This window comes from Streptomyces sp. NPDC054813, from assembly GCF_053611365.1.
This window is the reverse complement of sequence record NZ_JBSHAF010000006.1, coordinates 400470-458140: the sequence shown is the minus strand read 5'-3', so window position 1 is coordinate 458140 and position 57671 is coordinate 400470. Positions and strand designations below refer to the sequence as shown.

47 protein-coding genes and 1 pseudogene (1 of these 48 only partly in view) are annotated in these 57671 nt (G+C 70.1%); 24 read left to right on the top strand and 24 right to left on the bottom strand.

The genetic code is table 11. From position 1 onward, the window contains the following. Positions 1-3042, top strand: partial view of a S8 family peptidase gene (locus ACWGJB_RS15285; protein WP_453380619.1) — the 3' portion only. 279 nt of this gene lie to the left of the window's left edge; 3042 of the gene's 3321 nt are visible here — the last part of the coding sequence; its start codon lies off the left edge, out of view; the stop codon is at positions 3040-3042. 144 nt (positions 3043-3186) lie between these two features. On the opposite strand, the gene ACWGJB_RS15280 is transcribed toward ACWGJB_RS15285, so the two are convergent. After that, positions 3187-4083 carry a helix-turn-helix domain-containing protein gene (locus ACWGJB_RS15280; RefSeq protein WP_453380618.1) on the bottom strand — a complete coding sequence of 299 codons (897 nt, stop codon included), beginning with the start codon at positions 4081-4083 and terminating at the stop codon, positions 3187-3189. 170 nt (positions 4084-4253) lie between these two features. Here ACWGJB_RS15280 and ACWGJB_RS15275 point away from each other — a divergent pair, with 170 nt between their 5' ends. Then, positions 4254-5297 carry an NAD(P)-dependent alcohol dehydrogenase gene (locus tag ACWGJB_RS15275; RefSeq protein ID WP_453380617.1) on the top strand — a complete coding sequence of 348 codons (1044 nt, stop codon included), beginning with the start codon at positions 4254-4256 and terminating at the stop codon, positions 5295-5297. A 1-nt stretch (position 5298) separates the two neighbouring features. On the opposite strand, the gene ACWGJB_RS15270 is transcribed toward ACWGJB_RS15275, so the two are convergent. The 3 genes from ACWGJB_RS15270 to ACWGJB_RS15260 form a co-directional block, all read right to left on the bottom strand. Next, positions 5299-6264, bottom strand: coding sequence for a FecCD family ABC transporter permease (locus ACWGJB_RS15270; RefSeq protein ID WP_453380616.1), 966 nt, complete (start codon positions 6262-6264; stop codon positions 5299-5301). Positions 6265-6524: 260 nt separating this feature from the next. Beyond that, on the bottom strand, positions 6525-7517 hold the full coding sequence (locus ACWGJB_RS15265; protein ID WP_453380615.1) for a FecCD family ABC transporter permease: 993 nt from the start codon (positions 7515-7517) through the stop codon (positions 6525-6527). After that, a complete protein-coding gene (locus ACWGJB_RS15260) occupies positions 7518-8576 on the bottom strand; it encodes an ABC transporter substrate-binding protein (protein ID WP_453380614.1) in 1059 nt (352 codons plus the stop codon). 82 nt (positions 8577-8658) lie between these two features. On the opposite strand from ACWGJB_RS15260, the gene ACWGJB_RS15255 reads away from it, so the two are divergent. Continuing rightward, the gene (locus ACWGJB_RS15255) at positions 8659-9042 is read left to right on the top strand and encodes a VOC family protein (RefSeq protein ID WP_453380613.1); all 384 of its coding nucleotides are present in this window, start codon (positions 8659-8661) and stop codon (positions 9040-9042) included. Here the strand turns inward: ACWGJB_RS15255 and ACWGJB_RS15250 are convergent. Then, entirely contained in the window at positions 9024-9806 is a 783-nt protein-coding gene (locus ACWGJB_RS15250; protein WP_453380612.1) for a hypothetical protein, read from the bottom strand. The two genes, ACWGJB_RS15255 and ACWGJB_RS15250, sit on opposite strands and share 19 nt — an antisense overlap. After that, entirely contained in the window at positions 9803-10909 is a 1107-nt protein-coding gene (locus tag ACWGJB_RS15245) for a serine hydrolase domain-containing protein (RefSeq protein WP_453380611.1), read from the bottom strand. The genes ACWGJB_RS15250 and ACWGJB_RS15245 overlap by 4 nt, the downstream gene beginning before the upstream one ends. 286 nt (positions 10910-11195) lie before the next feature. Between ACWGJB_RS15245 and msrA the strand changes: the two genes are divergently transcribed. Next, positions 11196-11708, top strand: coding sequence for a peptide-methionine (S)-S-oxide reductase MsrA (gene msrA / locus ACWGJB_RS15240; protein ID WP_450754624.1), 513 nt, complete (start codon positions 11196-11198; stop codon positions 11706-11708). Between the two features lie 289 nt (positions 11709-11997). Here msrA and ACWGJB_RS15235 read toward each other — a convergent pair whose 3' ends face one another. The 4 genes from ACWGJB_RS15235 to ACWGJB_RS15220 all read right to left on the bottom strand — a co-directional run bounded on the left by ACWGJB_RS15235 (position 11998) and on the right by ACWGJB_RS15220 (position 16572). Next, positions 11998-12552 carry a hypothetical protein gene (locus ACWGJB_RS15235; protein ID WP_453380610.1) on the bottom strand — a complete coding sequence of 185 codons (555 nt, stop codon included), beginning with the start codon at positions 12550-12552 and terminating at the stop codon, positions 11998-12000. A gap of 434 nt (positions 12553-12986) precedes the next feature. Beyond that, the gene (locus tag ACWGJB_RS15230) at positions 12987-13967 is read right to left on the bottom strand and encodes a threonine ammonia-lyase (RefSeq protein WP_453380609.1); all 981 of its coding nucleotides are present in this window, start codon (positions 13965-13967) and stop codon (positions 12987-12989) included. Between the two features lie 201 nt (positions 13968-14168). Then, positions 14169-15083, bottom strand: a complete 915-nt coding sequence (locus ACWGJB_RS15225) for a toll/interleukin-1 receptor domain-containing protein (protein ID WP_453380608.1) — start codon at positions 15081-15083, stop codon at positions 14169-14171. Positions 15084-15111: 28 nt separating this feature from the next. After that, a complete protein-coding gene (locus tag ACWGJB_RS15220; protein WP_453380607.1) occupies positions 15112-16572 on the bottom strand; it encodes a vWA domain-containing protein in 1461 nt (486 codons plus the stop codon). 420 nt (positions 16573-16992) lie between these two features. Here ACWGJB_RS15220 and ACWGJB_RS15215 point away from each other — a divergent pair, with 420 nt between their 5' ends. Together ACWGJB_RS15215 and ACWGJB_RS15210 are read left to right on the top strand one after the other, a co-directional pair. Next, positions 16993-17856 carry a hypothetical protein gene (locus ACWGJB_RS15215; RefSeq protein WP_453380606.1) on the top strand — a complete coding sequence of 288 codons (864 nt, stop codon included), beginning with the start codon at positions 16993-16995 and terminating at the stop codon, positions 17854-17856. 247 nt (positions 17857-18103) lie between these two features. Then, a complete protein-coding gene (locus tag ACWGJB_RS15210; protein ID WP_453380605.1) occupies positions 18104-18583 on the top strand; it encodes a hypothetical protein in 480 nt (159 codons plus the stop codon). A 422-nt stretch (positions 18584-19005) separates the two neighbouring features. Here ACWGJB_RS15210 and ACWGJB_RS15205 read toward each other — a convergent pair whose 3' ends face one another. Further along, on the bottom strand, positions 19006-19923 hold the full coding sequence (locus ACWGJB_RS15205) for an alpha/beta fold hydrolase (RefSeq protein WP_453380604.1): 918 nt from the start codon (positions 19921-19923) through the stop codon (positions 19006-19008). A 116-nt stretch (positions 19924-20039) separates the two neighbouring features. Between ACWGJB_RS15205 and ACWGJB_RS15200 the strand changes: the two genes are divergently transcribed. Next, the gene (locus tag ACWGJB_RS15200; protein WP_453380603.1) at positions 20040-20645 is read left to right on the top strand and encodes a TetR/AcrR family transcriptional regulator; all 606 of its coding nucleotides are present in this window, start codon (positions 20040-20042) and stop codon (positions 20643-20645) included. 68 nt (positions 20646-20713) lie between these two features. Here ACWGJB_RS15200 and ACWGJB_RS15195 read toward each other — a convergent pair whose 3' ends face one another. The 3 genes from ACWGJB_RS15195 to ACWGJB_RS15185 form a co-directional block, all read right to left on the bottom strand. Next, positions 20714-21184 (bottom strand): hypothetical protein, encoded by a 471-nt coding sequence (locus tag ACWGJB_RS15195; protein ID WP_453380602.1) that lies wholly within the window; start codon positions 21182-21184, stop codon positions 20714-20716. A 3-nt stretch (positions 21185-21187) separates the two neighbouring features. Then, on the bottom strand, positions 21188-21847 hold the full coding sequence (locus tag ACWGJB_RS15190) for a hypothetical protein (protein ID WP_453380601.1): 660 nt from the start codon (positions 21845-21847) through the stop codon (positions 21188-21190). Between the two features lie 157 nt (positions 21848-22004). Then, positions 22005-23402, bottom strand: a complete 1398-nt coding sequence (locus tag ACWGJB_RS15185; RefSeq protein ID WP_453380600.1) for an FAD-binding oxidoreductase — start codon at positions 23400-23402, stop codon at positions 22005-22007. A gap of 788 nt (positions 23403-24190) precedes the next feature. Between ACWGJB_RS15185 and ACWGJB_RS15180 the strand changes: the two genes are divergently transcribed. The 3 genes from ACWGJB_RS15180 (at position 24191) to ACWGJB_RS15170 (ending at position 27131) form a co-directional block, all read left to right on the top strand. Beyond that, complete coding sequence (locus tag ACWGJB_RS15180; RefSeq protein ID WP_453380599.1) at positions 24191-25519, top strand: vanadium-dependent haloperoxidase; 1329 nt, start codon at positions 24191-24193, stop codon at positions 25517-25519. Positions 25520-26022: 503 nt separating this feature from the next. Further along, entirely contained in the window at positions 26023-26646 is a 624-nt protein-coding gene (locus ACWGJB_RS15175; RefSeq protein WP_453380598.1) for a hypothetical protein, read from the top strand. Between the two features lie 41 nt (positions 26647-26687). Beyond that, the gene (locus ACWGJB_RS15170) at positions 26688-27131 is read left to right on the top strand and encodes an Imm32 family immunity protein (RefSeq protein ID WP_453380597.1); all 444 of its coding nucleotides are present in this window, start codon (positions 26688-26690) and stop codon (positions 27129-27131) included. 152 nt (positions 27132-27283) lie between these two features. Here ACWGJB_RS15170 and ACWGJB_RS15165 read toward each other — a convergent pair whose 3' ends face one another. The 3 genes and pseudogenes from ACWGJB_RS15165 to ACWGJB_RS15155 all read right to left on the bottom strand — a co-directional run bounded on the left by ACWGJB_RS15165 (position 27284) and on the right by ACWGJB_RS15155 (position 31793). After that, positions 27284-28561 carry an ATP-binding protein gene (locus ACWGJB_RS15165; protein ID WP_453380596.1) on the bottom strand — a complete coding sequence of 426 codons (1278 nt, stop codon included), beginning with the start codon at positions 28559-28561 and terminating at the stop codon, positions 27284-27286. 258 nt (positions 28562-28819) lie between these two features. Further along, positions 28820-30453: pseudogene (locus ACWGJB_RS15160) on the bottom strand (M48 family metalloprotease). 221 nt (positions 30454-30674) lie between these two features. Beyond that, complete coding sequence (locus tag ACWGJB_RS15155) at positions 30675-31793, bottom strand: hypothetical protein (RefSeq protein ID WP_453380595.1); 1119 nt, start codon at positions 31791-31793, stop codon at positions 30675-30677. A gap of 209 nt (positions 31794-32002) precedes the next feature. Here ACWGJB_RS15155 and ACWGJB_RS15150 point away from each other — a divergent pair, with 209 nt between their 5' ends. Further along, positions 32003-33157, top strand: coding sequence for a cystathionine gamma-synthase (locus tag ACWGJB_RS15150; protein ID WP_453380594.1), 1155 nt, complete (start codon positions 32003-32005; stop codon positions 33155-33157). Positions 33158-33164: 7 nt separating this feature from the next. On the opposite strand, the gene ACWGJB_RS15145 is transcribed toward ACWGJB_RS15150, so the two are convergent. The 3 genes from ACWGJB_RS15145 to ACWGJB_RS15135 all read right to left on the bottom strand — a co-directional run bounded on the left by ACWGJB_RS15145 (position 33165) and on the right by ACWGJB_RS15135 (position 34671). After that, complete coding sequence (locus ACWGJB_RS15145) at positions 33165-33413, bottom strand: hypothetical protein (RefSeq protein ID WP_453380593.1); 249 nt, start codon at positions 33411-33413, stop codon at positions 33165-33167. Further along, entirely contained in the window at positions 33410-33916 is a 507-nt protein-coding gene (locus ACWGJB_RS15140) for a sigma factor-like helix-turn-helix DNA-binding protein (RefSeq protein WP_453380592.1), read from the bottom strand. Before ACWGJB_RS15140 ends, ACWGJB_RS15145 begins: the two co-directional genes overlap by 4 nt. Before the next feature lie 254 nt (positions 33917-34170). After that, on the bottom strand, positions 34171-34671 hold the full coding sequence (locus ACWGJB_RS15135) for a MarR family winged helix-turn-helix transcriptional regulator (protein ID WP_453380672.1): 501 nt from the start codon (positions 34669-34671) through the stop codon (positions 34171-34173). A 161-nt stretch (positions 34672-34832) separates the two neighbouring features. Here ACWGJB_RS15135 and ilvA point away from each other — a divergent pair, with 161 nt between their 5' ends. From ilvA to ACWGJB_RS15120, 3 genes are all read left to right on the top strand, one after another. Further along, complete coding sequence (ilvA, locus tag ACWGJB_RS15130; protein WP_453380591.1) at positions 34833-36062, top strand: threonine ammonia-lyase; 1230 nt, start codon at positions 34833-34835, stop codon at positions 36060-36062. A gap of 218 nt (positions 36063-36280) precedes the next feature. Beyond that, complete coding sequence (locus tag ACWGJB_RS15125; protein WP_453380590.1) at positions 36281-37294, top strand: ATP-binding cassette domain-containing protein; 1014 nt, start codon at positions 36281-36283, stop codon at positions 37292-37294. After that, entirely contained in the window at positions 37291-38142 is an 852-nt protein-coding gene (locus tag ACWGJB_RS15120; RefSeq protein WP_453380589.1) for an ABC transporter permease, read from the top strand. The genes ACWGJB_RS15125 and ACWGJB_RS15120 overlap by 4 nt, the downstream gene beginning before the upstream one ends. Before the next feature lie 78 nt (positions 38143-38220). Here ACWGJB_RS15120 and greA read toward each other — a convergent pair whose 3' ends face one another. Together greA and ACWGJB_RS15110 are read right to left on the bottom strand one after the other, a co-directional pair. Continuing rightward, a complete protein-coding gene (gene greA / locus ACWGJB_RS15115) occupies positions 38221-38721 on the bottom strand; it encodes a transcription elongation factor GreA (RefSeq protein ID WP_351741496.1) in 501 nt (166 codons plus the stop codon). A gap of 169 nt (positions 38722-38890) precedes the next feature. Next, positions 38891-39289, bottom strand: coding sequence for a DUF4307 domain-containing protein (locus ACWGJB_RS15110; RefSeq protein ID WP_453380588.1), 399 nt, complete (start codon positions 39287-39289; stop codon positions 38891-38893). 137 nt (positions 39290-39426) lie between these two features. Between ACWGJB_RS15110 and mca the strand changes: the two genes are divergently transcribed. Further along, complete coding sequence (mca, locus tag ACWGJB_RS15105) at positions 39427-40308, top strand: mycothiol conjugate amidase Mca (RefSeq protein WP_453380587.1); 882 nt, start codon at positions 39427-39429, stop codon at positions 40306-40308. Further along, a complete protein-coding gene (locus ACWGJB_RS15100) occupies positions 40301-40540 on the top strand; it encodes a hypothetical protein (protein ID WP_453380586.1) in 240 nt (79 codons plus the stop codon). The genes mca and ACWGJB_RS15100 overlap by 8 nt, the downstream gene beginning before the upstream one ends. A gap of 6 nt (positions 40541-40546) precedes the next feature. Here the strand turns inward: ACWGJB_RS15100 and ACWGJB_RS15095 are convergent, their stop codons facing one another. Both ACWGJB_RS15095 and ACWGJB_RS15090 read right to left on the bottom strand, forming a co-directional pair. Next, the gene (locus ACWGJB_RS15095; protein ID WP_453380585.1) at positions 40547-43747 is read right to left on the bottom strand and encodes a tetratricopeptide repeat protein; all 3201 of its coding nucleotides are present in this window, start codon (positions 43745-43747) and stop codon (positions 40547-40549) included. Between the two features lie 93 nt (positions 43748-43840). Next, positions 43841-44239 (bottom strand): hypothetical protein, encoded by a 399-nt coding sequence (locus ACWGJB_RS15090; RefSeq protein ID WP_453380584.1) that lies wholly within the window; start codon positions 44237-44239, stop codon positions 43841-43843. A 199-nt stretch (positions 44240-44438) separates the two neighbouring features. Here ACWGJB_RS15090 and ACWGJB_RS15085 point away from each other — a divergent pair, with 199 nt between their 5' ends. The 8 genes from ACWGJB_RS15085 to ACWGJB_RS15050 all read left to right on the top strand — a co-directional run bounded on the left by ACWGJB_RS15085 (position 44439) and on the right by ACWGJB_RS15050 (position 57518). Further along, on the top strand, positions 44439-45065 hold the full coding sequence (locus ACWGJB_RS15085) for an ArsR/SmtB family transcription factor (protein WP_453380583.1): 627 nt from the start codon (positions 44439-44441) through the stop codon (positions 45063-45065). Then, positions 45046-47097: a thioredoxin domain-containing protein gene (locus ACWGJB_RS15080; protein WP_453380582.1), complete on the top strand. Its 2052-nt coding sequence runs from the start codon at positions 45046-45048 to the stop codon at positions 47095-47097. The genes ACWGJB_RS15085 and ACWGJB_RS15080 overlap by 20 nt, the downstream gene beginning before the upstream one ends. A 247-nt stretch (positions 47098-47344) precedes the next feature. Then, positions 47345-48613: a glycosyltransferase gene (locus ACWGJB_RS15075; RefSeq protein WP_453380581.1), complete on the top strand. Its 1269-nt coding sequence runs from the start codon at positions 47345-47347 to the stop codon at positions 48611-48613. Then, complete coding sequence (locus tag ACWGJB_RS15070; RefSeq protein WP_453380580.1) at positions 48610-50250, top strand: ArnT family glycosyltransferase; 1641 nt, start codon at positions 48610-48612, stop codon at positions 50248-50250. The genes ACWGJB_RS15075 and ACWGJB_RS15070 overlap by 4 nt, the downstream gene beginning before the upstream one ends. After that, on the top strand, positions 50247-51419 hold the full coding sequence (locus ACWGJB_RS15065; protein ID WP_453380579.1) for a glycosyltransferase: 1173 nt from the start codon (positions 50247-50249) through the stop codon (positions 51417-51419). Before ACWGJB_RS15070 ends, ACWGJB_RS15065 begins: the two co-directional genes overlap by 4 nt. A gap of 2 nt (positions 51420-51421) precedes the next feature. Next, entirely contained in the window at positions 51422-53809 is a 2388-nt protein-coding gene (locus ACWGJB_RS15060; protein ID WP_453380671.1) for a galactose oxidase-like domain-containing protein, read from the top strand. Between the two features lie 480 nt (positions 53810-54289). Further along, positions 54290-55576: a glycosyltransferase family 2 protein gene (locus ACWGJB_RS15055; protein ID WP_453380578.1), complete on the top strand. Its 1287-nt coding sequence runs from the start codon at positions 54290-54292 to the stop codon at positions 55574-55576. Between the two features lie 4 nt (positions 55577-55580). Then, a complete protein-coding gene (locus ACWGJB_RS15050) occupies positions 55581-57518 on the top strand; it encodes a right-handed parallel beta-helix repeat-containing protein (protein WP_453380577.1) in 1938 nt (645 codons plus the stop codon). The last annotated feature ends 153 nt before the right edge of the window (positions 57519-57671 follow it).

The following is a 57671-nucleotide window of genomic DNA, read 5'->3' as shown; positions in this document are numbered from 1 at the left end:
GTCGTCCCCGGTGACGCCGTCCGGCTGGTCGCCTCCGGCAAGCTGGACCAGCGGCTCTTCGACGTCACCGAGTTGAACAAGGCCGCGACCCGCAAGGCACAGAAGAACGGCCTGAAGGTCATCGTCGGGTACCAGGGCGCGGCCGGCGCCGCCAAGTCCGACGTCCGTGACGCCGGCACCCTGCGGCACAGCCTCAGGACGCTCAACGCCGACGCCGTGCAGACCCCGGTCAAGGACACGCCGGAGCTGTGGGACGCGGTCACCAACGGGGACAAGGCCGCCTCCGGCATCGCGCACGTCTGGCTCGACGGCGTCCGCAAGGCCAGCCTCGACAAGTCCGTGCCGCAGATCGGCGCGCCCAAGGCGTGGGCGGCCGGCTACAACGGCAAGGGCGTCAAGATCGCCGTCCTGGACACCGGTGTCGACACGACCCACCCGGACCTCAAGGACCAGGTGATCGAGTCCAAGAACTTCACCACGGCCGCCGACGCCTCGGACCACTTCGGCCACGGCACGCACGTCGCGTCCATCGCGGCGGGCACCGGCGCCAAGTCGCACGGCAAGTACACCGGTGTCGCGCCCGGCGCGAAGATCCTCAACGGCAAGGTCCTGGACGACACCGGCTCCGGTGACGACTCCGGCATCCTGGCCGGCATGGAGTGGGCGGCGGCCGAGGGTGCCGATGTCGTCAACCTCAGCCTGGGCGGCTACGACACCCCGGAGATCGACCCGCTCGAAGCCGAGGTCAACAAGCTCTCCAACGAGAAGGGCATCCTGTTCGCGATCGCCGCGGGCAACGAGGGCCCCGAGTCGATCGGTTCGCCGGGCAGCGCGGACGCCGCGCTCACCGTCGGCGCCGTCGACGGCAACGACAAGCTCGCCGACTTCTCCTCCACCGGCCCCAGCGCCGAGGGCACCATCAAGCCGGACGTCACCGCGCCCGGCGTCGACATCACCGCGGCCGCGGCCAAGGGCAGTCTCATCGACCAGGAGGTCGGCGAGAACCCGCCCGGCTACCTGACCATCTCGGGCACGTCGATGGCGACCCCGCATGTCGCCGGCGCCGCCGCGATCCTGAAGCAGGAGCACCCCGACTGGGGCTACCAGCAGCTGAAGGCCGCGCTGACCGGCTCCGCCAAGGGCGGCAAGTACACGCCGTTCGAGCAGGGTTCGGGCCGGATCGCCGTCGACAAGGCCATCAAGCAGACCGTGGTCGCCGACCCGGTGTCGGTCAGTTTCGGTGTGCAGCAGTGGCCGCACACCGACGACACCCCGGTCACCAAGCAGCTCACCTACCGCAACCTCGGGACCAAGGACGTCACCCTCAGCCTCTCGGCGAGCGGTACCGACCCCAAGGGCGCGGCGGCCCCGGCCGGCTTCTTCAAGCTGGGCGCGACCAAGGTGACCGTCCCGGCGGGCGGCACGGCCGCCGTCGACGTCACCGTGAACACCAAGCTGGGCGGCACCCTCGACGGCGCCTACTCGGCGTACGTCACGGCGACCGGCGACGGCCAGAGTGTCCGCACGGCGGCCGCGGTGCAGCGTGAGGTGCAGTCGTACAGCGTCACCGTCAAGCACATCGGGCGCGACGGCAATCCGACCGGTGTCTATGACACCGCGCTGCTGGGCTACTCGGGCCTCGGCGACGGTCGCGCCTTCACGGTGCCGACCGCGGACTCCGGGACGACCACGATCCGGGTGCCGAAGGGCACGTACCTGCTCGACGCCTGGATCGCGAAGGACTTCACCACCTTCGACGGCGGTCTCGACTGGCTGGTCCAGCCCAAGCTGAGCGTCACCCATGACCTCACGGTCACCGTCGACGCCCGCACCACCAAGGCGGCCGACATCACCGTGCCGGACGCGCAGGCGAAGCCGGGCTTCGCGACGATCGACTACATGTACGACCCGGCGGGCATCGGGTTCGGGGTCGGCTTCGACACCTTCGACAAGATCCGGATGGCCCCGCTGGGCGGTGAGGTCGCGAGCGGTCTGACCCAGACCTGGAGCGGCCAGTTCACCAAGGGCGACCGCGAGGAGTACGACGTCGCCACCAGCGCCCAGGTCAGGAAGATCCAGGGCGACAAGGTCCGGCACTTCAAGACCGGCGAGTTCGCCACGGTCAAGAACAGCCTCGGCGCCTCCGCTCCCGGCAAGACCGGCTCGGTCAGCCCGTGGGGCATCGTCGGCGAGGACATGGCGATGGGCGGTGCCGTGGAGCAGAAGCTGCCCAGCGCCCGTACCGTCCATGTCTCCACCGTCGACGGCGCCCTGTGGGGCTTCGACTTCACCCAGTTCAGCGGCCATGACGCCCAGGGCCTGCCGATCGCCGACGCCTTCTACACGAGCGACCCGCAGCAGTACAAGGCGGGCAAGAGCTACCAGAACACCTTCAACAGGGCGATCTTCGGCCCGCATCTGACCAACGAGTTCGGTCTGTACCGCGACGCCAACCAGATCTACGGCATCGTCCCGCTGTTCTCCGACAGCGCCAAGCACGCCGGGTCCTCCGACTTCCTGTCGGTGAACACCACCCTGTACCGCAACGGCACCAAGGTGGGCTCCAACAAGGACCCGCTGTTCGGCGGCGACGCCTTCACCGTGCCGTCCGCCGACGCCGAGTACAAGCTGACCACCTCGGTCATCCGCTCGGTCAAGGTCGCCGCCGCCTCCACGCGGATCGACGCGAGCTGGACCTTCCACTCGAAGAAGCCGGCCGGCGCCGCCCCGCTGGCCAAGCTCCCCGCCTCCACCGTCCACTTCGGCGCCAACACCGGCTCGGACAGCCGCGTCGCGGCGGGCAAGAAGGTCACCTTCCCGGTCACCGTCGAGGGCGCGGCCGCCGGCCGCAACCTGAAGTCCCTCTCGGTCTACGTGTCGTACGACTACGGCAAGACCTGGAAGAAGCTGACGGTCAGCCACGGCAAGATCACCGTCAAGAACCCGGCCAAGGGCAAGGCCATCTCGTTCCACGCCAAGATCGCCGACAAGAAGGGCAACAAGTCGACGATCTCGATCTACAACGCGTACTACGCCAAGTGAGCCGTAGCCGCGGAGCGGCCGGGCACCGGGTGGACCGCCACCGGGTGGACTGCTGCCGAGCGGCCGGCCGCTGAGTGGATCCACGGCGAGCGGCCCGTCGGAAGCGCGGCTTCCGGCGGGCCGTTCCTCATGCCCGGGGCCAGGTCAGGGGGCGGGGGCGACGCGGGTCGCGTCCGTGCCCCAGCTGGCCAGCAGCCGCAGCGCCTCCGCCGATGCCGAGCCCGGTTCCGCGTGGTACGTGACCAAGGACTGGTCCGGGTCGTCCGGCATCCGGAACGACTCGTAGCTGAGGGACAGCTCGCCCACCAAGGGGTGGTGCAGCCGCTTCACCCCGTGGCTCTTCTCCTTGACGTCGTGCGTCGCCCACAGCCGGCGGAACTCCTCGCTCTTCACCGAGAGCTCGCCGACCAGCGCGGACAGCCGGGTGTCGTCGGGAAAGCAGCCCGCGTCCATGCGCAGCAGACAGACGATGTCGATCGCCTTCTGCTCCCATTCGACGAAGAGATCGCGGTACTCGGGCCGCAGGAACACCAGCCGCGCCCAGTTGCGCTCCGTGACCGGCAGCTCCGACCAGTCACCGAAGACCGCGGCCGCCATCCCGTTCCACGCCAGGATGTCCGAGCGGCGACCCCCGATGTACGCGGGCACGCCGTCCATCGCCTCCAGCAGCTGCCCCAGGGCCGGACGCACCTGCTGCGGCCGCGCCGACGCCTTCTTCTTGTGCTGCTTGCCCTTGGCCAGGTGCATGAGATGCGCGTGCTCGGCGTCGGAGAGCCGCAGCGCGCGGGCGATCGCGTCCAGCACCTCCGCCGACACGTTCCGCCCGTTGCCCTGTTCGAGGCGCGTGTAGTACGCCACCGAGACCCCGGCCAGCTGGGCCAGCTCCTCGCGCCGCAGCCCCGGCACCCTGCGGTGCCGCCCGAAGTCCGGCAGCCCCACGTCGCCGGGGAGCAGCCGGGCCCGCCGGGTGCGCAGGAACTCGCTGAGCTCGGCACGCCGGTCCAGGGGCGGGGAGGGGGAGGTCGGGGGCTGCTCTTCCATACGTCCAGTATTCACGGTCGTACGCAGGGGAACCTGACCCCGCCAGTGGTAGGCACGCCAGACGTACGCAGAAGCGGGGGCTGGGTGGCGGACGTAGCGTGGAGGAGCCTGGATGTGTGCCCGGGAAGAAGGCGACCGGGTACGAACACACCCCTAGGAGAACCCCCCTCATGACCACTGTTGCTGCTTACGCCGCGCCCGCCGCGAAGGCCCCGCTGGAGCGGACCACGATCGAGCGGCGCGCGGTCGGTGAATTCGACGTCCTCATCGACATCGAGTTCGCCGGTATCTGTCACTCCGACATCCACCAGGCCCGCGAGGGCTGGGGTACGGCGATCTTCCCGATGGTGCCCGGGCACGAGATCGCGGGCGTCGTCTCCGAGGTCGGCCCGGGTGTCACCCAGTACGCGGTGGGGGACCGGGTGGGCGTCGGCTGCATGGTCGACTCCTGCCGTGAGTGCGACAACTGCAAGGCCGGTCTCCAGCAGTACTGCACCGGCGGCGGTCCGACCTGGACGTACAACGCCGTCGGCAAGGACGGGCAGCCGACCTACGGCGGCTACTCGCAGAAGATCGTCGTCGACGAGAACTACGTCGTCCGCATCCCCGACGGCCTCTCCCTCGACGTCGCCGCCCCGCTGCTGTGCGCCGGCATCACCACGTACTCCCCGCTGAAGCACTGGAACGCGGGTCCCGGCAAGAAGGTCGCGGTCGTCGGCCTCGGCGGCCTGGGCCACATGGGCGTCAAGATCGCCGCCGCCCTCGGCGCGGAGGTCACCGTCCTGTCCCAGTCGCTCCGCAAGAAGGACGACGGCCTGAAGCTGGGCGCCACGGACTACCGGGCGACCAGCGACCCGAAGACCTTCGAGGACCTCAAGGGCACGTTCGACATCATCCTCAACACGGTGTCGGCGCCGCTCGACTTCGACGCGTACCTGTCGCTGCTGCGCACCGACGGCGCGATGGTGAACGTCGGCATCCCGGAGGAGCCGGTGCACATCCTGCTCTCCTCCGTCTTCGGCAACCGTCGCGTCCTGAGCAGCTCCGGCATCGGCGGCATCCAGGAGACCCAGGAGATGCTGGACTTCTGCGCCGAGCACAACCTGGGCGCGGAGATCGAGCTGATCAACGCCGACCAGGTCAACGAGGCGTACGAGCGGGTCGTCAACAGCGACGTCCGCTACCGCTTCGTGATCGACACGGCCACGATCTGAGTCACCGTTTCTGCTTTCGGCCGAGGAGCCAGAGCAGATAGGGACCGCCGACCAGGGAGGTGAGCGCACCCACCGGGACCTCCAGCGGAGGTACCAGGGTGCGCGCCACCAGGTCGGCGGTCACCAGTACCAGGCCGCCCGTCAACGCCGAGCAGACCAGCGGCAGCTGAGGCGTTCGGGTGAGCCGCCGGGCCAGCTGCGGCGCGGTCAGCGCGACGAACCCGATCGGCCCGGCCGCCCCGGTGGCGGTGGCGGCCAGCACCACGCCGAGGAGCGTGAGGCCGAGGCGGGCCCGGTCGACGGGGAGGCCGAGGGCGGCGGCGGTGTCGGGGTCGAGCCCGAGGGGCCGCGCCACCCGGGCCGCCCACACCAGCCCCGGCAGGGCGACCAGCAGGACGACGGCGAGCGGCCCCGCCTGTTCCCACCCCCGGCCGTTCAGACTGCCGGTCAGCCACAGCTTGACCTGCTCGGCCGCGTCCAGCTCGCTGTCGGTGAGATACAGCTGGACGACGGCGGACAGCGCGACGCCGATGCCCACGCCGGTGAGCACGAAGCGGCTGGGCTGCATGCCGTGCCGCCAGGCGAGGGCGTACACGAGAGCGGCGGCGGCCAGTCCGCCGCCGACGGCGACGAGCGGCATCGCGCCGGGCGAGGCGACGGTTCCGGTGGCCAGCGCGAGCACGGTCGCGGCGGCGGCGCCGTGCCCGACACCGATGACGTCCGGGCTGGCGAGCGGGTTCCGGGTGACGGTCTGCACGAGCGCACCGGCGAGGCCCAGGCAGACACCGACGAGGGCGCCGAGCACGATCCGGGGGACACGCAGCTCGTTGACGACCAGGTCGTAGGGGGTGGGGGCGCCGCAGAGGGTGCGCCAGACGTCGGTGGGGGAGATGAAGGTCTGGCCGAGGCAGGCGGAGGCGGCCATCGCGAGGAGGAGGCCGAGGAGCAGGGCGAGGGCGACGATCATTGACCGCCGATGGAGGAGAAGGGAAAAGCGGGGGTTCGGCCGCAGCACTGTCACTGCGGGCCGGTGGGGGCTGGTCGCGCCCCGCGGCGGAGCCGCAGATCGGTACAGCCCCGCGCCCCTTACGGGGCGCTGCCCAGCCGCCCCCTCTTCAGCCACCCAGCTGCGGGCAGGCGTGCCGCTGGGCGGCACGGGTGGGCGCAGCGGCACCCGGGCGGCGCCGGTGAGCGTCCCCACCCCCTCGCCCCCACCCCGGGTACGCCTCACGCCACGGCCCCTTTCCTCCGTACCAGCCCCACCAGCACCGGCACCCCCACCAACGCCGTCATCACCCCGGCCGGCACCTCCGCCGGAGCCCGTACCACCCGGCCCAGTACATCCGCGGCGAGCAACAACCCCGCCCCCAGCAGCGCCGACAGCGGCAGCACGCGCGCGTACCCCCCGCCCCGCACCACCCGCCGCGCCAGATGCGGCACCACCAGCCCCACGAACGCGATCGGCCCGGCCGCCGCCACCGCGGAAGCGGTCAGCAGCGTGGCCCCCAGCGCCGCGCACCCCCGTACGACATGCACCCGATGCCCCAGCGCCCGAGCCGTCTCGTCGCCCAGTGCCAGCGCGTCGAGCCCCCTGGCACAGGCCAGCACCAGCCCCGCCCCCGCCACCAGGAACGGCAGCATCCGCACGACCGTCCCCGGGTCCCGCCCGCTGAGCGTCCCCACCTGCCAGAACCGGAACTCGTCCAGCGTGGCGGAGCTGGAGGTGAGGACGACCGTCGTGGCCCCCGCGGTCATCGCGGACAGGGCCGTACCGGCCAGCGCCAGCTTCACCGGGGATGCCCCGCCCCGCCCGCGCGAGGCGATCCCGTACACCAGGCACGCGGCGAGGACGGCGCCGGTGAAGGCGTACCAGACGTACGCCCCGAAGCCGTAGGCGGAGCCGCCGAGGACGATGGCGAGCACGACTCCGGCCGCCGCGCCCTGGCTCAGCCCGAGGATCCCGGGGTCGGCGAGCGGGTTGCGGGTGACCGCCTGGAGCGCGGCGCCGGCGAGGCCGAGCGCGGCGCCCGCGGTGAGGCCGATCTCGGTACGGGGCAGCCGCAGGGAGCGCACCACGAGCGCCTCGGGCGAGTTCCCGCCGTGCAGCAGGGCGTCGAACACCGTCGCCGGCGGTACCGCACGGGTGCCGACGGCGAGGCTGAGTACGGCGACGACGGTCACCACGAGGGCGGCCGTCGGCCAGACGAGGGCGCGGCGCACTTACCGGAGGCGCTCGGCGAGCTGCCGTACGACCAGACGCGCGGCGGTGGGACCGGCGTTGAGGTACCAGGGGTCGTCGTCGACCTGCACGGTGTGCCCGGCCTTGACCGCCTTCATGGACTTCCACAGTGGCCCGGCCTGGGTGCTCCCCGCGTCGGTCTTGGCGGCGTCGCCCTGCACGGAGTAGAAGATCCAGTCACCGTCGGCGACATCGACCTTCTCGGCGCTGATGTCCTGTGAAATGGCGTTGAACTGCTGGGACTTGGGGCGGGAGAGGCCCATGTCGACGGCTATCGAGCCGGTGAAGGAGGAGACGCCGAACATCCGGGTGCGGTCGGGCGTGAAGCGGACCATGGACACGGTGGTGGACGGGTCGAGAGCGGTGCCGCTCTTCCTCGCGTTGTCGACGATGTCGTCGAGGAGTTCCCGCGCCTCCTGTCCCTTCCCGACGGCGTCCCCGACCAGCAGCAGATCGCGCTTCCAGTTGATGCCCTGGCCGGCGGTGACCACGGTGGGCGCGATCTTCGACAGCTGGGGGTAGAAGTCGCCGAGCGAGTCGTTGACCAGGATCAGGTCGGGCTTGGCGGCGGCCAGCGACTCCAGGTTGGGCGCGTTGCGGGTGCCCGCGTCGGTCATCGCGGCGAGCTTCTGCTTGTCCTGCGGGAAGGCGTCGGCCAGGTAGTCGGGGACCAGCCCGGCGTTCTCGGCGCGGGTGCCGGCGGTCGGGACGATGCCGAGGGTGAGCAGGTCGTCGAGCTGCCCGGTGGAGAGCACCGCGATCCGCTTCGGCTGGGCCTTGATGGTGGTGCTGCCCTCGAAGTGGGTGACCGTGCGCGGGAAGAGGCCGTCGGTCTCGTTGTCCGAGCCCATGCCGTCGGCGAGGGCGCTCGGCGCGGCGGAGGGGCCTTCGGAGGCGCCGGCGACCTTGTTGACGGTTCCGTCGGCGTGCGACGTCCCGGCATCGTTGTCGGAGGCGGAGGAGCCGCAGCCGGCCAGCAGGCCGCCCACCACGGACACGGCGGACATCGCCAGGACGGCCTTCATTCTCGACGCACGCACAACCAGGTCTCCCGATCAATGGCTAAGGCAAGCCTTACCTTAACCGGTGCCGGGAGTACGTTGGACAGGAGGAGGTCCCACGATGACCGTGAACCTGAACCACACCATCGTCGCCGCCCACGACAAGCACGCGTCGGCCAGGTTCCTCGCCGACATCCTCGGTCTTGAAGTCAGCCCGGAATACGGCCCGTTCGTCCCGGTGGCGCTGCCGAACGGCGTCACCCTCGACTACCTGGACAGCCCCGGGAACATCCCGCCGCAGCACTACGCCTTCCTGGTCTCCGAGGACGACTTCGACGAGATCTTCACCCGCGTCCGGGACGCCGGCCTCACCTACTGGGCCGACCCGCACCACAGCCGCCCCGGCGAGATCAACACCAACGACGGCGGCCGCGGCACCTACTTCGACGACCCCAACGGCCACCGCCTGGAAATCCTCACTCGGCCCTACGGCAGCGGCGCCTGACCCAGCGGCACGGACTCCCCGGGCGCGTACGACCGTACGACCGCACCCGCCCCGTCACCGGCGGACGGCCGTACGACATGCACGCGCCCACGGCCGCCGACCAGCCCCCGCTCGTCCGCCACCGTCAGCACGGTGTTCTCGTCGACCGCGACGCCGTACGGCACCCAGCCGTGCGCCACGGCCGCGACCAGCCGGCCCAGCGTCCCCCACTGCGCCGCGTGCACCTCCACCGCGAAGGGCGCCAGGCCGAGACCCGGCCGGACCTCGACCCCGTCCAGATCCTCGGCGGTGTCCGGCGGACAGACCGGCACGCCGTCCACCAGCCAGCCGCCGACCACGGCCCGCCGGGCGGCGAGAACGGCACCGGCGGAGAACCCGGCGTACGGGATGCCGTGCTCGGCGAGCACCTCGGGCAGCAGTTCCAGACAGCCCGCGAACGCGTCCTGGTAGGCAGGCGTGAGCCCACCGCACACCAGCACCCCGTCCAGCCCGTCCTTCAACGACCCGGGTTCGAACCGCCCTCCGACCGGCACGAGCAGCGGCACCGGAACGCACTCCCCGGCGGCCCGCAACGCCCCCGCGTACCGCCCGAACTGCTCCGCCCCGTCCCCCTCGTCGACGATCACACACCCGATACGACGGCTGCCCGCACCCGCGGCCCGCAGCAGCGGCCCGTACACCTCGGGAGCGTGCCAGCCCCCACCGACGAGAAAGATCCCGCTGCTCGGTGCCCCGAGCTCGCCGCCACGGTGTCGGGTGCTCACCCCCGCAGGCCCTTGATCCCGTCCTGCGCGGCCATGACCAGCTCGATGGCCCGGTTGTCGGTCGCCGGTTCGCGCATCTGGTTCGTCACGTAGGCGATCGCCATCCGCTCGTCCGGGTCGACCCAGACCAGCGCGCCGCCCCAGCCGCCCCAGCCGAGGGCGCTGCCGAAGAGGCCGTAGCCCAGGCCGTAGCGGGAGGGCATGCCCAGGACACGGTCGTCACCGTCGAACTGCACCTCCCTGGCCCGCTCGCACCCCGCCGGCGACAGCACCCGCACCCCGCCGACGGTTCCGCCACAGGCGAGCAGGGACTGCACGAGGGCGATGGCGCGGGCGTTGCCGAAGCCGCTGGCCGCGGGGATCTGGGCGCGCCGCCAGGCGAGGCTGTTGCCGTCGCGGACGCGCAGAGTGGCGACGCCGGCGCGTTGCGCGTCGCTGTCCCGCGCGCCGGCCGCGTACTCCTCGTCCCTGCCCGGCGGCGGCACGGTGAGCGCCACCCGCCGGTCGTGCTCGGCGCCCAGCCCGATATGGAAGTCCGCACCCAGCGGGCCGGCCACCTCGGCGGCGAAGAACTCGCCCAGGCTCCGCCCGGTGATCCGGCGCACCACCTCACCGACGAGGAACCCCTGGGTGAGGGAGTGATACCCGGCCGCCGTCCCCGGCTCCCACTGCGGAGCCTGCCCGGCGAGCCGGGCCGTGGCCGTCGTCCAGTCGTAGAGCTCCTCTGTCGGCCCTTCCCAGTCGGGCAGCCCGGCGGTGTGCGAGAGTAGATGCCGTACCAGCACGCCCTCCTTGCCCGCCGCGGCGAACTCGGGCCAGTACCGTGCCACCGGCGCGTCGGGATCCAGCTCACCCCGGTCGATCAGGACGAGCGCGCACAGGGCGGTCATCGTCTTGGTCACGGAGAACACGTTGACGATCGTGTCCCGCTCCCACGGCACGCTCCGCCCCGCGTCGGCGAACCCGCCCCACACGTCGACCACGGGCTCCCCGTCCACGAAGACGGCGACGGCACCTCCCACATCCCCCTCGTCCAGCAGCCCGGAGAGCATGGTGGGCACAGCGGCGAACAGCTCGTCGTAGGAGCCATGAATGTCGGCCATACGGGCCATTCAGCCCGCCGCCGCACGACGAACGCAACCCAATTCCCGGCACGGATCCCAGGCGACCTCGGCCGCCCCGGTCCCGGCAGAACCAGCCGGTGGGTCACCCGGCTCGATCCCCGCTCCGGCGGGTCCGTGACCTCGGCGACGACGGCCGCGCGGCCGGTCGGGCGGGTGCGGAATCGCGCGGGGTCCTCGCGCGTTGTGGGGAGTGGGCGCGGGACGCCGGTGATGTGCGAGCCGAACAGCCCGAGTGACCGAGCTGACAGAAATTGGAGGGTCCGTAATGGCTGCGCAGACGCAGAGGGCCGTGCTGGCGGGCGGATGCTTCTGGGGGATGCAGGACCTGATCCGCCGGCTCCCGGGCGTGACCGGGACCCGGGTCGGATACACCGGGGGTGACGTGCCCAACGCGACGTACCGTAACCACGGCACGCACGCGGAGGCCATCGAGATCCTCTTCGACCCCGAGAAGACCGACTACCGCGCGATCCTGGAGTTCTTCTTCCAGATCCACGACCCGAGCACCAAGAACCGCCAGGGCAACGACATCGGCCTCAGCTACCGCTCGGCGATCTACTACGTGGACGACGAGCAGAAGCGGATCGCCGAGGACACGATCGCGGACGTGGACGCCTCCGGACTCTGGCCGGGCAAGGTCGTCACCGAGGTGGAGCCGGTCGGTCCCTTCTGGGAGGCCGAGCCCGAGCACCAGGACTACCTGGAGCGTTACCCGGACGGCTACACCTGCCACTTCCCGCGCCCGGGCTGGCGACTGCCGGCCCGCACGGAGGGCTGACCGCGGGCCGGCCCGCCGCACAGGCCACCCCGGTCGGGGGGGCCTGCGCGGCCGTGTGACCCATCGGCCGTCGCTTACCGTCCGATGACGGGTCGGCCCGCCCCCCAGGCCCCGCTGACCAGGGCGTGGACGGCGTGGGGAGCGGGGTCACGTCGCGGATGGCCACCGTCCACTCGTCCGCGGAGCGTCCTACGGCCTCGCCGGAGAGCCCCCGTTGCAGGGACCGGGCGGAAACAGCCATTCCATCGGGGCCGGATGCCGGTGTGCCTGCCGGGGTACAGGCCGGGCGTCAGGCTTTCAGCCGCTCCCGGTCTCCCATCACCACGACGGGGTGAAGGCGGGGATCGAGGGTGCTCAGCAGGGTCTTCATGCCGGACTCGGGAACGGTGACGCAGGCAGACGTGCCGTCGCCGTGGTCCAGGTGCAGCCATATGCCGCCGCCCCTCTCCACTCCCTGGGGACGGTTCCAGTCGAACGGCGGGACACCCTTGAGCCGGTTGTAGTCGATGGCGATGACGTAGTCGAAGTCGTGGGCGTGGTCGTCGCCGTCCTCGGTCATGGACGCGAAGGCGTTGTCGTCGTACCAGTAGCGCAGGCGGCTGCCCGGATCCTCGAGATTCCCTCCCGCGTCCGTCAGGGAGAACGCGCCGACGGGACTGCGCTCGTCGTCCATGCGATGGTCGGTCGTCCAGCCCAGCCTGCCGTTGTGCGCGGGCCAACTGCCCTTACGTTTCCAGGCGGTGCCCTGTTTCTCGTAGAGCACGACGGTGCTCTCGGCGGAGTCCGGGCCGTCGCCGTAGACGACCACGGCCTGGTGGGCGTTGGCCGGTACGCGCTTCCACATGCGGCTTCCGACACCCGGAACGCGCGGGCCCGCTTCCGGGCCGGGGGAGCCGTGCGCCGCCGGGTTGTTGACGCCCGGGGCACCGACCTGACTCAGGTGCCCGCCGGCTCCGGCGCACGCCGCGGTGCCGGCCAGCAGGACACCGCAGGCAAGCGCCGCGGATATGGCATGACGTGCGCCGCCGCGCCGCGCCGGCAGAGGACGGGGTCGTATGACAGTAGATGTCCGCATGACCAGGATCCTGTGGCGGAATGACCCCGGCACGCATCTCGAAGACGGCATCCGGCCTAGCGGCCACGCCGAGCCGGGCACCTTCGCCCCCGGGCGACGTGCCGACCACGGCGCCGGGCCCGTCACCGGCCTGGTCACGGCTGTTCGGACCGCCTGGGCCGCCCAGGCCGCAGTACCCGCCCGGGTTTTTCGTGTCGGAAGTGTCAAGACCTGCGGATGGGGGTCGCACCGACCCAGCGGTGGTAGGCGGCTACGTCGACGTTGCTGCCACACACGATGGTGACCACGTGCCGGCCGGCGAAGCGGTTGCGGTCTTCGAGGATCGCCGCGATGCCGAGCGCGGCCGACGGTTCGACGACGAGGCCGGCGTGGTCGTGGAGCATCCGCATGCCGGTGATGATCGACGCCTCCTGGACCAGGACGGCGTCGTCGGCGACGAGGAGGAGGTCGTCCAGGACAGCCGGGATGGGGCGCCGGCCGGCGACGCCGTCAGCGATGGTGTGGGCCGCGTCGGTGGTGACGACGCGCCGCTGGTGCCACGAGTGGGTCAGCGCCGGTGCACCCAGCGGCTGCACGCAGATCACCTCGACCTCGGGCGCCAAGGCCTTCAGCACATGACCGACACCGGTGGCCAGCGCTCCGCCGCCGAGAGCGATCAGGACGGCGTCGAACGACGGCGCGCTGCCGACCAGTTCCAGGCCGATGGTCGCCGCACCCTCGCAGGTCTCGATGTCCAGGCTGTCCTCGACCAGCCGGATGCCGTCGTACCGCGCGATGGCCGCCGCCCGCTCGCGAGCCAACTCGTGGTCGCCGTCCACCAGCTCCAGCCTGGCGCCCAACGCACGGATGCGGTCGAGCTTGGCCACGGTCGCGGAGCGGGATGCCACGACGGTCACGTCGAGCCCGCGGCCGCGACCGGACCAGGCGAGGGCCTGGCCGAGGTTGCCCGCGCTGGCGCACACCACGGGTGGCGAGCCGTTTTCGGCGAGCAGGCTCGCGATTACCTCGGTGCCACGGCCCTTGAAGCTGCGGACCGGGTTCGCCGTTTCGAGCTTGATGCTCACCGTGCACCCGAGGCCGGGTTCCAGCGCCTCGCAGCGGTACAGCGGAGTGTCGAGAAAAACCGGGTCGATCACCCGGCGAGCCGCCCGGATCCGATCGGTGTCGAGGCGCGTCTCCGGCATGACACAGCAGCGTAGCGCCGTCGTCACCGTCCCCTGTGAAAGGAGGCCCCGCGCCCGGTACCGGTCCTCGGCACGGCTCCCAGGTGCCGGGGATCTCCCTTACCTGAAGGTCCAGCGTGACCCCTACGCTTTTTGGCGCCCGCACCATCACCCTCCCTTGGCCGGACCGGAGTCGGTTTCCGGCGAGCGATGGCCGCCCCTTCAGTGACTGAGCAGGAAGCTGATGAATTCGTCGAACTCGGTTTTGTTGGAGCTGGAGATGTAGCGCTTGCCCCGCAGCAGCACCGGGATGTGGTCCGGCTCGGCATCGGCCAGCAGCAGCGGGATGGTCACGGTGGAGGAGTCACCGCTCAGCTCACGGCTGAGGACGCCGCCGTATTCCGCCCGCGCCCACTCCCCTTGGGCACTCTTGCTGATGCAGGCCAGCAGGTAGCGACTGCGGCGCAGTCCCGCGTCGATCTTCTCGGGGATGCTGTCCCCGGGACTGATCTGCTCGCTGTCCAGCCAGTACGTGACCCCTCTCCCGGCCAGCGCCTTGGCGAGACTTTTCACGTCCTCCCTGGTGTCCGACGTGTGGCAGAGGAAGACGTCATACGTGAAGTCCTCCTTGGCCGGCCGGGAAACCGCCGCGACGAACGGCAACCGGGTCCGCTCCACGGACCAGGACTTGGCGAGCACCCCCGCGCCGTAGAACTTGACCACCCCCGTGTGCCCGGCGAAGGGCACGTGGGGGCAGGTGGCCATCAGCTCGTAGGTCCGGTCCCCGGCCCGGATCTCCCCGCGCATCCGCCCGGAGAAGAACTCCAGTGTGAAGCGGTTGTAGCCGCGCTCCAGCCGGACCGGTTCGGGGAGTTGGGCGACGCGGGTGAGCTGGCCCTCCTGGAACACTCCGAATCTGGCGATCGTGGTCTCCTCGGACATGTCCTGCGGCGCCGTGTAGAAGGTCACGAACGTCCAGGCCAGGTCGGCGCGGCAGACCAACCCGGCGCCCACCGCCCGGCGTTCGGTCAGCCGTATGTCAGCGGAGACGGAGCCGTTGAGAACCGGGGCGACGGCGAGGTCGACCGCGTACGAAGCCGCGTACGGGCCCATCCCACCGCCGTGCCCAGTGATCATCCGATCGCCGATCGGTGTCCAGTCCGCGCTACTGGAGACGTGCCAGTTGCTCACGGAGAGCCTCGCGCTTCTGCTCCAGGTCCGTCTGATTGCCGGGAAGTCGCGCGATCAGGGCGTCGGCGACACCGATCGCCCGCACCAGCAAGGAGATCTCGACGTCCTCGTCCATGTAGCCCACGTCGTGATACCCCATGGCACCGCGCTGTCCTTCGTGGCGCATACCCTTGCGCCACACCAGAACGAGGTCCTGCACCTCGGGCTCGCCGGCGTATTCCTGCGCCAGTTCGGCTACCAGCATCCCAGCTTCGCTCATGCTGCTTCGACGGGCCAAGTGGAGTTGCTCCACGCCCGCGCGCGTCCAACCCAGTGCGTCCCCCTGCCGAAGCACTTCCGCCTCGGCCCACCGCACACGCGTCACCTCGGCCTCCAGCATCTCCTTCAGACCGCCGAAGTCCCCGGACTCCATGCCCTTGAGCATCTTCTCCTCGGTCTGGGAGGAGCGGTACATCTCCACCACGCTGCTCACCAGAGCGTGTACCGGCGTGGTGACCACATCCGCCTGCGGGGCCAGCGTGACGTCCGTCGTCGCCGACTTCACCTCGTCGGTACCGTTGTACAGCGTCGCCCCCAGCGTGAACCGCGAGTCCGTCACCTGCGCCGGGTCGATCTCCAAGCGCACCGCGAAGTTGAAGATGTCGTTGCCCCTCAGCTGGCGCAGTCCGTAACGGCGGGAGACCTTACGGAGCGAGTTCAACTCCTCGCTTACGCTGACGCCCGGGGGGAGGCTCAACTCGACCTTGGGCCGATCGAGGACGACAGTCAGGGCGTTACGGAACTCCTCCTCCAGGATGCTGTCGATACCGGACTCGGCGATGTACCAGAACCGTCCTCCCGAGGCGGTGGCGATTGCCTCCAGGAGGTCCTCCTGGAAGTCGCTGTCCCTGCCGACCCCGATGGTCGAGGTGGTGATCCCCTCGTCCCGGGCGCGTGCGGCCACCGCCGCGAGAGCGGACTTCTTGGTTTCGCCCATGTTGGCCAGTCCGTCCGAGAGAAGGATCAGCCGGCCGTAGTGCTCGTCAGTCATATGGCTCTGCAGTTCCAGCAGCCCCTGGTACCAGCCGAGCGAGAGGTTGGTGAGACTGCCCGGTTGGATGGCCTTGATCCGCTGCTCGACCTGTTCCCTGGGCGTCTGCGGATTGATCACCACCTGGGTGCCGTCGTCGAACACGACGACGGTGAAAAGATCGTCGTCCTTGATCCGTTCGAAGATTTCCAGGCAACTGCGTTTGGCCGTCTCGAGTTTTCCCTGGTCCGTCATGCTGCCGCTGCCGTCGATGACCAGGCAGAGGTTCATATGCCCGCTCGACTTGCTGGTGCTCTCGGCGGTGCGGCACCTGACCTCGATCGCCACGTCGAATTCGGTCACCGCGTCGTTTCGGGCGGCCGTCCTCTCGGGCAGAACGAGGATTTCAATTCCTTGATCGTCCATGGTGATTCCCCCTAGGTCCAATAGGGAAGCACACTGACGGGGCTCTGCGGAGGCAGTACGAGACCTTTGATGGGGAACGTGAGTGTGCCCAGACCCGCGCGCCTTTCTCGGGCGGCGAGGGAAGGCGGGCCGAAGTGTCGTTCCATGGCGGGACCTTCTGACTCCCTTACCGGCGAGCCCGTGTTGCCATGTACCCCATCGGCCGCCGGTTCAACAATGCGGACTTGATAATGATGTGAGGCATCAGGCACTCGCGTGGTCGGTGTGCTGCTTCCTGTGTCGATCTTCAGTGGACCGGCGACCGTCCGTTAGGCTCTGGTCGCCACAGAGGTCCTGATCTTCACGGAGGGCAGCACGGCGGGGATCAACCGAGAGCGCCTCGTCAGAACGCTGACGTTCTGGCTGCGTCCCGCCTTCGCGTTGCGGGTCATCAACCGGTTTCAGAAGATCGTGGGTTTCGACCGCTCGATGGCCCTGGCATCCAGCGCCTTGACGACGTTGATCCCGCTCTCCATCCTCGTCAGTGCCGTCTTGAGCAATTTCGTGCACTACGACGCCGCAGAGCGGATCATCAAGCGCTATCACCTCACTGGAGCAGGCGCCACCGCTGTCAACTCCCTGTTCTCGCCCGCCGAAGGCACCAGTGCGAGCGTGGGCGTCTTCGGGGCCGTGTTTCTGACGATCTCGGTGTTGAGTTTCGCGCGTGCAGCACAGCGGCTCTTCGAACAAACGTGGGACCTCAAGCCCCTCAGTGTGCGCAACACGCGCAACGGCTTGTGGTGGATCCTTGCCTTCGGCGGCTACGCAGTGGCGATTGCGTTTCTCTCCGCGCCCCTTGGCGGGGGTGCGCTGCGGGTGGCCTCCCTGCTGTGTGAGGTACCGGTGACCGCTGCCTTCCTGGTCTGGAGCGGCTGGATCTTGTCCGCGAAGCGGATCAAATGGCCGGACCTGCTTCCCTTCGCCGTCGCGGGCGCCGTTCTGACGGTGACCTATTCGATGGGCGCGAAGTTCTATATGCCGCATCTCTTCAACTCCTCCGTCGAGCGCTACGGAGTGGTCGGAGCCGTCTTCGCAATGGTCTCCGCCCTCTTCACAGCCATGCTCGTCCTTGTCGCATCAGCGGCACTGGGACGAGAAGTACGAGACGAGCTCGGCCGGATCGGTCGGGGCCACCGCCCGTCGGACCACGAAGTCCGCCAGGAGTGGGACAGCGTGGTCGAGCAGACCAGGTCACGGTGGCGCACGGCACGCGAACAGGTCTCTCGTCATCAGATCAAGGGCTGAACCACCGACAGGCGCGGCCGGCCGCGGCCCACATGCACGTGCCCGGCGTCATCAGCCAGGAAAGAGGCGGCGAACGCACTCGACGACCCACGGTCAAGCGGTGCACGATCGTGTTCATGAGCCGCCGCCTGCCCTGCTCCGACGCCCGTCGGCAGACTCGAGACGATCCGTTTCACGGGAGGCGGGCGCCCGCGTTCGCAGCGAGACCCACTGGTGGCGGCGCGCCGTTTCGGAAAAGCTGCGGCACATGGACTGGATGCCCCTGCTCTCCACACTGGCCGGTGCCGCCATCGGTATCGCAGCCACTCTGATCGCCGATCGCAACCGGTGGCGACGGGAAGAAGCCAGACACGCGCTGGAAATACGGCGCGAGGTGTATACCGTGTTCGTCTCCGCTCTCAAAGCCGCAGGTGAAGACATACGGGCCGTCGCCCTGGGCGATCACATGTCCGCGTCGGCACGTGACGCGGCGGTGCGGGAGGCCGTCCGCGGCACTGGCATCCATACAGCCAGTGAGCGCCTTTGGCTCGTGGGGCCGCCGCAGGTCGTGACGGCGGGGAACGAAGCGTTCCACGGGCTGCGCGCCCTGCGCGACGCCTACGCCCGAGGGGTGGCTGTCGGCTCCGCCGAGGAAGCGCCCCTGATAGCGCAGCGGCGCGCGGCCATGGCGCGGATGCGTCGCACCATGCGTGAGGACCTGGGTATCGGACCGCTGGGCGTCGAGTGACCGCCACCGCACCCTGCTTCAGCACGACGGTGTCCTTCAGGACCGTACTCGGACGTGGCGGGCGTGGCTCCTGTCCGGCAGCGACCGGTCGGTCTTGCGTGGCTCCCGCCGCCTGGTGATGCTGACCCATGCGCGACCGGAGTGAGCTGTCGGGGAGTTCCCCTTCCTCGCTGCTTGGGGAGTAGCGCGGGTCGGGTTGGCCATCGGAGCCGTCCAGCCGCAGAACCGTCATTTCTCGAAGCGGCGCGAGTAGTCGCGGAAGATTCTGGGCAGTCCGTCTCGCTCGCCGTCCCGGTCGTGGAGGAGTTCTCCGAGTAGCTGGAAGAGGGCCTCGACCACGACACTGTTCTGCTTCTCGTCCAGGTCCCCACTGCTGACGAGGGCGGACCGGAGATCGCGGCTGAGACCCGCCCGGGTACCCGTCAGCCGATCGAGTCCATGAAATCCAACATCCTGCGGTTGACCTCGTCCGCGTGGTCGATCTGCGGTCCGTGACCGGTGTTCGAGACGATCTCGGCCCGGGCACCCCGTATCAGCCGCGGAACGCGCTCCACCTGCCGCGTCGGATGCACAAGGAGGCTTCGCTTGCCGAGCACCAGATAGAGCGGGGTGCGGATGGTGGACAGTTCCTCCTCGGACAGGGGCAGTGGAGCCGGGCGGCGAACGCGGTAGGCGCGGACGCCTGCTCTGATCATCGCCCGCAGCTGCGGCACGACGAGGACCGGCTGCTCCAGCCAGGCCGCCAGCCGAGGGCGCAGCCTCTTGGGTGCGAAGGTCGCGAAGAGGCTGACGAAAATCCAGACGAAGAAACGCAGGCCGACCTTCTCAAGGCCGCCCGGGTCGAGCAGGGTGGCCGAGGCGAGGCGTGCGGGCCTGCGGTGCGCCTGATTCAGGGCGAGCCATCCTCCATAGGAGGAACCAACCAGGTGCACGCGGTCGAGGCCGAGGCCGGCGAGTGTCTCGTCCAGCCACTGGGCGGCACGTTCGGGCTGGTGAATGGGTTCACGCTGAACACTGCGGCCGGGGTCGCCGGGTGTGTCGATCGCGTAGACGGGGCGCTCCGTGCTGAGCGCCGCGGTGTTCGGGTACCACATCGCGGAGCAGCTGCCCGCGCCATGCACCAGGACCACCGGGGTGCGCGAGGCGCCGGCCGGGTCGTCGGAGCCGTACCGGTAGACGTGCGTCGTCCCGAAGCTGGTCTCCACGTCCTCCTGCGCGACAGCCGACGCACCCATGGCGTAGACGGCGTCGCACGCGGAGAAATATCGCTCGCGAAGGGCGTCGCTCACATACCGCCCTACGTCGGGGCGGACGCGTTCGCGGGTCGTGGTCTCGGGCACGGAAGGCACCTCCAGAGGCGACAACTCGATCGTGGTACGACCGTATCATTAACTTGATACAGTCGTATCATGAAAACGGCCGAGCAACCGGCGCGGACGGACGAGAGGCGCAACCGATGCCGAAACGGGTGGACCACGCACAACGACGAACCGAGATCGCCGAGGCACTCGTCAGGGTCGCGGGGCGGAACGGGCTGCACGCCGTGGGGATGCGCGATGTGGCAGCGGAGGCCGGCGTGTCACTGCGGCTGGTCCAGTACTACTTCGAGACCAAGGAGAAGCTGCTGCTCTTCGGGCTGCACCACCTGACGGAGAGGTTCGGAGTACGGGTCGCCGCCCGGGTCCGAGCCGCCGGGAGCAGTCCGGGCCCACGCGCCGTGATCGAGGCGCTTCTGATGGCGGCACTGCCGACCGATGACGAAAGCCGCACGTTCCACTTCCTCTACACCTCGTACGCCGTCCTGGCCGTGACCGACGAGGCCCTCGCCGCGCAGCCCTTCATCGCGAACCCTGATGCCGCCGAGGACACCCTCACCGGGCTCCTCCGGGAGGCACAAGAGGCCGATCTCACTGGGCCTGGAATCGATGCGAGAGACGAAGCGTCCGGCCTGCTCGCCATGTCAGCCGGACTCGGCACCAGCATCCTCGTCGGCCAGCGCAGCCCGGAGTCCGCAGCCGCGATCCTGAATCGTCACCTGAACCGGATCTTCCAGGTCGGTTGACAGAGTTCGCACACTGACGGGTCCATGGACGCGGCTTGATGACCCGGTACGTGCGGTGTTCGGCCACCTCAGTACCAGCGGACCTGACCGGCTGCCCCGTGGCCCGTGGAGGCGGCGTGGCGGAGAACGCGGAGCGGGCCGTCAAGAAGTTCGTCCGCGTTGTGGTCGGGGTCGTCACCCAAGCCGGTCATCCACGCGTGGATTCGCTCGATCGCGTCGCGACGTGGGTTTCCGGTCAGGACGAGGGTCTCCTCGACCGCGGGCAGCTGAGCGCGGACTTGCTCGGCATCGAGAAGGAAGTCCCCGAACCGGCCCGGCAGTCGCAGCGTCGCGTCGGGACCCAGTGCGTAGGCCGAGGCGGAGAACGGGCCGGCCTTGCGGGCCGTGGCCGCGAACAAGCCCTCCTCGACATCGGGGGGAAACTGATCCATGACCATGTCACGCAGCTCCTCCGCGTGGTCGGAGTCGTCGTGGCAGGCGTCGAAGAATGCGCTCAGCCGGAGGGCGTCCTCGTCGGCGCTCCAATCGAACTCGGGCATGTCTCAGTCGTCGGTATGACGGTCGTCCGTACTGCGGGTCCACAGAGAGAGGTCGCTGCTCGTCGCCACGGCGATCGTTCGGCCGGAGGGGGAGAAGCCGGCTGCGCGGAATGTGGAGTAGTTCGAGTGGAAGATGTGCCACCACTCCTCTCCGTGCGGACCCGCGTGGGGGAGCCCGCCGTCGCGGGACAGCAGGACCCGTTCGTTCGGCCAGGCCGGGGTGACGACTTCCAGGGTCCAGCCGTCTTCGGTGGTGGTGTGCAGCCCGCCGCCGAAGAGCCCGGCGATGCGTACGCGGCTTCCGGTGATCGGCCCAAGCCCGGGGCAGGACAGGTCGGCGACTGCGTCGGGGGTGCTGTGCTCGGGAGCGGGGTCGCGGTCCCTGGCGATCTTCTCGCCGGTCACGGCGTCGAAGAGACCGTGACCGTCGGAGGAGACGACCATCACCAGATCGTGGCCGGTGTCGGGGTCCGTCGCGAAGCCGATCCCGAGCAGTCCGCCGACAGGGACGCCGTACTCGTACGCGAAGACGGGCCGCCAGGGTTCGGGTGCGGGCATCACCGGGGCAGCGAGAAGTCGGTTCCTCATCGCCCGCTGGTAGGCCGAGAGTTCGGGCTCATGCTCGGACTGCCCGACCGGGGGCGTCTCCTTCGTCCACTTCATCACCGGACCATGATCCTCGCCCCGTGAGGCCGGCCCGAAGGTGACCTGGGTCCAGCGCGTAGGCATAGGTTCTTGTGGGCTGTGAACGCTGCTTGATGACCCATGTCAAGCCTCGCTCACAGCTCTTGCCAGGTCCAGCGTTCTGCAGTCGGGCCGCTCACGAGGTGGCGGGTGGGATGTTCTGGTTGGCGTGGAAGAAGTTGTCGGGGTCGTAAGTGTGCTTGATCGCGGCGAGCCGGTCGTAGTGTTCACGGTACGTACCCCGGACCCGGTCGGCGCTTTCCTCCTCGCCAAGGAAGTTGATGTAGGCGCCGCCCATGGAATAGGGGTGCAGATCACTCCAGTAGTCGATGCACCACTGGCGGACCAGGCCGGCGTGGGCGGGCTCGGGGTCGATGCCCGCGATGACGCCGGACCACGTGGCATGTCGATAGGCCCAGGCCGTGTCGTCGGCATCGACCCGGCGGGTGGCCCCGTCGATCGGGTACAGGTGCATCGTGGACAGGCCGGTTGGGAGGTTCTGGCCGAACGTCTCGTGTACGGCGATGGCGTCGTCGGGGACAGCGTCGAAGAAATCGCCGCGCCAGTACCACTGCAGCCCCTTCGGCATCAGCCCGTCAAACATGCTCTGCAGGGCGGGGTAGGGCACGGGAGTGGTGAAGTGGAACAGCGGCGGCCCGGGCGCGTTCACGACCGTCAACGCCTTCTCCAAGCGGTCCCCTTCCAGGTCGCCTGTGTAGCACCACACCACGCCACACACCTTCCGTCCGTGGATCGGCTCGGGGAAGGGCGGCCCGGGCGGCACCGTCAAGAGGGCGAAGAAGCCGCTGAGCTCCTCGGGCGTACCGGGCAGGAACTCCCGGTACCACTGGAGCACTTCACGGGTGCGGTCGAGGGGCCAGACGGTCACCGCGAGGCCGACGGTGTCCACGGGGTGCAGCTGGAAGGTGAACGACGTGACCACGCCGAAGTTGCCGCCGCCGCCCCGCAGCGCCCAGAACAGGTCCGGGTGGTCGTTCTCCGATGCGGTGACGAACGTGCCGTCGGCGAGGACCACGTCGGCGGACAGCAGGTTGTCGATGGTCAGGCCGTACCTGCGGGTCAGGTGCCCGTGCCCACCGCCGAGGGTGAGACCGCCGACTCCGGTGGTCGACACGATCCCGGCCGGAGTGGCCAGGCCGAACGTGTGGGTCGCGTGGTCGAGGTCGCCCCACTGGCTTCCGCCGCCCACGCGCGCGGTCCTCGTCTGCGGGTCGACGTCCACCCAGCGCATCGGCGTCAGGTCGAGCATCAGCGCCTCGTCGACTACACACAGCCCCGGACCGCTGTGTCCGCCGCCACGCACCGTCAGCTCCAGCCCGGTGTCCTGGGCGAACGAGAGCGCCGTCCGTACGTCCGCCACGTCGACGCACCCCGCGATCACCGCCGGACGCCGGTCGATCATGGCGTTGTAGATGCTGCGGGCCTCGTCATAGCCCGCTTCTCCCGGAGCGAGGACGGGTCCCCGCAGTGCCTCACGCAGACTCTCAAGAGCCGGTCCGTTGATGCCGCCCATGCTCGAGCACCCTTCTGCTCACGCGCGCGGAGCGCTGACCGGGAGGGCTGCGAGGGGCGTACGACGCAGATCCGTGTGACCCCGCGACGAGGACCAGCAGCAGAGTTCAAGCACCCCGCACCAATATTGTCCGGCTGCCCGCCGAGTCCCGCACGTCGGCCGTCGGCCCGAACGACGCTCAGTCCGCCAGAGCCCTCACGGACGCCGGCCTGGCGTGCTGTCCCGAGCCTTGGCGCCGCACCACTCTGCCGTTGAGCGGCACCACAGGTCCGTCTTCGAACGGATCCCGCGCGGGGCAGGGTTCCACTGTTTTCAACGCCAAAGACGACATGAGCGCGCCTTGATCACCCAGGTCGAGCCTTGCTCACAGACCCTTGACGCCAACCCATCGCCCCGGCGCACGTCCAACGGATCGGGGGACCTCCTGCGGCAGCGCGCAGCTCCTCGGCAGATGGCCTTCGACTGCGCCGTATGTCGAAGGCGAGCGGGAGCACCTGGTCGCCTTCGGAGTCGAGGCGGGCGAGCAGGTTCGCGACCCTGCCCCTTGCAGCGCGGTTCGCCGGGGCCGGAGGTGGGCGCAGGGTCCGTCCGGCGGCGATCTCCTTGTAGCGGGCGGTGAGGCGGTCGAGGGCGCCCTGGACCTGCCCGGTTCGCGGCGAGTTGTCTTGCTCGCGCAGTGGGCCGTTGCTAAGCCTTGGGCACTCGACTCCATGGAGGACGCTGTGTATCAAGAGCCCCCTCTTCCCGTTCCTCCGCGTTCACGTGTCCGGGGATTCATCTGCGCCGTCGTGGCCATCGCCCTCGTGACGCTCACCGCCGCGGCAAGTCCCCCCGACGCGGACACCCGGACCGCGGCGGCCCCGGCAGCCGTGGTCCGGGAGTGGAACGCCATCGCCACCGACACGATCAAGACCAGCCTTGGCCCACGGCCCTCCGGGCAGGCGGCGATCTGGGAGGGATTCGTCTCCGTCGCCGTGTACAACGCCGTGGTGGGGATCGAAGGCGGCTACGCCCTGTACAAATGGCGCGAGCGCGGTCCGGCCAAGGCATCCTCCGCGGCGGCCGCCGCCACCGCGGCCCACGACGTGCTGCTCACCTATTTCCCTGCCTTCAAGGAGCGCCTCGACACCGCCTACGCGGACTCGCTCGCCGCTCTTCCGGCCGGTCAGGCCCGAGACCGGGGCGTCGACTACGGGAAGCGCGCCGCCGCCCGCATCATCGAACTCCGGGAAGGGGACGGAAGGTTCGCGGACGTCCCCTTCACCGCTTCCCCGGCACCCGGGGTCTGGCGGCCCACCCCGCCCGCGTTCCAGCCCTTCATCGACACCTGGCTCGCCAGGCTCCGCCCCCTCCTGCTCGCCTCCCCGCAGCAGTTCCGCCCCGGCGGACCACCCGCCATCTCCTCCGCCGCCTACGCCGAGGACGTCCAGGAGCTGAAGGCCATGGGCGCGAAGACCGGCTCGGGCAGGAGCGCGCAGCAGACCGAGACCGCCCTCTTCTTCAGCGGCAACCTGGTCGAACAGGTTCAGGCAGCCGTACGAGACCACGCCGCCCGGCACCGGCTCGGCATCGCCGAGACAGCCCGGCTGTTCGCCGCGGTGAACGCGTCGGCGACCGACGCCGTCGTCACCGCATGGGACGCCAAGTTCCACTACGGCTCCTGGCGGCCGATCACCGCCATCCGCCTCGCCGACACCGACGGCAACCCCGCGACGACGGCGGACCCGGCCTGGGAGCCGCTGCTCCTCACTCCGCCGCACCCGGACTACGTCGCCGGCCATACGACCGTCGCCGCTGCCGTGGCACGCGCCCTGACCGGGGTCCTCGGCACCTCGCGCATCGACCTCTACGTCCCCTCCGAGGTCACCGGCACCACGCGGTTCTACGGGTCCGCCGACCACTTCAACCGGGACGTCGTCGACGCCCGTGTGTGGGGCGGTGTCCACTCCCGCACGGCGGACGTAGCCGGCTGCCGGGCCGGCACCCACGTGGCGGCCTGGGCGCTGGACCACTACTTCCAGCCGGTCGCCAAGGACGGCACCCAGCCGTCCCCGCGGACACGAACGGCTCGGCAGGACAGGCTCGCCGAGCCCAGGTGCGGCGACGGCACCGACTGAACCACAGAGGCGAAGAGGACCCGGCGTCGAGCCGGGCTTCCGGTCCTGCCTTGAGCACGGGATCAGCGGGTAGGCCTTGCCCTCGCAGGGGTCGGCCACTTCTGACGGAGACCGAGCGGGGACTGGGAGTACGTCTCCGTGGCAAGTGCGACTCGGGCGGCCCGGAGCGACTGCTTGGGGACTACGACTCGAGCTGGAACAGCGCCCGGCAGCTCAGCGGGGGCAGTCACTCCAGGGAAGGGTCTGTGAGCGCGCCTTGATGACCCATGTCAAGCCGCGCTCACAAACCATTTGTGAAGCCAGGCCGGGTTCAGACCGGCCTGCGTGTCCACAGAGACGGATCGCCGCTCGTCGCAACGGCAATGGTCTGCCCGGGGGCGCGCCGTTGGGCTGCTTCAGGGACTGCATCCTGCGCATCTACGGGGACACGGCCCGCCTCCCGTTGCTGACCTGCCGACAAACTCGGGTGCCTGTCCAGGCCGGCGCTGTTACGGTGCCGCATCGTGAGTACGGACATCCATGGCGGCATCGAGTTTCGTCACCCCGGCGTCGACACCGACTACTACGACGGCGAGCCGTGGGTGGCCGCCATGGATCTTTGGCCGCTGTATGACGAGACCGACTACGCGGCATTCGGCTGTCTCTTCGGAGTGCGCAACTATGCGGGCTTTCAACCGCTCGCACCAGACCGCGGCCTGCCCGTCGATCTGTCGAGCGGGATGCGCTCGCAGTTGGGGTCCTGGGTTGCAGCGGGTGACCTGCACGACGCGAGCTGGGTCAGCTGGGGGGAACTCGCTTCGATGGATCTCGCGACCGAGCCTGATCAGTTCATGGGCCGACTGACCTGGCGCACGAAATCGTCGCCATCGACACTGCATCAACAACTCGTCTCCGATGCCTGGCCGTCGGAGACTCTGTCCGCGGTAGGCATGCCGCCCGCGGACCTGCACGGTGCGACGGAACGCGTGGAGTGGACCAACGACGAAGTGATGTGCGCGTACGAACCGCTGACCGTCGGCGCTGTCCTGGGTCCTGAAACGCACTGGCCACATGTCTTCGCTGTGATGAAGGCTCTGGCAGGCCGCTTCGGTGATGACGGCGTGCGCCTGGGCGTGGCGTTCGACTGACCGCGGCATCATGAGAGTTCGAGGTTGGAGGAGTGACGCCCATGAGACTGGTCTCAGACCCGGGGTACGGCGAAGTGGATCTCTCCGCCTCAGCGGAAGAGCTGACGGGGCTGGCGAGCGCGGTGGCCCAGGGCGAGGGGCTGCTCAGTTCCACCTTTTCGCCGGGCGGCAACGCCTTGGCCGGGGTCGAGGTCAAAAAGACTTCCGGTCCCGGCGTCCTCATCCGCCGGGACACCGAGCGGCAGATCCTTGTGATCAGCGGTGACTCCGCCAGCAGGGCGGTACTCGCGGAGAACCTGCGGGCCATGGCCACGGACGAGGACGGCGGTCACCTCCACATCGATTACTTCCCTGGGCACTTCTACCTCGCCGAAGGGTCACTGCCCTTGGTGGTCAACAGCCCGCACGGAGGCATGCCAACCGGTACGAGCCGTCCAGGCCATACATGTCCGGCCGTGTCCGGATCGGCTCCAAGTGCTCCCTGAAGCTGAACTCACCGATGCGGCGATCATCGAACACGGACATCGGCAAGCGATCAGTCATCCGTGGGAGTCGGCGTGAGGCCCGTCGGGCACATGGAGGACTGGCCGGAGTGGAAGGCCACCGCTGTTGACGTCGGCCGGGCGTGGGCTCCGTGTCAGAGCCGGCGGTACTTGTCGATGTCCTCCGCGAACTCCTGGATGGCCTGTGCGGTGAGGGTCGGTCGCGTGTCGGCGATGGCGCTCATGTAGTCCTCGGTCGTGGCCGGTCGGCCTTGACGATGGGTGACTTCGCGCTCGAATGCCGCCTGTGCGCCCTTGCGGGCGGCGAATTCGATGTCGGCCGGGGTGAACAGCTCGCTCGCGCGGACGAGTTGGGCGATGTCCACCGACTCGGCGGAGGCCCTGAGATAACGGCTCCAGATCGCCGCGCGGGCGGTTGCGTCCGGTGGGCCGATGGGGATGACGTAGTCGAACCGGCCCGGCCGCAGGAACGCCGCGTCGAGAGAGCGAACCGAGTTGGTGGCACAGGCCAGCAGCCGCGCGTCGTGCTCGCGGAAGATGGGGATGAGCTTGAGCAGCTCGTTGGTCACGCCGTGCCCGGGATCGACCGCCTTGCCGGAGCGCGCACCGGCGATCTCCTCGACCTCGTCGATGAAGAGGAGGACCGAGTCCAGTTCCGCCAGGTCCGCGAAGACCTCCCGCAGTGCCACGGCCAGGCCCTCGCTCGTGTCGGCCGCGAGCCGTGAGGGGAAGAGTTCCACGAACGGCCAGCCGAGCCGTGAGGCGACCGCTTTGGCGAAACTGGTCTTTCCGGTGCCTGGCGGGCCGAACAGGATGATCGCCTTGGGCGGGACGACGCCGTAACGGTCTGCCAGCGCCGGTTCGGTCAGCGGGAGCACGACACGGCGTTCGACGACCTGCTTCTCCTGCTCCATGCCGGCCATGGCGTCCCAGAGACCCTCGGGCAGCATGCGGCCGCCCAGCGCCGCGAGGACCTCCGAGTTGGCGGTCTCGGGAGGTTCGAGTTTCTCGTAGTAGGTGAGCCCGTCGCGGAACCGGTAGCCGGAGTTCTCCAGCGCCTTTGTCCCCGCCGCGCCGGCGGGCAGCAGCGCGCTGATGTGGCGCACGCCCAGTGCCCGCAGGCGCCGTTCGAGATCGGAGAGCAGGGCGCTTCCGATCCCGCGCTCGCGCCAGCGGGAGGCGAGCGCCACCAGGAGGATCCACCCCCGCTTTCCGTACGCCTGTGCCACGGCCATGCCGACCAGTTCATCGCCGACAACTGCGACGACCGAGGTCTGTCCGGCCTTGGCCGCCGTCATGACCTCGGAGACCGCGAACACCTGGTCCTCCTCGGCCCGGCGGCTCTGATCCCAGATGTCGATGGCCTGGTCAAGATCGTCTTCGTGATAGTCACGCAGGTGCCAAGCAGGCATCGCCACCACCTCACACGGCGCGGGGCTCCCATTCTTCCCCTCCGCGGCGCCGAGTGACGAACCCAGGCGGGCCCCAGGCAGACCGCGGGATCCTTCGGGGTGGCATGGGTGTGACAGAAACGAGGACCGGGAAGAGCGACGTCGGCCGACGATCGGCCGGGCCTCCCGAAGAGCCGGGGTGACGTCCGAATTCCGCTTGCCTGCCGCCTGCCGCCTGCCGCCTGCCGCCTGCCGCCTGCCGCCTGCCGCCTGCCGCGGTCAGGCCGGCTGTGGGGTCGGGGGCAGGAGTGCGCGCAGTGGGGCAGTGTCGGGGTGGTCGGCCAGCGCGGCGTTCACCGCGGCGGCCAGCGCTGCCTCCGTGCCCGCCTCCCCGTCCAGGTCGGACGCCGAACCGGGCAGCCGCACCGACGCCGGCCGCGACCAGGAGAACTCCCAGTGCAGCAGCGACCGCGCGCTGAACTCCGCCAGCACCATGCTCTGCAGTGAGTCCCGCAGCACCGGCCGTACGGACTCCCGGAACGCCCGGCCCTGCGCGGCCGGCGCCTGCTCGGACAGCGGCAGCCGCTGGGCCAGCTGCCACAGCTGACCGTCGTCGATCACCGTGAGCAGCGCGGGCAGCGTCGGCCGGCCCTTGGTGTGGAAGGCGAGCGCCCGGTGCAGCGGGGTGTCGAGCGAGGCCAGCCCCGCGGCCATCGAGGAGCCCAGCAGCTGTTCCCACTCCCCGGCGCGCTCGAACTGCCGTACCTCGTCGGTGAGCACCGCGTCCTCCAGCGCGGCCAGGGTCCGGGCCGGGTCGGCGAGCAGCGCGAGCGCCGGGCCGCCGTCCTGGTCGCCGTGCCCGTCGGCGGGCAGCTCCTCGATCCGCAGCACCCGGTCGGCGATCGGCGGATGCGAGTCGTACGGCGATGCCGGTTCCGTCGGCAGCTTCTCCCGCATCCTCGCCAGCTCCGCCCCGCGCGCCGTCAGCATCCGGCCGAAGCCGCCGAAGAACTGGCCGTGCGGCGGGAGTCGGCGGGCCGTGACACCGAGCGTTGCGTACGACTCCAGGTAGAAGTCGTGCGCCGTGGCCAGGACCGGGATCTCGCGCAGCGCCGAGGCGGTCGCGTCCCGGCCGGTGATCCGCGCGGCGGCCAGGTCGGCGGCGTACTCCTGCGTGCGGGCCGTCGACAGCGTGGCCCGCATGTAGACCTTCGCGTAGGCCGTGTAGATCGCCGCCATCAGCCGGTAGGTGACCCCGGCGCCGGCGGTGTCGATCTCCTTGGCCTTCTTGCCCTTCGCGGTCCGTCTGGCGGCGGCCTGCTGCTGCCGGGCGCGCTCGGCGGCCTTCTTGCTGTCGGCCTTCGCGTGGAAGTGCCCGACGGTCCGCCCGATCTGCACCCGGCCGCGTACGACAAGGGCCGACAGCCGGGTGTCGCCGCCGGTGAAGTGCCCGTACTCATGGGCGAGTACGGCTTTGAACTGGGCCTGGTCAGCCCGGTCAGCAGCGGTACGCCCAGGTGGAGGCGGCGCGGTCCGGGGCGCAGGCCGAGCAGCCGGGGCTCCTCGCTGACCGCCGCGTTGACGTCACCGGTGAGCACAATGGTGTCCGGGGCCCGGGTGCCCGTCGCCGCCGCGAGCTCCCTCACCAGCGCCCACAGGCGGGGCTCGTCGGCTGCCGTGACGGAGAGGCCGGCCGGGCCGTCGTCCTTGGGCGTGCGGAGCATGAACATGCCTCGGACCACCGGGATCGCCAGCACCACCGAGACCAGCACGATCTTCCCGGCGACGGCCCCGTGCGCCCAGGTGACCGCGGCCACGTCGAGCGCGGCCAGTGCCGCCAGCAGAACGAGGCCCAGCAGATAAAAACCGCAGAGCAGGACGAGGGCGCGCAGCGCCCGCAGAGTTGCGCCCATCGGGCAGATCCCCCCACAGGACCCCGGAACGGGGAACCGACAACGACACGGAGAACGAACGGGAACGTACGGAAGCGGACGCCCGCGCTCGGTATGGATGGGGCTGATGTTCCGTGCCCCCTAAGGGGCGCGGGGAACTGCGCGGCCGGCCCCCACCCGCCCGCGGCCGACACACGACCCTTCTTTTTTCCGGCGCTCTCAGCGAGCCCTTCAGTGTGCCCTCAGCTGTGCAGCGTCGCCGGGCTTCCGCCGTTCGCCTCGTAGCCCGCCACCGCCAGCGCGCGGTAGAGGGTGAACTCGGCGGCCGGGTTCGCGGACAGCGTCCAGGGCAGGGCCCCCACGTGCCCGTCGATGTGTATCAGCTCGCCCATGGCCTCCGCCCAGCGCTCGGAGCGGACCAGGAAGAAGACCAGCAGATGCCGGACGTGGGCGAGCATCGGGTCGTCCTGGCGGGCCGAGTGCACCGCGTGCAGGGCGCCGTGGACCGCCTTGGTGACGACCTCGCTCTGGTAGAAGCTCGCCACCAGGTTCACCTCGGGGAGGTGCTCGAAGACCGCGAACAGCGGCATCGCGGCCAGCAGCGAGCCCCGCGGGGCGCGCGCGGCGGCGGCCTCGGCGAAGGAGTACGCCACCTCGCGCGAGCCGTGCCACTTCTCGCACCAGTAGTGCAGGGCCGCGAGATGCGCCCCCATGTGCGTCGGCGCGCGGTCCAGGATCTTCAGCCACAGCTTCTCGAACTCGGTCTGCGAGTAGTTCAGCCCGCGGGCCACCGAGAGCTCGACGATGTACGGCACCGGGTCCCCGGGGGACAGCAGGGCCGCCTGTCCGCAGGCGTCCCTGGCCTCCTCCATGATGATCCGGAAGTCGTCCGTGCCCGGCGTCGACGTCCGCCAGGCCTGCTGGACCAGGAACTCCGCGTGCACGGCGGCGCCGCCCGCGTCCTTGGGCTGCTCGGCGCGCCACACCCGCAGCCACTGCCCGCCCGGCGTCTCGCTGACCCCGCCCGGCCGCTGCTGGAGCTCCAGCGCCGCCGCCCCGGCGAAGGCCTGCACCCGCTGCCAGCGCAGCTCGCCGGTGATCTCCGTGCCCGCGAGCAGCTGCGCCGCCGCGTGGTAGTCATGAGTGCGCTGCACCAGGTCCAGGACGTCGAGCAGGTCCTGGTCGGGTCCCGGCATCCGGATGTCCAGGTCCTCCTCGCGCACGAAGCCGTAGTCCGCCGGGTCGGCGGCGTCCGGGTGGCTCGGGTGGACCTGCTCGATCATGCCGCGCCGCCGCCGCAGGACGGGGAGCAGCACGAAGCTCAGCAGGAGCAGCGCCATCAGGGCCCAGAGAATCGCCATGCGTCAAGCGAACCAGACGGCGCGGACAATTGGCCAACCGGTGGTCACGACCTGTGGACAACGTGGGGGCCGGGGCGCGACTGCGGTCCGGCGGGGGCTGGTCGCGCCCACGAGACGGAGCCGCACATCGATGCGGAGCCGCACATCGACACAGCCCCGCGCCCCTTCGGGGCGCGTGAGCAGGCACGTGAGCACTAGGCTCATGACCTATGAGCGACAGGCACATCAGTCAGCACTTCGAGACGCTCGCCATCCACGCGGGCAACACGGCGGACCCCCTCACCGGTGCGGTCGTACCGCCGATCTACCAGGTCTCGACCTACAAGCAGGACGGCGTCGGCGGCCTGCGCGGCGGCTACGAGTACAGCCGTAGCGCCAATCCCACAAGGACCGCCCTGGAAGAGAACCTCGCCGCGCTGGAGGGCGGCCGCCGCGGGCTCGCGTTCGCGTCCGGACTGGCGGCCGAGGACACCCTGCTGCGCACCCTGCTCAGCCCCGGCGACCACGTGGTCATCCCGAACGACGCCTACGGCGGCACGTTCCGGCTGTTCGCCAAGGTCGTCTCCCGGTGGGGCGTGGAGTGGTCCGTCGCCGACACCAGCGACCCGTCGGCCGTGCGTGCCGCGATCACCCCGAAGACCAAGGCGGTCTGGGTGGAGACCCCGTCCAACCCGCTGCTCGGCATCACCGACATCGCCGCGGTCGCGCAGGTCGCCCACGACGCGGGCGCGAAGCTCGTCGTCGACAACACCTTCGCGACCCCCTACCTCCAGCAGCCGCTCTCGCTCGGTGCGGACGTCGTCGTGCACTCGCTGACGAAGTACATGGGCGGCCACTCGGACGTGGTCGGCGGCGCGCTGATCGTGTCGGACCAGGCGCTGGGCGAGGAGCTGGCGTACCACCAGAACGCGATGGGCGCGGTCGCCGGGCCGTTCGACTCGTGGCTGGTGCTGCGCGGCACCAAGACGCTCGCGGTGCGCATGGACCGGCACAGCGAGAACGCCACCAGGATCGCCGACATGCTGAGCCGGCACGCGCGCGTGACGCGTGTCCTCTACCCGGGCCTGCCCGAGCACCCCGGGCACGAGACCGCCGCCAAGCAGATGAAGGCCTTCGGCGGCATGATCTCCTTCCAGGTCACGGGCGGCGAGGAGGCGGCGGTCGAGGTCTGCAACCGCGCCAAGGTGTTCACCCTCGGTGAGTCCCTGGGCGGTGTCGAGTCGCTGATCGAGCACCCGGGCCGGATGACCCACGCCTCGGCGGCCGGTTCCGCGCTGGAGGTGCCCGCCGACCTGGTGCGCCTGTCCGTGGGCATCGAGAACGTCGACGACCTGCTGGAGGACCTGCAGCAGGCGCTGGGCTAGGGCCTGCTCACCAGCCGACGATGGGCGGAGTCGTCGTGGACGGCGGCTGCGCCCACGGCCGGACCAGTGCCGCCCAGACGGTGAACGCCACCGCCGCCGCGCACAGCAGCAGCCACAGCAGGCGGCGGGCCGCGCGTCTGCGGCGCAGCAGGCGGCCGCCCCGGCGCACCACCTCGCCGTAGAGGTCGGGCGGCACCCGTGGCGGTCTCTGGTCCATGATCCGCCGGGCGGCGGCCTCGCGTTCGGCGCGGTTCACGACGGTGCCACCTTCGCTCCCATCACCGTGGGTGCCGCCTTCCTGGGCGGGTGCAGCAGGGTGGCGGTGGCCCGGTCGCAGATGGCGTGCACGCGCTCGGTGGGCAGGCCGAGCAGCGCCGCCGTCTGCTCCTCGGCGACCCCTTCGTACAGCCGGAGCACCAGGATCAGGCGTTCCTGGGGCGTCAGGACGGCGAGGGCGCTGTGCGGGTGCGGGCGGGTGCGGCTCAGCGGGCCGCCGTACTGGTGCCAGACGGAGTTCGCGAAGCGCAGGGCCAGGTGCTGGCGGGCCCGGTCGTACGGGTCCTCGCCGCGCAGCCGGTCCCAGCTCGCGTACGTGTGCGCGAGCGCGAGGGTCAGCAGGCGCCGCGCGCGCGGGTTGGCGTCCGGGGCCTCCGCGGTGAGCAGGGTCGCGGCATGCAGCAGCCGTCCTGCCGCGCCCGCGACGAACGCCTCGAACTCCCGGGCCCGGCGGGCGTCCTGGAACGCCTGCCGATCACGCACCGCGCCTCCCCGTCTGCGGGGCCCCACCGCGTCCGGGACCCGGACACGGATTCGGATACGACGGAGGCCCGGTCTCATATGAGGCCAGGGGTGCCCCCACGGTCAAGAGCCGGGCGGCACGCACGCGTGCCGGATGTTCCGCGGGCCGGTGCCGGCCGGGGTTCGGGACGCCGGTCGGGTGCCGGCCGGGGCTCGGGACGCCGGTCGGGTGCCGGCCAGGGCTCGGGACACCGACGGCGTGTCCGTGCCGGGGTTCAGGACGCCGACGGCGTGTCCGTGCCGGGCTGGATGGTCATGCGCGCGGACAGGGCGCTGTTGAAGCGCGTGAGCAGCGCGCAGAACGTCTCGCGCTCCTCCGGCTCCCACTCCTGGGTCAGCTCCGCCATCAACTGCCGCCGCGAAGAACGTACTTCGTCCAGCCGCGACAGCCCGCGCGGAGACAGCTGGAGCACCACGGCCCGCCCGTCCTCGGGGTGCGAGGTGCGCTTGACGAGCCCGGTGTCGACCAGCGGGGCCACCTGCCGGGTGACCGTGGAGGAGTCGATCCCCATGCTCGCGGCGAGCGCCTTGACCCCCATGGGGCCTTCCTTGTCGAGCCGGTTGAGCAGCAGATACGCGGCGCGGTCCATGGAGTTGCGCACCTGCCCCACGCCGCCGAGCCGGGTCTGTTCGGCACGGCGGGCGAACACCGCCACCTCGTGCTGCAGCGTGTCGAGGAGACCGGTGTCACCGACGGTCGTCATGTCCATCGACATTTCAGGTGTTGTGGGCATGGCCGGAGGCTCACTTCATGAAGAGTGCTGGTGTGGGGGACAGAGTACGCGGACAGTGGGCGAGCCGTACCGGCGCTGCGCAAACCGGTCTCGGAGCTTGGTCACACCCGAGGCTTTGGCCTGTGAACTGCGAGACTTGAGTCATGAGCTACAGCACGGCTGACTCCTTGCGCCCCGTCACCCTCGACGACGTACGCGGCGCTCAGAAGATGCTCACGGGCGTGGCGCGGGTGACCGCGATGGAGAGCAGCAGGTATCTGTCCCAGCTGGTCGGCTCGCCGGTGCACCTCAAGTGCGAGAACCTCCAGCGGACCGGTTCGTTCAAGCTGCGCGGCGCCTATGTGCGGATCGCCGGGCTGCTGCCCGAGCAGCGTGCCGCGGGGGTCGTGGCGGCCAGCGCCGGGAACCACGCGCAGGGCGTGGCCCTGGCCTCCGCGCTGTTGGGCGTGCACGCCACGGTGTTCATGCCCGTCGGCGCCCCGCTGCCCAAGATCAGCGCCACCCGCGAGTACGGCGCGGAGGTACGGCTGCACGGCCAGGTGGTAGACGAGACGCTGGCCGCCGCCCAGGAGTACGCGGCCGAGACCGGCGCGGTGTTCATCCACCCCTTCGACCACCCCGACGTCATCGCCGGTCAGGGCACGGTCGGCCTGGAGATCCTGGACCAGTGCCCGGAGGTCGGCACGATCGTCGTCGGTATCGGCGGCGGCGGGCTCGCGGCCGGGATCGCGGTCGCGGTGAAGGCGGTCAGGCCGGACGTACGGATCGTGGGCGTCCAGGCGGAGGGCGCGGCCGCATATCCGCCCTCGCTGGCGGCCGGGCGCCCGGTCTCGGTGCAGAACCCGGTGACGATGGCCGACGGCATCAAGGTCGGACGGCCCGGCGATGTGCCGTTCGCGCTGATCGAGGAACTGGTCGACGAGGTCCGCACGGTCGGCGAGGACCAGCTCTCCGCCGCCCTGCTGCTCTGCCTGGAGCGGGCCAAGCTGGTCGTGGAACCGGCCGGCGCCGCTCCGGTGGCCGCACTGCTCGCCGAGCCCGGCGCCTTCGCCGGACCGGTCGTCGCGGTGCTCTCCGGCGGCAACGTCGATCCGGTGCTGATGCAGCGGGTGCTGCGGCACGGCATGTCCGCGCAGGGCCGCTACCTGGCCGTACGGCTGCGGCTGACCGACCGGCCGGGCGCCCTCGCCACGCTCCTCGGGGTGCTGTCGGCGGCCGACGCCAACGTCCTGGACGTGAGTCACGTGCGGACCGACCCCCGGCTCGGGCTCTCGGAGGCGGAGGTCGAACTGCATCTGGAGACCAAGGGGCCGGTGCACTGCACCGAGCTCGGGCAGGCGTTGCGCGAGGCCGGTTACACAGTCATCGACTGACTGAGAGGGGCGGCCGCTCCCGGCGGGAAACGGCCAGGTCAGGACCTGTTCATTCACTCGTTCGAGGAAATCTGTCGACGGACGCGATACATCGCGTTATGGTGTGTCGCGTGGCCACGGCCGCGCCCGGCTGCCGTCGCGCCGGCGAAAACCATAGGCGGCCCGAAGCGCGCTTACCTAGCCTTTCTCGAAGAATCCTCGACGACGTGGAGACTCATATGCCAGGCGCCATCTATGCCGAAGGCCTGGTGAAGACCTTCGGTGACGTAAGGGCTTTGGACGGCGTCGACCTCGATGTCCCCGAAGGCACCGTCCTCGGACTGCTCGGGCCGAACGGCGCCGGCAAGACGACGACCGTCCGCTGTCTGACGACCCTGCTCCGCCCCGACAGCGGCAGGGCGGTCGTCGCCGGCCTGGACGTGGTCAGGCAACCGGACGCGGTACGCCGCTCCATCGGCCTGTCCGGACAGTTCGCGGCGGTCGACGAATACCTGACCGGCCGCGAGAACCTGCAGATGGTCGGCCGGCTCTACCAGATGGGCGCGAAGCAGGCCAAGGCCCGCGCGGTCGAGCTGCTGGACCAGTTCCATCTCACCGACGCCGCCGACCGCCCCAGCAAGACCTACTCCGGAGGCATGCGCCGCCGCCTCGACCTCGCGGCCGCCCTGGTCGTCTCGCCGCCCGTGATGTTCATGGACGAACCGACGACGGGCCTCGACCCCCGCAACCGTCAGCAGCTGTGGGAGGTCATCAAACAGCTCGTCTCCGGCGGTACGACGCTGCTGCTCACCACCCAGTACCTGGAGGAGGCCGACCACCTCGCCCACGACATCGCGGTCGTCGACCACGGCCGGGTCATCGCGCAGGGCACCTCCGACCAGCTCAAGGCCCGCACCGGCGGCGAGCGCGTCGAGGTCGTGGTGCACGAGCGCGACCACATCCCGACCGCCGGCGAGGTGCTGCACGGCTTCGGCAAGGGCGAGACCACGGTCGAGGAGCACACCCGCAAGCTCACCGTCCCCGTCACCGGCGGCGCCAAGCTGCTCGCCGAGGTCATCCGCGAGCTGGACTCCCGGGGCATCGAGATCGACGACATCGCGCTGCGCCGCCCCACCCTCGACGACGTCTTCCTGTCCCTGACCGGACACACGGCCGAGGAGAAGACCGAGGACAACGGTGAACAGGGCCCGAAGGACACCCGCAAGGACACCCGCAAGGAGACCGTGAAGTGAGTGCCGTCAGCGACACCGTGCGGGTAGCCGCCCCGGGCAACGCCCTCAGCCAGTCCTTCCGCGACTCGATGGTGGTCGCCAAACGCAACCTGATCCGGATGTCCCGGATCCCCGAGATGCTGATCTTCGGGCTCATCCAGCCCATCATGTTCGTGGTGCTGTTCACCTATGTGTTCGGCGGTTCGATCCAGGTCGGCTCGTCCACCTCCACCCAGGCCTACCGCGAGTTCCTGATGGCCGGCATCTTCGCGCAGACGGTGACCTTCGCCACCGCGGGCGCGGGCGCCGGCATCGCCGACGACATGCACAAGGGCCTCATCGACCGCTTCCGGTCGTTGCCCATGGCGCGCGGTGCGGTGCTGACCGGCCGGACCATCGCCGACCTGGTGCAGACCGCGCTCACCCTCGTCGTGCTGGCGGTCGTCGCCCTGATCGTCGGCTGGCGCACCCACGAGAACCTCGGCAAGGTACTCGCCGGCTTCGGCCTGCTCCTGCTGCTCGGATACGCGTTCTCCTGGATCGGCGCGCTGATCGGCCTGTCCGTGCGCACCCCTGAAGCGGCGACCTCGGGCGGTCTGATCTGGCTGTTTCCGCTGACGTTCATCTCGAACGCGTTCGTGGACGCCAGCCACCTGCCGACCTTCCTGCGCCACATCGCGGAGTGGAACCCGTTCAGCGCCACCGTGCAGGCCAGCCGCGAGCTGTTCGGCAACCTTCCGCCGGGCTTCAACGCGTCCCACGCCTGGCCCATGCAGCACCCGATCCTGGCCTCGCTGATCTGGTCGGTCGCGATCATCCTGGTCTTCCGGACGCTCGCGGTCCGCAAGTACCGCTCGGCCACCGCGTGAAGCGGACCATGATCGCGCGACGCGTCGCATGACAAGGCCCCCGGCGTCCCACGGATGCCGGGGGCAGGTCTGTTCGCGTCAGCCGGAGTAGGGCTCGGCCTTGAGGATCTTCACCGAGGCCTTCTTGCCGTTCGGCAGCTCGTACTCCGCGTCCTCGCCCACCTTGTGTCCGATGACACCGGTACCCAGCGGGGACTGCGGCGAGTAGGTCTCGACGTCGGCGCTGGCGTATTCGCGTGAGGCCAGGAGGAACGTCATGGTGTCGTCCTCGTCACCGTCGAAGGCGATGGTCACCACCATGCCGGGCGCGACGGCGCCGTCCGCGGAGGTCGGAGCCTCGCCGACCTTGGCGTTCTCCAGAAGCTGGGTCAGCTGGCGCACACGGAGCTCCTGCTTGCCCTGCTCCTCCTTGGCCGCGTGGTACCCGCCGTTCTCGCGCAGGTCGCCCTCCTCGCGCGCGGCCGCGATCTTGGCGGCGATCTCCGTGCGCGCAGGACCAGACAGGTACTCCAGCTCGGCCTTGAGCTGGTTGTACGCCTCCTGGGTCAGCCAGGTGACGTTCTCGCTGGTCTGGGTCACAGGTGCTCCTCGTCGGTACTGGGAATACAAAGCATCGCCCTACCCAGAAGCATGTTCCTCCATGGAAGGGCGAAACCACGAGCCTAACAATTCAACGGCGTAAGGGGGAGGACATAAGCCATCAGAATTACGTCAACGCAGGTGAGGGCCTATGTATTCATGGCTGGCGTCAGCCGGAGTGGCAGCCGAGCAGCTCCGCCGTGGTGCCCCGGGCCGTCGTACGGAGCGTGACCACCCGGTCGATCTCGGTGGCGGAACCGGTGAAGCGGAAGTCCGCCCGGCCCACCTCGGAGCCGTCCGCGGCCTGGGAACGCAGGGTGCAGTATCCGGAGGCGCCGGCGTCCTTGTGGACCTCCAGATGCACCTTGACCGCGCTGTCCGAGGCATCGAAGGCGACCACCTGGGCGCTGATCTCGCTCTTCACGACATAGTGGTAGGCGAAATAGCCGACCAGGGCGAGCAGCAGGGCACCCAGGACGGCGCCGGTGATCTTGAGCCTGCGGTCGGCGACCTCGTCCGAGGAGCGGCCGTAGCGGCCCTCGGGCAGCCGCGTACTCGCGGTACTCATGATCGTCCTCCCGGCAAGAACCCCTCCCGGACCCGGCAAGACCGGACCCCGGAATTATTCGCCCCCCGATTCGGTCACTATAGAAGCGCCGATCGCACCCGAAGACACCGGGGCGCCGACTTACTGAGGATTGAGTCTTGACTGACCAGCTGCGACTGATGGCCGTGCACGCCCACCCCGACGACGAGTCGAGCAAGGGCGCGGCCACCATGGCGAAGTACGTGTCCGAGGGGGTGGACGTGCTGGTGGTGACCTGCACGGGCGGGGAGCGCGGCTCCATCCTCAACCCCAAGCTGCAGGGCGACAAGTACATCGAGGAGCACATCCACGAGGTACGCAAGAAGGAGATGGACGAGGCCCGCGAGATCCTGGGCGTCAAGCAGGAGTGGCTCGGCTTCGTCGACTCCGGCCTGCCCGAGGGCGACCCGCTGCCGCCGCTCCCCGAGGGCTGCTTCGCCCTCGAGGACGTCGACAAGGCGGCCGGTGAACTCGTCCGCAGGATTCGCGCGTTCCGCCCGCAGGCGATCACCACCTACGACGAGAACGGCGGCTACCCGCACCCCGACCACATCATGACCCACAAGATCTCGATGGTGGCCTTCGAGGGCGCGGCCGACCCCGAGAAGTACCCCGAGAGCGAGTTCGGCCCCGTCCACCAGGCGCAGAAGCTCTACTACAACCAGGGCTTCAACCGCCCCCGCACCGAGGCGCTGCACAACGCGCTGCTGGCGCGAGGCATGGAGTCGCCGTACGGGGACTGGCTGAAGCGGTGGAACGAGTTCGAGCGCACCGAGCGCACCCTGACCACGCACATTCCGTGCGCGGACTTCTTCGAGATCCGCGACAAGGCACTGATCGCCCACGCCACGCAGATCGACCCCGACGGCGGTTGGTTCAAGGTCCCGATGGACCTCCAGAAGGAGGTCTGGCCGACCGAGGAGTACGAGCTCGCGAAGTCGCTCGTCGATACCTCCCTCCCCGAGGACGATCTCTTTGCGGGCATCCGCGACAATGCCTGACATGAGCGCAAGCGCAAGTCTGGCACTGACGCATCTCGTCCCCCTCGCCAAGGAGGTCGACGAGAACAAGGTCACCCCCGGGGTCCTCGGCTTCATCGTCTTCGCGGTGATGGCCGTGGCGGTCTGGGGCCTGATGAAGTCCATGAACAAGCACATGCGGAAGGTCGACTTCAAGGAGTCCCCGGACGCCAAGGCGGACTCGGGGACTCCCGTGGCCGACCCCAAGGGCTGACCGGCGTCACGCCCCACCCGGCACCGGCACACCCATCACCTCACGGGCGTGCCGGCTGGGGACCATGCCCAGACGCCAGGCCTGCCAGCCGGACTCCAGGGTGACCCCGCGGTCCAGCAGCAGGCCGTACGCCGTGACGTACTCGGTCAGCTTCTCGTCGCGCAGCGGATGCGCGCCGCGGGAGAGCTGGGCCAGCTCCTCCTGGGCGACCGCCGTGCCCACCTCCACCCCGCCCGGCGCGGCGTAGGGGAGCAGGGTGCAGCGCAGGAAGCGGGCCCAGTCCTCGCCGCGGCGGTCGCCGTACGACGAGAACAGGATGACCGCCTCGTCGCACAGGGCCAGGGCCTGCTGGGTGCGGTTGTTGCCGGCGTCCACGACGGCCAGCTCCAGACAGGTCCAGGCCTCGCCGTGGACGACACCGATGCGCTGGAAGTCGGCGCGTGCGTCGACCAGGAGCTGACGGGCGAAACCCGAGTTGCGCAGCGAGCCGGTCTGGGCCGCCCGCTGGTCGCGGGTCACCCGGGCCGAGTGGTGGCGGGCACAGGCCAGTCCGTAGACGTCCCGCATCCGGGAGAACATCGTGCGCGAGCGCTCCAGCTCACGGACCGCCAGGTCCAGCGTGCCGGTCTCCTCGAGGGCCTGGCCCAGGTAGTAGACCGTCCAGGCCTCGCCGCGCGCGTCCTCGTTCTCCCGGTGCCGGGCGGCCGCCTGGCGCAGTGCGTCCACCGCCGGGGACGCGTCACCGTCCACCAGCCGGGCCCGCGCCAGCTGGGTCAGCGCCCAGGCCTCGCCACGGGCGTCGCGGGTACGGCCGTAACGCTCCAGCGCCGCCCCCAGCTCCCGCTCCGCACGCGGTACGTCACCCATCCGCAGCGCCAGCTGACCGAGCTGGAAGTGCGCCCAGGCCTCGCCGTGCACCGAACCGCCCTCCCGGTGCAGCACGAGCGAGCGGGTGAGCAGGTCCAACGCCTCCGGCAACCGGGCGCGGTCGCGCTGCACCGCCGCCAGCGCGTGCATCGTCCAGGCCCGGTCGGTCGACAGCTGGTGGGCCTCCTGGAGATCCAGCGCCTCCTGGAGCTTGGCCGCCGCCTCGGTGAGGTTGCCCTGATGGTGCAGGGTGATCCCGAGCGAGCACAGGGCGCGGGCCGCGCCGGCGTCGTGATGCGCCTCCATGTAGAGGTCCACGACCGAGGTGAGGGTGGTGCGTGCCTTGTCCAGTTCACCCAGCTGACGGGCCGCGATACCGGTACGCCACTGAACCGAGCGCACCAGCAGGCCCTGGTCCACCGCCTGCGCCAACTCGCTGATCTCACCGAGCCGGTACAGGTCGCCGCGCAGCAGGCAGTAGTCGCACAGGGCGCCCAGCAGATTCTGCACGGCCGCCTGGTCGACGCCCTCCGCATGCCGCAGCGCCGCCGTGATGAAGCTCGACTCGTCGTCCAGCCAGCGCAGCGCCTCGTCGAGCGAGGTGAAGCCGTGCGGGCTGAACCGGTCCGAGCGGGTCGACATGTTGCCGTCCACCAGCCGCAGCACGGAGTCGGCCAGCTCCCCGTAGTTCACGATCAGCCGTTCCTGCGCCGCCGTACGGTCGGCCGGCTCCTCCTCGTCGGCGAGGCGGGCCTGGGCGAAGGCACGGACCAGGTCGTGCAGCCGGTAGCGGCTGCCCCGGACATGGTCGATCAGACCGGCCTGCGCCAGCGCGACCAGATGACGGGTCGCCTCCGCCTCGTCCGTGGCCAGCAGAGCGGCCGCGGCCGCCGCGCCGAGCGAGGCCCGGCCCGCCAGCGCCAGCCTTCTCAACAGACGGCGCCCGGTCTCCGGCTGGTCGGTGTAGCGCAGCCACAGCACCCGCTCCACCGGCTCGACCGGGCCGTACGCGCCGAGATCCGCCGCCAGCTGGAGCGGTGACCGCGAACCCAGTGACGAGCCCGCCACCCGCAGCGCCAGCGGCAGCCCGCCGCACAACTCCCGGATCCGCTCCGCGGACTGCGCGTCGTACGGCCCCGACGTGTCCTGCGCCGCCGCGTCCAGCAGCTCCTCCGCGCCCGCCGCGTCCAGCGCCGTCACCGGAAGCTGATGCACCCAGGCCGGCAGGTCCGCGGGCAGGTCGAGCTGCTCCCGGGCGGTGACCAGGACCAGGCTGTCGGACCGCTCCGGGATCAGCGTGCGCACCTGCTCGGCGTCCGAGGCGTCGTCCAGCACGATCGTCACCGGCAGACCCGTCAGGTGCTGGTGGTACAGCTCGCTGAGCCGCTTGACCTGCTGGTCGGCCGAGGAACGCTCACGGAACAGCAGCTGTTCACGCGGCGCACCCAGCCGGTTGAGCAGATGCAGCAGCGCGTCCCGGGTGGGCAACGGCGGCTCGCCCCGGGTGTCGCCGCGCAGATCCACCACGACCGCACCCCGGAAGAAGTCCTTGAGATCGTGGGTGGCCCGGACCGCGAGCGTGGTACGCCCGGAGCCGGGCTCGCCGTGCAGGACGACCACCGTCGGACGGGTCTCCGTGGTCGCCCGCGCCGCCTGCGCCCACTGCCGGATCCGCGCCAGCTCCTGGTGCCGGCCGGCGAACGGGATGTCCGGGTCGGGGAGCTGACCGAACGACTGCTGCAGCACCGTACGCCTGCGGGCCGCCGCGCTCTTGTCCGCACCGCGCAGCCCCGGGCCCTGCTTCTTCGGCCCTGTGGACGCGCTCAGCACCCGCTGCTGATCGAGGAACGGACGGATGCCCCGCACCTCCAGCGCGGTCAGCCACTGCAGACGCAGCTGCTCGGGACCGCCGGGCTGACCGGCCGCGCCGGCCTGGTGATGAGCGGCGGGCAGGTGGGCACCGGCGACCTTGACGACCGTGGCGGCCGCGCCGATCACTCCGGCGGCCACGCCCGCGCCGAGTGCCGTACCGGCGCCGGTGCCCAGGGAGAGGTCGGCGACGGTGGCGGCGACCGCGGCGACGGCCGCTACCAGCAGGGGAGTTCCGGCACCCTCTCTGGCGTACCGCTGGCCGAAGCTCTGCCGGCCGGCCTCTCTCTCGTCGAGAGCGTGGGCGTAGGTGTCGTACTCCTCGGCGGCGCTCTGTGCCATCGCGTCCAGACCGCCGCGGGCCCGGGACAGCAGCAGCTGCCCGTCCACGCGGCCGCCGGAGCGGCGGACCTCCTCCTCCACGGCCCGGACCAGCAGCCGGTCGGCCTCCGCCCGATGGGCGTCCCGCATGTCCCGTCCCCCTCCAGCGGTAACTCCTTTGCTTATGAGTGTCCTTGGGAGAGAGCGAAGTTGCGAGAGGGCCGGATCATCGAAGAGTGGGGGCTACCGCGGCACGGGCTCGCTCTGCCGGCCCTTCGACAGCGCCAGGAAGACGCATGCCGCGGCCAGCCCCGCCTCCGCCACCGCGCTGCCGAGCGCCTCCAGCAGTTCGGTGCCGACCGCCGACGTCGTTATGTCGAACCACGCGTCCAGGATCGCGACCGATGCCGTCGCCGAAGCCGTCAGACGGGCCCGGGCGTCACCCCGCAGCCCCAGCACGGCCGTGGCCGCGCAGCCCACCGCCATCAGGACGTCCAGCCCGATCCAGGCCAGTGACCAGTTGTGCACCTCGGTCTTGGTGGGCAGCGTCAGCGCCAGCACCACCATCCACGGCACGAGCAGCACGGCGGACGACCCGAGAAGGATCAGTGCCCACCTCTTCAACCGCCTCGTCCGCTGCATCCTCCGCGCCTTCGTCGCCGTTAACCGCTCCAACACCTTGGTCCCCTCGCCTTGTTCCGGCTCCGCGGAACCTGTGGACCTCACGGGTCCTCCGCCATGCCCCCACGCTAGACCGCAGAGAAAATTCGGCAAAGAAAATTCGGCAGACATCGGGGAAGGGTCAGGGTTCTCTCAGGGGTCTCAGGGCTACGGTGATCGCATGACCGACGGCACGCCCGGGACGGCCGCAGCGCCCGACCCCGCAGCACACACCGAGCTGACCGGCCTCGAACGCACCGCCCTCTACAAGTCGCTGGGCAATCCCCTGCGCCGCCGGATCCTCGACTACCTCGGCCGGTACGGCGAGGCCAACTCCACCGTGCTCGCCCGCGAACTCGGCGAGAGCTCCGGCACCACCAGCTACCACCTGCGCAAACTCGCCGAACAGAAGCTCATCGAGGAGATCCCGGAGAAGTCGGGAGGGCGGGAGCGGTGGTGGCGGACTCTGCCGTTCAGCCACACCACCCCCGACCCGGCCACGATGACGAGCGAGGAGTACGCGGCGGCCGAGCACCTCGCCCTGCTCAGGATCGAGGTCGACACCAGGCTGTTCCGCCGAGCCCACGAGGAGTACCGGGGCCCGCAGGGCTGGGCCCAGGTGCAGCGCACCGGCACCTGGATGACCAAGGACGACCTGCACGCCTTCGTCCACGCCTACCAGGAACTCCTCGATCGCCACAGCCACCCGGACGACGCGGTTCCCGAGGGGGCGCGCCGGGTCAACCTGCGCTTCTACGCGGCTCCGGACGCCGTGGGAGAGTGGGAAGGTGAACCGACTGGCCCATGAGACGTCCCCGTACCTCCTCCAGCACGCCGACAACCCCGTCGACTGGTGGCCCTGGTCGGCCGAGGCCTTCGACCGGGCCCGCGAGACCAACAGACCCGTCCTGCTGAGCGTCGGATACAGCTCGTGCCACTGGTGCCATGTGATGGCTCACGAGTCCTTCGAGGACCAGGCCACCGCCGACTACCTCAACGAGCACTTCGTCTCCGTCAAGGTCGACCGCGAGGAGCGGCCCGACGTCGATGCCGTCTACATGGAGGCCGTGCAGGCCGCCACCGGGCAGGGCGGCTGGCCGATGACCGTGTTTCTGACGCCCGACGCCGAGCCCTTTTACTTCGGCACCTACTTCCCGCCCGTCCCGCGCCACGGCATGCCCGCCTTCCGGCAGGTGCTGGAGGGGGTCCGGAGCGCCTGGGCGGACCGGCGGGACGAGGTCGCCGAGGTCGCCGGGAAGATCGTCGCTGATCTCGCCGAGCGGGAGATCAGCCACCAGGGTGCCCGGCCGCCCGGTGAGCAGGAGCTCGCCCAGGCCCTGCTCGGGCTCACCCGTGAGTACGACGAGCAGCGCGGCGGGTTCGGCGGTGCCCCCAAGTTCCCGCCGTCCATGGTCATCGAGTTCCTGCTGCGCCACCACGCCCGGACCGGTTCCGAAGGCGCCCTGCAGATGGCCGTGGACACCTGCGAGCGGATGGCCCGCGGTGGCCTGTACGACCAGCTCGGCGGCGGCTTCGCCCGGTACTCCGTCGACCGCGACTGGACCGTGCCGCACTTCGAGAAGATGCTGTACGACAACGCCCTGCTCTGCCGGGCGTACGCGCACCTGTGGCGGGCCACCGCCCACGGCGGAGCCGCTGATGAATTCAGCGAGCTGGCCCGCCGGGTCGCGCTGGAGACCGCCGACTTCATGGTCCGTGAACTGCGCACCCACGAAGGCGGGTTCGCCTCCGCCCTCGACGCCGACAGCGACGACGGGACCGGCAAGCACGTCGAGGGCGCGTACTACGTGTGGACGCCCGCGCAGCTCGGTGAAGTCCTGGGCGCGGACGCGGAGCTCGCCGCCCAGTACTTCGGGGTCACCGAGGCCGGCACCTTCGAGCACGGCCAGTCCGTCCTGCAACTCCCGCAGCAGGAGGGCGTCTTCGACGCCGAGAAGATCGAGTCCATCAAGCGGCGGCTGCTCGCGGAGCGCGCGGAACGCCCCGCGCCCGGCCGGGACGACAAGGTCGTCGCCGCCTGGAACGGCCTCGCCATCGCCGCGCTCGCCGAGACCGGCGCCTACTTCGACCGGCCCGACCTGGTCGAGGCCGCCGTCGGCGCTGCCGATCTCCTCGTCCGGCTGCATCTGGACGACCATGCACGGATCGCCCGCACCAGCCGGGACGGCAGGGTCGGCGCCAACGCGGGTGTGCTGGAGGACTACGGCGATGTCGCCGAGGGCTTCCTGGCGCTCGCCGCCGTGACCGGCGAGGGCGTCTGGCTGGAGTTCGCCGGGCTGCTGCTCGACCACGTCCTGGTCCGCTTCGCCGACCCGGAGACCGGTGCCCTCTACGACACCGCCTCCGACGCCGAGCGGCTCATCCGCCGGCCGCAGGACCCGACCGACAACGCCACGCCCTCCGGCTGGACGGCGGCCGCCGGTGCGCTGCTCAGCTATGCGGCCCACACCGGGTTGGAGCCCCATCGCACCGCGGCGGAAAGGGCGTTGGGTGTCGTCGGGACGCTCGGGCCGCGGGTGCCGCGCTTCATCGGGTGGGGGCTGGCCGTCGCCGAGGCGCTCCTCGACGGTCCGCGCGAGATCGCGGTCGTGGGACCCGACCAACAGGACAGCCGTACAACCGCCCTGCACCGCACCGCACTTCTGGGCGTCGCCCCCGGCGCGGTCGTGGCCATGGGGACTCCGGAGAGTGACGAGTTCCCGTTGCTCGCCGGTCGGCCGCTCGTCGGGGGCGAGGCGGCCGCGTACGTCTGCCGTAACTTCACCTGTGACGCCCCGACCACCGACCCGGAGCGGCTGAAATCGGCGCTCGGGGGCTGAAGGGCCAGGTGGGTGGCCCTCATCGGGTCCCCACCGGGTCTCCACCGGATGCCGGCAGGAGGAACAAGTGACCGGATTTGGGAGTCTGTTCGGATAGATACCGCTTACGGCCCAGCCGTTCCGAAACATGCTTTTTATCGGAATGGCTGCCTCACTTCACAGAGCCCCCCTAGGCTCTGCACAGGAACGCGACAGGTGTGACTCACTGTTGCGTACAGGGGGCTCTGGGATCTGGGGGGATCTTCTTTTGCTGACGTCTGTCTTCATCGCGGTCGTCTCGCTCGCCTTGTTCTGGATGGCCGCCTTCACACTGTGGTGGCAGATGCACGCGTGGCGTACGCCCGAGGTGCTCGCGTCCACCCGCTTCGGCAGACCCGACGGGGGCGAACATGTGTCGTTCTCGCTGCTGCTGCCCGCGCGGCACGAACAGGCCGTGCTCGACCACACCATCCAGCGGCTGCTGGAGTCCACACACACCGACTTCGAGATCATCGTGATCGTCGGGCACGACGATCCGGAGACCACCGAGGTCGCCCGGGCGGCCGCCGAACGCGACCGGCGCGTCCGGGTCGTCGTCGACACCCATGAGAAGAAGAACAAGCCGAAGGCCATGAACACGGCGCTGCCGCACTGCCGCGGCGATGTCGTCGGGGTCTTCGACGCCGAGGACCAGGTCCATCCGGAGCTGCTCGCCCACGTCGACCACGCCTTCCGCACCACGGAGGCGGATGTCGTGCAGGGCGGCGTCCAGCTCATCAACTTCCACTCCAGCTGGTACAGCCTGCGCAACTGCCTGGAGTACTTCTTCTGGTTCCGGTCCCGGCTGCATCTGCACGCGCAGAAGGGGTTCATCCCGCTCGGCGGCAACACCGTCTTCGTACGGACGGCCGTGCTCCGGGAGGCCGACGGCTGGGACCCCGACTGCCTCGCTGAGGACTGCGACCTGGGCGTGCGTCTGTCGTCCGTCGGCAAGAAGGTCGTCGTCGCCTACGACTCCGACATGGTGACCCGCGAGGAGACCCCGGGTTCGCTCATGTCGCTGCTCAAGCAGCGCACCCGCTGGAACCAGGGTTTCCTGCAGGTCTACCGGAAGCAGGACTGGCGGCAACTCCCGGGCTTCGGGCAGCGGTTGCTCGCCCGTTACACCCTGATGACGCCGTTCCTGCAGGCCTTCTCCGGCGTGATCATCCCGCTGAACGCGGCGGTCGCACTCTTCCTCGACGTCCCCGTCGGCGTCGCCTTCCTCACCTTCCTGCCGCTCGTCACCGCCGCCGTCACCTTCGTCTTCGAGGTGGTCGGCCTGCACGACTTCGGCAAGCAGTACGGGCTGCGCGTCCGCTTCATCCACTACGTGAAGCTCGTCGTCGGCGGCCCCTTCTACCAGGTCCTCCTCGCCGGAGCAGCGATCCGCGCAGTGTGGCGCGAGCAACGCGGCCGGAACGACTGGGAGCTGACCACTCACGTCGGCGCGCATCTCACCGCGGCCGAGACGATCCGAGAGGACGTTCCTGCGTGACCTCCACTCTCCCCGCGGTGACCACTCCGAAGGTCCCCGCGCAGCGCAGAGCTGTGCCTATCACCGGTTCGCCCGGCCGAACGTCGCCGCCGCTCCGGCTCCGCTCGTCCCGTCCCGACCTGCTCCTGTGCGGTGTCCTGCTGCTCGTGATCCTCGTGGTCCAGGGCTGGAACATCGCCGACTACCCGACCCTCAGCGACGACGAGGGCACCTACCTCGCCCAGGCCTGGGCCGTCCAGGAGGGCCGGGGCCTGGCCCACTACACCTACTGGTACGACCATCCGCCGCTGGGCTGGATCCAGATAGCCCTGCTCACCTGGATACCCTCCGCCATCGACCCCTCCCTGATGACCGTCGGCTCGATGCGCCTGGCGATGCTGCTGGTCAGCGGCGTCAGCACGGTCCTCGTCTACGTCCTCGCCCGCCGTCTGTCGCTGCCCCGCTGGGCGGCCGGCCTCGGCATGGCCCTCTTCGGACTCTCGCCGCTGTCCGTCGTCCTCCAGCGCGAGATCTTCCTCGACAACATCGCCGTGATGTGGCTGCTGCTGGCCTTCTGCCTGGCCGCCTCGCCCAGCCGTCACCTCTGGCACCACTTCGGCGCGGGCCTGGCGGCCGCCGCGGGCGTGCTCACCAAGGAGACGATGCTCGTCGTCCTGCCCGCCCTGCTCGTCACCATGTGGCGGCACGGCCACTCGGACACCCGTAAGTTCGCCCTCACCGGCGCCGTCACCGCCTGCACCCTGGCCGGACTGTCGTACCCCCTGTTCGCCCTCCTCAAGGGCGAGTTGCTGCCCGGCGCCGGCCATGTCTCACTCTGGGACGGCATCACGTACCAGATGTCCAGGCCGGGTTCGGGCTTCATCCTGGACACCGCGTCCGGCTCGTACGGAGTGCTGCACTCCTGGCTGTACTACGACCGGGTGCTGCCCGTCGGCGGACTTGCCGCGGCCCTGCTGCTCCTCGTCGTCCACCGCTGGTCGGTCACCGCCCGGGCGCTCGCCGGACCGGCCCTGACCGTGCTGATCCTGGCCGCGGTCGCCCTGCGCCCGGGCGGCTATCTGCCCGCCATGTACATCATCGGCGCGCTCCCGTTCCTCGCCCTGGTCCTCGCCGGGGCCGCCGCCTCCGTCACCCACGCGGTGCTGCGCAGGTGGCGGGCCGAGGGCGAGAAGCGGGCCGTCACCTACGGCCGGTACGCGCTGGCCGCCGTACTGGCCCTCGCCGCCGGGGCGTACACCGTGCCGAAGTGGTACGACGGTGATCGCACCGCCGTCACCGCCGACGCCAACGCCTCCTACCGGAAGGCCTCGCACTGGCTCGGCACCCAGGTCGCCGACCCCGCCCGTGCCCGCGTCCTCGTCGACGACGCGCTCTGGCTCGACCTCGTCCACCAGGGCTACCGGCCCGGTCTCGGCGTCATCTGGTTCTACAAGGCCGACCTCGACCCGGCCGTCACCAAGACCCTGCCGCACGGCTGGCGGGACCTCGACTACGTGGTCGCCTCGCCGACGGTACGGCGGGACGCCCGCGACCTGCCCAACGTCAGGGCCGCGCTGCGCCACTCGGCCCCCGTCGCCACCTTCGGCACCGGCGCGGACCGCATCGAGATCCGGCAGATCGCAGGGGGTACCCGTTGAGCAGCCACGAGTACACCGTCCCCGCGGCGGGACCGCAAGCGACGGAGATCCCCGAGCCGGGCGCCGTCACCATCGTCGTACCGACCTTCAACGAGTCGGGGAACGTGCGGCAGTTGCTGCACCAGATCACCGAGTCGGTGCCCGCGCGGCTGCCCTGCGAGGTCGTCTTCGTCGACGACTCCACCGACGACACCCCCGAGGTCATCCGGCAGGCCGCGCAGGACTGCCCGTTCCCGGTGGCCGTGCTGCACCGTGAGGAGCCGGTGGGCGGGCTCGGCGGGGCCGTCGTGGAGGGGCTGCGGGCGGCCACCTCCGACTGGGTCGTCGTCATGGACGGCGACTGCCAGCATCCGCCGTCCCTGGTACCGGAGTTGGTGGCCACCGGGGAGCGGAGCAACGCCGGCCTCGTCGTCGCCTCCCGGTACATCGAGGGCGGCAGCCGGGCCGGGCTCGCCGGCAGCTACCGGATCGCCGTCTCGCGCGGGGCGACCTGGCTCACCAAGTCCCTGTTCCCGCGCCGCCTGCACGGCATCAGCGACCCGATGAGCGGCTTCTTCGCGATCCGGCGCAGCGTGGTGACGGCCGATGTGCTGAAGCCGCTCGGCTACAAGATCCTCCTGGAGCTGGCCGTCCGGAGCCGGCCGCGCGAGGTCGCCGAGGTCCCCTTCGTCTTCATGGACCGGTACGCCGGCGAGTCCAAGTCGACCGCACAGGAGGGCTTCCGGTTCCTGCGCCACCTGGTCGGCCTGCGCACCGCCTCGCCGGTGGCCCGCATGGTCGGCTTCGGGCTGATCGGGCTGAGCGGCTTCGTGCCGAACCTGCTGGGCCTCTACGCCCTCACCGCCCTCGGCCTGCACTACGTCCCCGCCGAGATCCTCGCCAACCAGCTCGGCGTCGCCTGGAACCTCGTCCTCATCGAACACCTGCTGTTCCGCGACCGGCGGGCCCATCGCCGCTGGTGGGACAGGGTCGGCCGGTTCACGGTGCTCGCCAACGCCGACCTGGTGCTGCGCATCCCGCTGATCGCCCTGTTCGTCGGCCGGTTCGGGATGGGCGCACTGCCCGCCACCGCACTCGCCCTGGTGACGACCTTCGTCCTGCGCTTCGCCGGGACCGAGGCGCTGGTCTACCTCCCGCGCCGCAAGAAAGATGCAAGGAGAGCCGCGTGACCATGAAGCACAGAAGGACGGCACTGGTCGGGGTGGGCGCCCTGACCGCCGGACTGCTGCTCACCGCACCCCAGCCCGCCGAGGCGGCCAACCTCGTCAAGAACCCGGGCTTCGAGACCGCCGGCACCGACGGCATGCCGTACTGCTGGGAGAAGTCCGGCTGGGGGGACAACGACTTCGCCTTCGCGACGACCACGGACGCCCACTCCGGCTCCCAGGCCATGAAGGTGACACTGACCCGGCGGGTCGACGGCGACCGCAAGGCGCTGATCACCGAGTCCACCGACTGCGCGCCCGTCGTCACGGCGGGCAGGCAGTACGACCTCTCGCTCTGGTACAGGTCGACCACCCCGGACACGGCGGTCACCCTGTTCCGGCACGACACCACGGCCGGCTGGCAGTACTGGACCGACCTTAAGACCCTGGACATGGCGTCCGCGTACACCCAGGCGACCGTCCGCACCCCCGAGGTCCCCGCCGGCACCGACCGCATCACTTGGGGTGTCTCGGTCTACGGCACCGGCTCGGTGACCACGGACGACTACACCATGGACCAGGTGCCCGATGTCCTGCCGCCCGCCCAGTGCACGGGCACGAACGCGCAGTGCGCGGACGGCAGCTGGTCGGTCCTGCCGACCCAGAACCCGGTCCGCTCCATGCACTCCGTCGTCCTCAACAACGGCAAGGTGCTGCTGATCGCCGGCTCCGGCAACAGCGAGGAGAACTTCAACGCGGGGACCTTCACCAGCGCGGTGTACGACCCGGCCAACGGCACGTACAAGGTGATCCCGACGCCGAAGGACATGTTCTGCTCGGGGCACGTGCAGTTGCAGGACGGCCGGGTGCTCGTGATGAGCGGCAACAAGGCCTATCCGGTCGCGGGCGGGCACGGCTACGAGGGGTACAAGGACTCGTACATCTTCGACCCGGTCACCGAGACCTACAGCAAGACCAACGACCTCAACGACGGCCACTGGTACCCCTCGGCGACCGAGCTCGGCAACGGTGACGTCATCTCCTTCGGCGGGCTCCGGGAGGACTCGTCGGGGTCGGTGACGGCGGAGTACTGGTCGGACGCCCAGCAGAAGTGGCTGGGTCTCGGGGACGTCCACCAGACCTGGTCGTACTGGGGGCTGTACCCGTCGATGATCCTCATGCAGGACGGGCGGCTCTTCTACTCCGGCAGCCATGTCTTCGGCAACAACATCCCGGGCACCGGCTCCGCGGTCTACGACTACGGCGCCAACACCATCACCCAGATCCCGGGGCTCCGGAACAAGGACGAGCGCGACCAGTCGGCGAGCGTGCTGCTGCCTCCGGCGCAGGACCAGAAGGTCCTCACGCTGGGCGGCGGCAACATCGAGTCCAACCCGGACGCGAACCGGCTGACGGACCTGATCGACCTGAAGGACCCGAACCCGTCCTACGTCGCCGGGCCGCCCCTTCCACAGGGCACGGTCGATCTGGGCAACGGTCCGGTGGCCGAGACCGGCAACCAGGGCAAGATGTACGTCTCCGCCGTACTGCTGCCCGACGGCAAGGTGCTGGAGACGGGCGGCGCGCTGCACAACCGTGCCAACCCGGTGTACGAGTCGTCGATCTACGACCCGGACACCAACGCGTTCGACTCCGTGGCCGCGGATCCGGAGGCCCGGGGCTACCACTCGTCGGCGTTCCTGCTGCCCGACGGGCGGGTCATGGCCACCGGTGACAACCCGGGCAACGGGACCTGGAACCACAACGTGTCGATCTACACGCCGCCCTATCTGTACAAGGGCACCCGGCCGGCCATCACCTCGGTGATCAACCAGGAGTGGAAGTACGGCGACACCCAGCGGATCACCGTCGACCGGCCCATCGCCAAGGCGGAGCTGATCCGGCCGGCCGCGGTCACCCACTCCTCCGACCCCAACCAGCGGTTCGTGGATCTGCCGCTGTCCGTCGACGGCAACAACGTCGACCTCAACGTCACCAGCAACCCCGATCTGGCTCCGCCCGGCTGGTACATGCTGTTCGCGGTCGACGCGAACGGGGTGCCGTCGGTGGCCAAGTGGGTGCATCTGCAGGGGCCGGCCGCGCTGGGGGACGCCTCGCCGCATGTCCACTCCTTCGCCGACTCCCTCGCGGGGAAGACCTCGGGGGCGGGGAAGAAGCGGGCCTCGCAGCCGGTCAGTACGACGGTCTCCGGGTGCGACCGGCACTACGGGTCGGTCAACGTGTGTGTGCCGACCGTTTTTCCGGCGGGGGTCAAGAAGACGGCGGCGGCTCGCTGCGCTTGGCTCAAGCTGAATCAGTACGGGCGGCTGACGGTCAACGGCAAGGATGATCCGCTGGGGCTTGATCGGGATCGCGACGGGGTTGCCTGTGGGAGGGGGGACGCAGGCCGGTAGTTGTCTGCGGGTGCGTGGGGGCTGGTCGCGCCCACGCGGCGGTAGCCGCTACATCGATTACAGCCCCCGCGCCCTTACGGGGCGTTGAAGAGGCGGGGTGTGTGCCACGGTGGTCGTGGTGCGCACCCCTTTTCGTGCGCGTGTTCGAACGGATCGCGCTTTCTGCTTGTTGCGGCGAAACATGTCATTTATCGGAAGAGTTCGTGCTCTTCACATCACCCCCATATGATCCTGCTCGCGCCGTGACGCGTGTGACGCGCTGTCACGGCCGGGGAGGGATTGGGGAACTGGGGGTCCTGCGCACCTGTCGTCCGGCGCTTCGTCATGCCTGTGGCGCATGGTGTGTGAAGTTTTTGTAAGTGAAGTTTGTGTTTTGTGTGACCTCCGTTCACCCAAGATCTCCTAGCATCGCTGAAGCAGTGCCCGGTTCTGTCCCTTTCGGACCGAGGCAGCCGTGTTATGTGGGGGGAGAACGCAACATTGTCCGAGTTCTTCGACCAGGTCTGGTCGTGGATCGTCGAGGCTGTGGGGGAAACTTCGTGGCGAGAGCTGATGCCGCTGGGGCTTGCCGGACTCTTCGTCTGGGCGCTCTGGCTGTACCGAGCGGTGCTCTCCCGGTTCGCCAAGCCGGTCGTCAACAACTTCCGTACCAGTGTCTCCGTGGTGGTCCCGGCGTACCGGGAAGACCCTGACATCCTGCTGGAATGCCTGGACACCTGGCTCGCCCAGGATCCGGCCGAGATCATCATCGTTCCCGACGTGGAGGACCACGAGGTACTGCACCGGCTGTCGCTGGTGGAGGACCCCCGGGTGCGGGTGCTTGCCTTCGAACACAGAGGGAAACGTTCCGCCTTGGGCGTCGGCATACGTGCCGCCACGGGGGAGCTCGTCGTCCTGGTGGACTCCGACACCCGCTGGGAGCCGGGGCTGCTGGACGCTGTACAGATGCCCTTCGTAGACCCCACGGTCGGCGGGGTGGGCACCCAGCAGAACGTCTACCAGCGCACCACCAGTGTCTGGCGCCGAATAGCCGACTGGCTGGTCAACCTCCGTTACTACGACTACGTCCCGGCCATGGGCCGGGCCGGTGCCGTGGCCTGTCTGTCGGGCCGTACGGCCGCCTACCGACGGGCGGCGGTCCTGCCCGTCCTGGAGAACCTGGAGAACGAGTTCTTCCTCGGCCGCCGCTGTGTGGCCGGCGACGACGGCAGGCTGACCTGGCTGGTGCTTGCCTCCGGCTACAAGACGGTGCACCAGTCCTCCGCACGGGCCGTCTCCATGTTCCCCTCGTCCTTCCGGGCCTTCGTCAAGCAGCGCGTCCGGTGGAGCCGCAACTCCTACCGGTGCTACCTGACCTCGCTGTACAAGGGCTGGCTGTGGCGGGCCCCGCTGGTCACCAAGATCACCGTGCTGCAGATCCTGCTCACCCCGGTGACCATGGGCATGGCCCTCGGCTATCTGCTGCTGAGCCGGCTCGACTTCAGCGGGCGCGGCATCGTCCTCACCCTGGTCTGGCTGATGCTGGGCCGCGCGGTCCGTGGCTACTCGCATCTGCGCAGGCATCCGCAGGAGATCCTGCTGCTGCCGCTGACGGCTCTCGTGGTCATCATGATCTCGCTGCCGATCAAGCTGTACGCCTTCGTCACCATGAACAAGCAGGGCTGGCTCACCCGCAGCTCCACCAGCATCGGAGGCGAGGGCCAGAGCGCCTCGACCCTCTCCGGCGGCGGCCAGCGCCACTCCGCTCTCCAGCCGGAGGTGATCTGACGTCATGTCGGCACAACGCATCACTGTCAGACCGGGCCCCGGCACGGGGCTGCGCCGGGCGGGTGCCAGAACGGCGGCGCTGCTGGGCTCCTTCGCGGTGGCGGCGACGCTGCTGCTGGGCACGTCCACCGCGGCGCACGCCGACGGGGACGGCGACAAGCAGAAGCTGGCCGCGGAGGACGCGGAGACCCAGGCCGCGCTGGTCGCCGACGAGGACCACCGGCTCAACCAGGTACGGGCGTTCACCTCGGTGGCGCCCCTGCAGAGCACCAAGTGGACCGTGCCGTACCGGCTGGACACCGACAACGGATACACCCTGGTGCTCACCCAGCGCAGCAACGCCTACACCATCGCCGACCTGCTGAAACTCGCCCCGCAGACCTTTGTGCGGCGCAAGGACGGCTCGTACCTGCTGACCGAGAACATCTACCTCAACGTCGGCGCCAAGCTGAAGCTGTCCAACCCGGGCGGCCTCACCCTGCGGATGGCCAGCAACCGCACCGGCTTCGTCTCCATCGTCTCCTTCGGCGGCGAACTGGCGCTCCAGGGCACCGCCCAGGCGCCGTTGACGATCACCAGCTGGGACCCGCAGGCCAACAAGGCCGACACCGACGTCCGGGACGGCCGGGCCTATGTCCGCACCATCGGCGGCCAGTTCGAGATGACGCACACCAAACTCGCGAACCTGGGGTTCTGGAGCGGCCGAACCGGCGGGCTCAGCCTCACCGGCACCGACCGGCCGAACACCGGCTCGCTGGAGGAAACCGGCCAGATCCACGGCAAGACCGCGCGCGAGCGGGCCGAGGAACAGGGGAACGCGCAGGACGACGACGGCTCCAGCAGCGGCGATGTCACCGCCATGCCGTCCGGCGAACTGACCACTCCCGACGCCCGGTTCTCCACCGGCGGACTCTCCTACGTCTCCGGGTCGATCACCCACTCGACCATCACCGGCAACGCCTTCGGGATCTTCATCTCCAGTGCCACGGGGATCGAGATCAGCGACACGACCGTGGAGAAAAGCCTGGAGGACGGGGTGGTGCTGCACCGTTTCGTCTCCAGTTCGCTGGTGCAGCGCACGGTTGCCAAGGACAACGGCGGCGACGGCTTCATCCTCTCCCGCGCCACCCAGCAGGTGCGGATCAGCGGCTCCACCGCCCAGGGCAACGGCGGCAACGGCTACACCCTCAGCGGCAAGCCGCTCGCCGACGGCCCCTCCGCCTCCGGGCAGGCCGTCGACAGCTACGGCTCCAACTCGGTCGCCAACAGCGTGGCCAAGGACAACGGGCGCTACGGCGTCGAGGTGCTCGGCGGGTTCGACGTCGGGGTGCAGAACAACCGCATCGAGGGCGGTGACATGGGGATCGTGGCCCGCCTGGCGGCGGACAAGGTGTCCATCACCGGCAACCGCCTGACCGGCCAGAACCGGCAGGGCATCTCGGTACGGGACGGCGTCAGCGACGCCACGGTCACCGGCAACATCATCGACGGCCCGGAGACCGGCGTGTACGTCCGCGACTCGGCCGCCGAGATACGCGGCAACACCGTCCAGGACGCCACCAACCACGGTGTCAGCCTGGTCGGCGGCGTGGACGGTACGACGGTCTCGTTCAACGTGATCGGCGGGGTCGGCCCCAGCGCGCTGGACTCCAGCCGCTCCCACGGCGGAGCCGACATCAAGGAGAACCAGACCTTCGCCTGGTACGACACCAGTTCCTTCTGGGTCAAGGTGAAGCACTACGCGAGCCCGATGACCCTGCTGTGGACCGGCATCCTCATGCTGATCCTGTTCTCGGCCGCCATGGGCCGGCGCAGGCGGCGCGGGCAAGGGCGGGTGGGCCCGATCGTCCATCCGTACTCCGACAAGGCGCCGCTGCCCGCGCCGCCCCCGGACGAGATCGAGGTGGCGGGCCGCCGCAGGACGCCGGTGATGAGCGAATGAGCGACGACACACCGGACGACACGGCGGACGGGACAGGTGCCGGGACGGGGGGCGGGCCCCGGGGCGGGCCACCCGCGAACCAGCGCCCCGCGCGCCAGACGCGGCGCGCCCAGAGGGGGGCCCGCGGGCGGCCCCCGGGGGGGGGCGCGCGCG

Bases quoted from the DNA above. Each gene is read 5' to 3' on its own strand.
- ACWGJB_RS15280 (WP_453380618.1), bottom strand. From the start codon at position 4,083: ATGGAAGAGCAGCCCCCGACCTCCCCCTCCCCGCCCCTGGACCGGCGT.
- ACWGJB_RS15090 (WP_453380584.1), bottom strand. From the start codon at position 44,239: ATGCAGCGGACGAGGCGGTTGAAGAGGTGGGCACTGATCCTTCTCGGG.
- ACWGJB_RS15255 (WP_453380613.1), top strand. From the start codon at position 8,659: ATGACCGTGAACCTGAACCACACCATCGTCGCCGCCCACGACAAGCAC.
- ACWGJB_RS15060 (WP_453380671.1), top strand. From the start codon at position 51,422: ATGAAGCACAGAAGGACGGCACTGGTCGGGGTGGGCGCCCTGACCGCC.
- ACWGJB_RS15225 (WP_453380608.1), bottom strand. From the start codon at position 15,083: ATGATCACTGGGCACGGCGGTGGGATGGGCCCGTACGCGGCTTCGTAC.
- ACWGJB_RS15185 (WP_453380600.1), bottom strand. From the start codon at position 23,402: ATGGGCGGCATCAACGGACCGGCTCTTGAGAGTCTGCGTGAGGCACTG.
- ACWGJB_RS15170 (WP_453380597.1), top strand. From the start codon at position 26,688: ATGAGACTGGTCTCAGACCCGGGGTACGGCGAAGTGGATCTCTCCGCC.
- ACWGJB_RS15200 (WP_453380603.1), top strand. From the start codon at position 20,040: ATGCCGAAACGGGTGGACCACGCACAACGACGAACCGAGATCGCCGAG.
- ACWGJB_RS15155 (WP_453380595.1), bottom strand. From the start codon at position 31,793: ATGGCGATTCTCTGGGCCCTGATGGCGCTGCTCCTGCTGAGCTTCGTG.
- ACWGJB_RS15195 (WP_453380602.1), bottom strand. From the start codon at position 21,184: ATGCCCGAGTTCGATTGGAGCGCCGACGAGGACGCCCTCCGGCTGAGC.
- ACWGJB_RS15095 (WP_453380585.1), bottom strand. From the start codon at position 43,747: ATGCGGGACGCCCATCGGGCGGAGGCCGACCGGCTGCTGGTCCGGGCC.
- ACWGJB_RS15050 (WP_453380577.1), top strand. From the start codon at position 55,581: ATGTCGGCACAACGCATCACTGTCAGACCGGGCCCCGGCACGGGGCTG.
- ACWGJB_RS15110 (WP_453380588.1), bottom strand. From the start codon at position 39,289: ATGAGTACCGCGAGTACGCGGCTGCCCGAGGGCCGCTACGGCCGCTCC.
- ACWGJB_RS15275 (WP_453380617.1), top strand. From the start codon at position 4,254: ATGACCACTGTTGCTGCTTACGCCGCGCCCGCCGCGAAGGCCCCGCTG.
- msrA (WP_450754624.1), top strand. From the start codon at position 11,196: ATGGCTGCGCAGACGCAGAGGGCCGTGCTGGCGGGCGGATGCTTCTGG.
- ACWGJB_RS15220 (WP_453380607.1), bottom strand. From the start codon at position 16,572: ATGGACGATCAAGGAATTGAAATCCTCGTTCTGCCCGAGAGGACGGCC.
- ACWGJB_RS15230 (WP_453380609.1), bottom strand. From the start codon at position 13,967: ATGCCGGAGACGCGCCTCGACACCGATCGGATCCGGGCGGCTCGCCGG.
- ACWGJB_RS15270 (WP_453380616.1), bottom strand. From the start codon at position 6,264: ATGATCGTCGCCCTCGCCCTGCTCCTCGGCCTCCTCCTCGCGATGGCC.
- ACWGJB_RS15125 (WP_453380590.1), top strand. From the start codon at position 36,281: ATGCCAGGCGCCATCTATGCCGAAGGCCTGGTGAAGACCTTCGGTGAC.
- ACWGJB_RS15190 (WP_453380601.1), bottom strand. From the start codon at position 21,847: ATGAAGTGGACGAAGGAGACGCCCCCGGTCGGGCAGTCCGAGCATGAG.
- ACWGJB_RS15245 (WP_453380611.1), bottom strand. From the start codon at position 10,909: ATGGCCGACATTCATGGCTCCTACGACGAGCTGTTCGCCGCTGTGCCC.
- ACWGJB_RS15150 (WP_453380594.1), top strand. From the start codon at position 32,003: ATGAGCGACAGGCACATCAGTCAGCACTTCGAGACGCTCGCCATCCAC.
- ACWGJB_RS15100 (WP_453380586.1), top strand. From the start codon at position 40,301: ATGCCTGACATGAGCGCAAGCGCAAGTCTGGCACTGACGCATCTCGTC.
- ACWGJB_RS15235 (WP_453380610.1), bottom strand. From the start codon at position 12,552: ATGTGGAAGCGCGTACCGGCCAACGCCCACCAGGCCGTGGTCGTCTAC.
- ACWGJB_RS15135 (WP_453380672.1), bottom strand. From the start codon at position 34,671: ATGTCGATGGACATGACGACCGTCGGTGACACCGGTCTCCTCGACACG.
- ACWGJB_RS15165 (WP_453380596.1), bottom strand. From the start codon at position 28,561: ATGCCTGCTTGGCACCTGCGTGACTATCACGAAGACGATCTTGACCAG.
- ACWGJB_RS15085 (WP_453380583.1), top strand. From the start codon at position 44,439: ATGACCGACGGCACGCCCGGGACGGCCGCAGCGCCCGACCCCGCAGCA.
- ACWGJB_RS15210 (WP_453380605.1), top strand. From the start codon at position 18,104: ATGGACTGGATGCCCCTGCTCTCCACACTGGCCGGTGCCGCCATCGGT.
- ilvA (WP_453380591.1), top strand. From the start codon at position 34,833: ATGAGCTACAGCACGGCTGACTCCTTGCGCCCCGTCACCCTCGACGAC.